This is a genomic window from Paenibacillus woosongensis (assembly GCF_009725165.1).
GTDB lineage: Bacteria > Bacillota > Bacilli > Paenibacillales > Paenibacillaceae > Fontibacillus > Fontibacillus woosongensis.
Window position 1 is genome coordinate 1 of sequence record NZ_WNZW01000019.1, and the last position, 57671, is coordinate 57671.

Below are 57671 nucleotides of genomic sequence, written 5' to 3' on the forward strand. Positions count from 1 at the left end.
TCGCCACACACTTCCATCCATTTGTCAAGTCCTTTTTTCTTTTGCATGCAAAAAAAGAGCGGGCTATCTTTTCGATAACCTGCTCTTTTCACGATATTTGGATCTGCGCCCTAACTTAATGACATTGGTCCGGAGGACTCCCTTTTTTTATAGAAAATAGATATCGACTTCCCCGTATACTCTGCCCTGGCACTATGCTTCACTCCATAGGACCCCAATATCCTAAAGCGAAGATGATTAGCCTTTAAGCGCAGCGATCCGATGAAAAGCCGGTTTTGGATCATGCTGTTCATCAAACAGGAATGGCCAATTTTTTCGCCCGCGCACTGGAAAATCGTTCAGCCAGGTATAGTCGTCCGCCGCTCCCCAAAAGGTCACGGAAGTAATCGCATCCCTGTATTCCTTCAGCAATCTGAAGATAGCTTCGTATCGCTCGGCCTGGAGCTCGAGCATTTCCGCCGTTGGCTCCGCCACATCGGTACGCTTGTCATCAAACCGGAACATCGACATATCCAGTTCAGTCAGCTGCAGCTGCAGACCGAGGCTGGCGTATTTGTCCATTGCCGCGCGAATGTCATCCAATGAAGGACTGTATAGATTCCAGTGGGCCTGCAGGCCGATGCCGTGAATAGGCACACCTTGATCCAGTAGCGACTTCACTAAAGTATAGATCTTATCGCGCTTCCCTGGATGAGATTCATTGTAATCGTTATAGAAGAGGGCTGCGCCTGGGTCGGCTTCATGCGCATATTCAAATGCCCGTGCAATGAATTCCGGTCCGGCAATATCCAGCCATTTCGAACGGCGCAGCAGGTCATCCCCTTCGTCCGCGATAACCTCGTTCACCACATCCCAAGCGTAAATCTCGCCTTTATAACGGCCTGCCACCGTGTGGATATGAGATTTCATCCTCTCGAGCAAGGTTGCCCGATCTACCGGGTTCCCCTGCTTATCTTCAAACAGCCAGCCAGTGGACTGGTTATGCCACACCAGGGTGTGTCCCCGCATAGCCATGCCGTGCTTCCGGGCAAACGCCGCTATTCGATCCGCCTCGTCGAATGTATAGGCCCCCTCTTCCGGCTGTACGCTGGCGAATTTCATTTCATTCTCCGCCGTAATGCTATTGAAATGATAAGCCAGCAATTCCTCCTGCGTCCGTATGGTCAGCGGGTTGACGGCAGCACCGATCCGAAAATCATCTGCAAAAATATCCTTCAATGCCGCTTCCGTACGTGTTCTATTCGTCAAAATAGCTTCCTCCTGACTGATGATTAGTCCAGGCATTGCATGCCCCAGTTCCGTTACTCTTTAACACTCCCTACGTTCAAACCGACGACGAAGTATTTCTGCATGAATGGATACACCAGCAGAATAGGCACGGAAGCCACAACCGTCACCGCAGCCCGAATCGATAAAGGCGTCACCATTTGCGTGGCTGCCCCCTGAGTCATGCCTGCCCCTGCAGCTACTGAAGGATTGTTATTAGCATTCATACTCGAGGATAACAGCTTCATCAGCTCGTATTGCAAGGTGCTTAGTTCCTGCCTAGAAGAGGTGTAAATAAAGGCATCAAACCAGGAGTTCCACGCCCCGACAGCAACAAACAATGCAATAGTGGCCAACACCGGCTTGCAGAGCGGGAAGATGATCTGCCAGAAAATTTTGAAATCACCGGCTCCATCGATCCTCGCCGACTCGACTAAGCTTTCGGAAATAGATCCGATATAGGTACGGATAACAATCATGTTAAACGCGCTGATCATTGAAGGGATTACGTACACCCAGAACGTGTTGATCAAGTGCAGGTCCTTCATCAGGAAGTAGCCTGGAATCAGACCGGCGTTAAAGTACATCGTCAGGATGAAAATGAAGGTAATCGGCTTGCGGAACACATATTCCCGCCGGCTCAGCGTGTAAGCCAGCATCGTGGTCAGGAACAGATTCAGCAAGGTCGAAAGCACCGTTCTGGCTACCGAAACCACAAATGCGTTATATATCGTTCCCGAAACGAAAACCGCCTTGTAGTTCTGCAAGGTGAATGCCCTTGGCCAAAGATATAATCCGCCACGGATCGTATCGCTCCCAGCATTAAAGGATACGACGATCGTGTTCAGAAATGGATACAAGGTGACGATGACCAAGATGATCATGAATATCGTGTTGAGTGTATGAAAGATGATCGGCTCTATCCGTCCTCTTCTTATACGTTTATTGACTGCCGCAGCAGTTGCTGGTCCTGGGGTGGTTGAATAATTTGCCATACTATAACAGCCTCTCTTCCCCTAGTCGTTTAGCCATCCAGTTTGCAAAGAGCAGCATGGTCACGCTAACAACCGTTTTAAATATACCAGCAGCAGTAGCTAGTGAGTAATTGCCTTGAGCAAGCCCGTATTTCAACACGAAAATATCTATGGTCTGCGACCAGTCGAGCACAAGGCCGTTGCCTAGCAGATATTGAACTTCAAAGCCGGCTTCGAGAATATGACCGATCGACATGATCAACAGAATAATAATCGTTGGTTTTATGCCCGGCAGCGTAATATGGAGCATTTTCCTATAACGGCTTGCTCCATCAATATCTGCGGCTTCGTATAGTGCGGGATCGATCGCGGACATGGCGGCCAAATAGATGATCGTATTCCAGCCGACTTCTTTCCACACATGCGATGCACCGACAATACCCCAGAAATACTTGCCTTCGCTGAGCCATTGAATGGGCTCTTTAATCAGATTCAGCTTAAGCAGGACGTCGTTGACAATTCCGTCTGAAGCTAGCGAGGTCGCTACAATTCCAGTTACGATAATCCAAGATAAAAAGTGCGGCAGATAGGATATCGTCTGCACGGTTCTTTTCCAAAATATTTTCTTGATTTCATTCAGCAATAAAGCCAATATGATCGCGGTTGTAAAGCCAAGAATTAGATTAATAATACTCATCGCAAGCGTATTTCGTAGTACCTGCAAAAAACTGTCGTCTTTAAACAAAAATTCGAAGTGTTTAAAACCTACCCATTTCTGATCACCGAAGCTGCGCGCCGGCTTATAGTCCTGGAAGGCCATGGTCCAACCCCAAATTGGAACATAGGCGAATAAAACAATGTAAGCCAGAAGTGGCACTGACATATAGATCAGCTGACTCTGGCTTTTAATGAGGGACCAGGTCATTTTCTTTTCTTTTTTAGACTTCCGGACGGTACGGTTTTTCGTTAATGTCTCATCCATAAGCGTTTTCTCCCCAAAACCTGTAATTGCGGAAGGTGGGAGACAAAAGCAAGTCCGCCCTCCACCTTCCGATTCAACCCCAATGCCTTATTTCACTGACCAGGTATCCGTTCTCCACTGCAATACTTCATTAATACGATCTTCATACGCCTTGATGTTCAGCTTGCCGATTTCGGACACATACTCGTTCCACACTTTATCGAATTCGCTTGGTTTGGCAAGAATGGCTTTCGGCAAATACTTCGTTGACAATTCATTTTGCTTCGTATTTACAATTTTCGCTTCGGATCCATCGACCAAGTCTATGGACCAAGCCGGATAAGCAATGTCATTCTCCGGTGCCTCACTAAAGAATTGAACCGGGCTGTCGAAGCCGTAAGCTTCAAGGAACTGCCTGTCATACGGTTTCAACCCAGCCTTGAATTCCTCAGGTTGAGCGGCTGCATCCGTGGAGTTCCCATCGGAGAAAAAACCTTCCATTTTCGGTGCAAATTTAACCCAAGCATCCGCTTTATTGCCCAATTTCCAGGTGCCGTCATTAAAATTATCGCGCTGCTCTTGCGTTTTCATGAAGCGGCCTTCCTCATTGACGTAGTAGTCCTCGTCTGGAATTCCCCAAAGGAGAATTTTCTGCCAGTCCTCTTCGATCAAGCGATCCATTAACTTAATAATCTTGACAGGATCCTTCGCGTTGACACTGATACCAAAACCGTTGTTGAGGTTCAGTGCCGGACGATCCTTGTAGTGATCCCTGATGCTTGTATCGTATACGAGAGGAAGACCGATATAAGTTCTTTCGAACCTCTCCTGTGTAATCAAAGATTCCTCAGCTTGTTGGAAATTCCAATGCTGGTCAAACATGCCGAGAACGGCGCCGCTTGAAATTTTGGCCATATACTGGTCAAAGTTTTGCGTAAATGCCTCTTTATCGACCAATCCGGCTGCATTCATTTCATTCAGCTTCTGATAGTACCGCTTCGCGTAATCCTTATCGGCAAAAATCTCCGCTTTGCCGTTTTCTACAACAACGCCGCCGTTATTCGGATGACCGATCAAATGCTGCGGAGCGTTGAACAATCCCCAGTTTCTCCAGTCATAGTTCAAGATCTCGAAACCAATGGTCGGGGTTCCGTCGATCGTTGGGTATTTCTCCTTGTACTTGGCGATCAAATCAAAGTATTCATCCAGCGTTTTGACTTGAGGATAACCTGCATCCTCCAATACCGCCTTTTGGATCCAGAAGGCCGGTCCTGCATACCAGTTGCTGACAGGGTCGCCGTTCAAAACGCCATAGTTCGGAAGAATATAAATATGACCGTCATCTGGGTCCTTCATCATATTCCAGTATCTTTCATAATGCTTTTTCAAGTTTGGAGCGTGTTCCTCAATCAAATCCTCTAGAGGGATATAAGCCCCTGCTGCAGTCAGCTTTGTATTTCCCGTCATCAGATCAGGATAGTCCGAGCCTGCAATCATAACGCCCAGCTTCTGATCAATGTCACCCGCCAAAAATTCAAATTTGAAGGAAGCACCGGTCTCTTCTTTAATCATCTTGTATATCTTGTTGTCTGGTGTTGGCTGTTGACCGGCCTCTCCAATAAAGACGCTGATTTCAAATGGTTCTACCTTACCGCCATTGTTCTCGCCCGCTGATTGCTCCGGAGTATTTTTGCCTCCACCCAACTTCGCGCCGCCGCTGCATCCTGACAGAATGACGCTGAGCGATAGTAGCAGGATCGTGCCGAGCCGAAACAACGATTTAGACTTACCCCCCATGTAAAAAAGCACCTCCGCAAATTTTTTAGCTACACAAGCCACTTTTTTGTAAGCCCTTTCATGTAACCTATCTTTATTTTAGAAGCGCTGTCAGAGCCGAACTATAGCACAATTAAAGGATTAACCCTAAAAATATTAGAACCTGCTGCTTTTATATTCGCTCGGCGACATCCGCATCCGGATTTCGAATTGCTTGAAAAACTGGCCATAATGGCTGTATCCGACTTGTTCGGCAATTTCGCTGTTCTTCAGCTCGCTCTGCTCGAGCAAGCGCACCGCCTCCTCGATTCGCAGATTATGCACAAGCTCGTTAAAGCTGATTCCGTTCCTCTTCAGCAGCAGCTGACCCAGATATGCTGGATGCATGTAGAAAATTTCGCCTAATTTCTTCACCGTGAGGCGCTCGCGGTAATGCTCGCGAATGTAATCGTTGATTTCCTGCACGATACCCTGTGATTGCTTGGATTGCTCCCGTAGAAGCAGCTCGATGCTATCCATTCCGAAGGCTTGCAGCAGCTCGAGCAAATCGTCCATTATAAGCACCGAATCCGATAAACCGGGAAGCCCGTATTTCTCGAGCAGCAGCTCTGTCTCCGGATCGCTCGTCTCTTTCAAGTACTCCATAATTCTCCACATGATGTGGATCACGATCTTCCTGACAATTTCCGGAGCCACGAAAATTTCCCGGAAGGTACGGGCTGCCGACTCAACCGTTTCCCTGAAGGCATCCTGATCCAGAAGCGAAACCGCGCCAATGATCCCTTCTGCCAGCTGCAGCTGGTCATAGTGGTAATTCAAAGGACGCTTGGCAATCTGCTCATACCTCAGAACGCGGTCGTACCCTGTGTCATAAAATTTATACATCATCGCTTCCTTCGCGGTACGGTAGCTATGGCCGATCTGCAGCAAGGTATTCCCGCCCTCGCCCGCGGCCATAAAGACGCGCTGCCCGGCATAAAGCTGCACCAGCTCCTGAAACAGCCGGTCTGCAGAACGCGCCTCTGCTTGACAACGTTCGCCATATACGATGCCGAAGCGGTTCATATCCAAATTGATTAAATACATCGCTTCTTCCTGATACAGCAGGGCAGCCGCCCTGCTCCGCAGCTCAGCAAACGCGGCTCCTTCTGTCTGCACGAGGCAGAAATTCCACGTCTCCCGTGCTTGCGATACGCGGTTTAGTACCGAGCATGCCGCCTGGTCCTGCGCCTGGTTCTGCAGCACATCCCTGATGCAGGTTACGATCTCCTCGTAAGACGCGATTTGGCTTAAACTCTGCCTCTCCTTCTCCTGTGCCAGCTCCTTATGGATTTCCGCCAATTCATCCAAAGCCTCTTCAGGAATGATCGGCTTCAACAAGTAACGATTGACGCCATAACGGAGCGCCTTCTGGGCATATTCAAAATCACTGTATCCGCTGAGAATAACGAAGCGGACATTGCGCGCACCCTCCGCTTGCCAGGCCGCAATCATTTCCAGTCCGTCCATAAGAGGCATATTGACGTCCGTTACGACCAAATCCGGCTGTAGCTCCCGGATCAGCCGTAGTCCTTCAATCCCGTTGCTCCCGGTTCCACACACCTCAAACCCGATGCCTGGCCAGTCGATCCATAGCTGCATCCCTTCCAGCGCACCGGGCTCATCGTCGATCAAGAGCACCTTGAAAGTCATATCGTTCCCTTCCCCCTTGGTTATGTATGATCTAGAAGCTTGAGCGGAATTTCATAACTTACCTCAGTTCCTTCATCAGGCCGGCTGACGATGTCAAAGCGCACCTGATCGTCGTAATACAGCTCCAGCCTGCGATACACGTTGCGAATGCCAATGCTCGTTCCCGAGGAGCTCTCGTTGCGCACGGCAAGAATGACCTCCCGCAGCTTGGCGGCCTCCATTCCCTTTCCATTATCCGCGATGACAACCCGCAGGCGGGCATCCTTCACCGTGGCGCTAATTCGTACTGTGCCCAACCCATCGATTGCCTGGATACCATGCTTGCAGGCGTTTTCAACGAGCGGCTGTATGCTCATTTTCGGAATTTTATAGCCTAGCGCTTCCTCCTCAATCTCGAACTGATAATCGAACTTTTCCCTAAAACGGAACTTCTCAATTTTCAAATACATTTCAATGAACACCAGCTCTTCCTCCAGGGATACGAGATCTTCCTTCCAGCTAAGCAGGCGCCGCAGCAGCTTTGACAGACTCTTAATAATATCAGTCACATCTGAGTAGTTGTTCTTCGTACAGACGACCAAAATCGCGTTAAGCGTATTGAACAAGAAATGGGGATTCATCTGGCTCTGCATAAAATTAAGCTCAGCACGAACACGTTCCATCTCCAGGTTCTTCTTCTGAATTTCCAGCTTGTATACGTTGTTGATCAGAGCGTTGATCTTGGCGGTCATCCCGTTAAAATTGCGGATCAACCCGCCGATTTCATCGCGCCCTTCGTCGATCTGGATCAGATCGAATTTCTCATTGGACACCTTCTGCATATGCCGGGACAGCCGCTTAACCCGATAGTTGTAAGACCTCAGCATGACATAGATAAACATGGTAGCCATCAAGGTGACAGCAGCAGCTATCGCGCCGATGAATAATCGCATATCGAGCATCGCCTTCGTAATCCGCGTGCCTTCCGCCATCCCGATCAGCCGCCAGCCCTTTACATACTTGGCCGTACCGATCGAAACCATATGCACATCCTCGTTGCTGTACTGCTCTGGAAGCCTGAATACAGTGTAGGGATCGACGCTGTTTCGCTGGTAGCCGCTTTGCGCCGACATAATGATCTGATTATGCTCATTGACCAGGTAGAGGTTCAGATAGTCCCTTTCCCGCACAATCACATCGTAAATTTTGCTTAAATCGATATCGATGCGAAGCAGCTTGTCGTACGTATCGAAATGATCGATGTAATCCATTTTCTCAATGACGCTTAAGTAGGGAGCCGTTAACGCCTTATCACTGCTGTCCGTCGCCTGATACGCCGTAACCAGCACTCGCTCGTTCGACTTCTTCCACAACTTATACCAGTCGCTGTTCTTCACTTCCTCGTTGATGACCTGATAATTCCCTCCGCTTACGATGGACTCATTATCCGTAAAAATCGTAATGCGCTGAATCTGGTTATTTACCGGCATATAGCTCGTTACCCGATGTCGAAGCTGTTCGTCAAACGCCGTATAGAAATCCAGCGGATCCTCGTATGTCTGATCCAGCATCTCGTACAGCGTCTTGTCCCTGCTCAAAGCATGACTAACAGCTACACCGCCATCAAGATAATCATGAATGTCCTTTCGGGCCCGCTCCAGCGAAATCTCAAGGTTCTGCTCCTCCCTTGACTTAATCAGATGGGACATGCGGTCCATGAATAAAAGATTCAAAAGGATAATCGGCAGAAGCACGCCAACAAAAAAAATGAGCAGAAACTTAAAGTTCAACGGGATATCGTTTACGATTTTTCTAAGCTTCCACTTTCTCTCAAGCATCTGCGGATCCTCCCTGTTCCGGAGCAGCCTTTGTCCCGGCATCCTGCTTGTAGGCTGAGGGCAGCATCCCCGTACTTAGCTTGAATTTATTAATAAAATAGTCCGTATTGGGGTACCCGACCTGCAGTGCAACATCGGAAATTTTCAGCTGTGTTCGCTTCAGCAGGCGCTTGGCTTCCTCAATCCGCTTCTCGTTCAAATAGGCATTAAACGATTGCCCTGTGTTCTTCTTGAACAATTGCCCCAAATAAGTCGCATTCATATGAAACTGCCGGGCCAGCTCCTGAAGCTGCAGCTTGCTGCGGAACTCCCGGTCCACGTACTGAATGACATGGAATATCGTGTTGGATTCATTCTCCCGTTTAAGCTCGTTTAACCGGGAGGCCCCGCGGACACATAACTGCAGTACGTATCGCTCAATCATGCTATAGTCCGCCAGTTCTCCCAAGAAGCCATACCCGTTCTGAAGCTCTTCCATCAGCCTGTCCGGGTCTCCGCCCAGTTCAGCGATCCGCTCGAAAATGATCCATTCCAGATTCACGACATAGGCCTTAGTCAGCTCAATATCCGGCACACGGCAGGCAAAAGAAGCGATGAATTCCCTGGCGCAGCTGTCGATGTCCTCGACATGCCCAGCCATGACAGCATCTAACAGCTGATCGAGCTTCTCTTTATGGGCCTCAAATTTCGTTGCTCCCTGATAATCGCCGCAAAAATAAAACAGGCCGTCTCTGCCCTGGCCGCGCTTCACCTGCACCACTTGAGCCGCCTGCCTGTACAGTTCCCTGATCGATCCGATGCCGCAGCCTTTGCTGCTGATCGCCACCAGGACGGGTTCCCCGGAGCTGACGGATACGTGCTTATGCAGCTCCATAGCGGCTTCCTCCACCCGGCCTGGGAGGCATTCCGATGGAACGAGCAGACCTGTTCTGCCCGAGGAATCCTGAAAAGCATGAACCCTTTCGTCAGGAAATGACGAGGCGACCCAGGCGTTCAAATCCACAGTCATCGGGGCGGCATCAACCAGAAGACACTGCAATTCCGATTCCTCCCGAATTTTCATTGCACTGGCCGCCTGCTGCCACAGGCGTTCGCCGGACTCGCCCTGGATCAAACGGTTAATGATATTGTTTACGATGAAGGCCTGCTGCTTCCTCTGACTTTGCTCCGCGGCCCGTTCCTCCTGAAGACTGGCATTCAGCTTGACCAGCAGACTATATATATCTTCATCATCGATCGGCTTGAGCAAATATTCCGCGACCTTCTGCCGCATGGCGATGCGCGCATAGTCAAAATCATCGTAACCGCTCAGCACGACGAATTTCGGAGGCTTCGGCAGCAGCCGGTTACACTGCTCAATCAGCTCAAGGCCGCTCAGGTTCGGCATATTGATGTCCGTGATCACCAGCTCGGGGCGATGATCCTGTATCATTCGGAGCGCCTCGCTGCCGCTTAGCGCTTCTCCGCAAATGTGAAAGCCGTATCGTTCCCAGGCAATCATCGTTTTTAGCCCTTCCAAAACCAAGGGCTCATCGTCTACCAGCAATACGTTCAGCATATAAATCCGCCTCCTCAGTTAATTCCCACGCGAATTGAAAGCGCATTCATGAATAGTAATGTCTTGACTGCTTTCTAAGATACTTAAGTAAGGCTGATTCTATCAAAGGAGGAATAAAAAAGAAACATCCAGAATTGATTACCGGTATACTATTCTCATTAATCAAAGGATAGGCCAATTTAAAAGAGAGGGGCTGCTAAGATGTTCAGCACTGCATTGATTCATAAATTCGATACCGAGGAGAAGGTCGTTGCGTTTACTTTTGACGATGGTCCGAATCCTGTGTACACTCCGCAAATTCTGGATATTTTTCGGGAAGCTGGCGCCCAGGCCAAGGCGACCTTCTTCATGATCGGCCGCCAGATTGAACAGCATCCTGATCTTGCGCGCACCGTGTACAACCAAGGCCATGAGATCGGCAATCATACTTACACGCATCCTTATTTATCAAAACTGAGCGCAGAGGAATGTGCCGAAGAAATTATCCGGACAGAGCGATTAATTCAGGAGATGATCGGCGTCAAACCACTGACCTTTCGGCCTCCTTACTTTGATTACAACGAACAAGCGGCGGAATTGCTTGGCAGCCAGGGGTATATACTGGCTGGCGCGGTAAACGGCGAAGCCATGGATTGGGAGCAGCCGGGAGTAGACCATATTGTCGAGAAGACGAGGGAAAGTCTGTCTCCAGGCAGCGTGCTGCTCTTTCACGATGGCTTCGGAGACCGCTCGCAAACCGTAGATGCCGTGCGGATCCTCGTGGCAGAGCTGGTAGCGGAGGGTTACCGATTCGTCACCATCAGTGAATTAATCAAGCTATCCTCCCCGGCCAAGAAAGTGTAACCTGTACAAGGGAGCCGCATCTCTTGCAGCATGCAGCTCCCTTTCTTCTTCAACTTATTCGGCTGAATCTGGTTTGCCATTATTTTTGAACCGATAAATTAAAAATTTCTCCTTCTTATGGGCCGCACCAGGGACGTTTACTTTAGTGATCAATTGAAAAGGGGTGTGCATCTGAAGGAACTGTTTGTATTCCGCCACGGGGTAGTAAAGGATAATGTCGACCATCCGCGGCTCCTCTTGAATCGATTGTAAAATATTGTAAACCACTTGTTTGAAGATCTCAATGGAAAAAGGGTTGAAAAAGTAAAAGATATTGTCCGTCCCTTTCACTTCATATTGCTCGGCGAGCCCATATTTCAAGCGGATTGGTGCGCTGATATGCCTGGCCTGCGACCTGTAGCTCCCCTTGTTATGAAGGGCCTCCTCATACGTCTTCTCATGTACTTCGATGCCTGTGACGGGAATATGGAACTTATTGTGAATATAAAATGGCACCCGCCCGCGTCCGCAGCCGAAGTCGACAACGCGGTCCGTCTTATTCAGTTTATACACTTGAAACAACCTATCTAGCGCCTTGTAGGGTGTTGCCTCGTAACGATGATAGCAATTCGTCCCGTTCCGCCATTCCCTCATGCCGACCGTCCTGACCCGCAGAGATTGATCGTATTTTCTTTCAGCCATAGATAAATTCCTCATTTTCATGTATTGTCGTTGTCTTGTGATCCCCCATCATACTCAACCTGCAAGTCACTTGCAACGACTCCTCATTAACTTTCAAAAAGTTGTTGAATACGCAAAAAAAAGAGAGGCGAGCCCCTCCTTACTTCAGAAGAATTTGTTTATATTTCTCGTACCATGTCTTCCATTCTTCATAGCGTCCTTCTACAGCCTGTCCATCCATCAATTTCTGGATGACGTTCAGGCATACATGCCATCCGGCCAGATCCTTCGGAGTATGGTCCGTAATTTCGCTTAGCTTCTCGACAAGAACGAGGCGGCACCCGCCCGCCTCCGGATATAGCTCGAAACGCACCTGGTCCTCGCCGCCCCATGCATATTCCAGTACAGATTCTGGTTCGAACTCGGTAATCTTGAGCTCCTCGAACGTTCCGTCCTGCATATCGAACTTGACTGCTCCTCCTTCACGGAGATCGTCGATCCGCAGCTCCGGGAACCACTGGCCCAGTTTGTCGTTCTCCGTCAACCAGGACCAGACCTCCTGATCGGAATGCGCGAGCCGACGTTCGAAACACGCGGTATATCCCTGCCGGGCTTGCCGGATGTCTGCTAACAATGATATTCCTCCTCATTAAGCGGCGCTGCGTGCCGCAATGGCATATCCCATATTATACAACGCAGCGCCCCGGTTATGCCCCGATTCTATTTACGATCCAGAAGCCGCAGTATAACTGTTACCGCTTCAGCGCGGGTCGCCGTCTCCAGCGGCGCAAAGCGATTGCTGTCGCGGCCGGAGATCAGCCCCTGCTCCTGCATTGCAGCCACAGCCCCTTTCGCCCATGCTGGAATTTCCTTATCGTCAGCAAAGCCGGTTACAGCCTCCACAGCCGGCTTCAGTCCAGCCGCTCTGGCGAGCATTGACATCATTTCGGCGCGGGTGACCTCCCTGCTTGGCCGGAAGCTGCCGTCCTCGTAACCGCTGATGATGCCTGCCTGCAGGGCTTGAACGATAGCATTCTGCGCCCATGGACGGATACTGTCGCGATCGCTGAAATTAAGCCCCGAAGCCGCCGCCTCACTCCCGCTTAGCTTCAGTCCCTTGGTAAGCATAACAGCGAATTCAGCACGAGTAACCGCTCCATTCGGCTTGAACGATCCATCAGGATAGCCGTTTACAATGCCTCTAGCGACGGCTTCCCGAATGCGGTCTTCCGCCCAATGTCCCGCCGTATCAGCGAAGTTATTGGAGGCTAGCTTAGATGGATCGCTGGTTGGATCCCCATTTCCGCCATTTTGCTCTGGCGAGGAATTGCTAGAGTCTTCCTCCGGCTGCGCGCTGCCAGTAACTCCGGTGCTGCCTGTTCCTGTGTTGCTGCCCGAACTGCCGCCGGAACTGCTTCCTGGAGTGCCACCGGAATTGCCTCCACCTGGAGTACCACCACCAGAGTCTCCGCCTCCGGTGTCTCCGCCGCCAGGGCCGCCTTCTCCAGGATTGCCCTCCTGAAAGCCGATGAATTTCAAGAAATCGCCCCAGATGACATTGCCTTCTGCGTCCCGATCATAGTTAACGACCGGGTCAAGGCTGGCAAAGTTAGCATCGGTCAACTCCTGGCCCGACTTGTTCTTGGAGATCTTGCCGTCAAACATGTAGTTGTTATCCGCAGCAAGCGCTGCCGGATAGCTATCCTTTGCGATATCGACCGTCCGGTAGGACAGGAAGCCGTCGATCGTGAAGTCCGGCGTAATATGCGAATACGTCGTAAAGCTCAAGTTCCCTCCGTCATTGTTAAAGCCGATGTTGTTGATCGCAATGACGCCAGGATTGCTGTTGCTGGTGAAACCGTAGGCCCCGTTGCCGAAGGCGATGGAATTGCGGATCACATGCGGTACATGAATACCTTCACCGCCCAGCTTGAAGCCGTTCTTATCGCCCGCGCCTACGGTACCATCGGTCAAAAATCCGTTGTTAAACGCAGCGCTGTTCTCAATCACCACCGCCCCGATCGCGCCTGTTCCCGCCTTGGCATACAAATCCCAGCCATCGTCAATATTGTTATGGGACAAGCAGCCCCTGAACACGTTTCCGACACCTGATGTCAGCTTGGCTGCAAAGCCGTCGGCATTGTTGTCGGACGGATCGCGGTTATCAAACGCCGTGCTGTTGAGAATCAGGTTGTAGGACGGCCAGTCCGCCAGCTCCTGAGCGCTCATATCCGTACGGCTGATTTGCAGCCCTGTGTCTCCATTGGCGTAGAACCTGCTGTTCTCCACGATATTGTGGCTGCCCCCCACGGTAAAGCCCTTGGTGTTGCCTGCGGATCGGGTGAAGTCCAGCCCTTTGACATGCCAGTAATCCCCGCTCAGGACAACGCCCTCTGTTTTCTTATCGAAATCGATAACAGGTCTCGCCCCATCCGCTGCCACCAAATACTTCATCGCGCCGGGTTTCCCGTCGTTGTACTTCTTGATTTCGATTTTGGAGCTGCGCACATAGCGGCCATCCTGCAGTACGATGCGCTGGCCCGCCTTTACGAAATCGATCGCCGTATCGATATCCAGCGGACGCTCAGCTGTGCCGTCGCCGCTGTTCTTACCGGCCGGGGAGACGATAATGTCTTTGCCGGCCGCATACTCCCTCACCACGACCGTGAAATTCCGGATGATTTTGTCATAAGAGGTCAATTTCTGTGTATCATCCGGGACAAACATGATGCTGAAATTCGTATCGCTTTGCGCCGCCAGTGCGGCCGAAGCCGTCAAGCGCTGATGCGCGTTTACAGCAGCATCCTGCAGAATGACCGTCTGTCCTTGCTTAACCGTAACCGTCCCATCTACATTTGGCCGCAGCACCAGCTCATAATCGGTTTCCGGCGTCTTCTCGAGAGACAGCACCTCAAGCCGCGGCTCCAATGGTTCTGCTGGCGGCACCACTCTTGGCGCATCCGTATCCGCTGCGGTAACGGCCAGCTCCACATTGCTGACGACGATCGTCGCAACCCGTGCCACATAGAAGCCCACATACATTTTGGAATCCTGTACATTTAAAATATCCGGCGTGAAAATAATCTCCTCTTGCCCGTTGTTCAGCTTGCCGGTAAAACCGCTATTCGTCTTGGCCAGCGTCAGGCGGTACGGCGCTGCCGGATGGGTATTGGTCGCCGCTGGGCGCTCATTCTTCAGCATAATCTTCTGAATGCCCTGGCTGCCTGCGCCGTCAGGCGTCTCAACACCTGTGCGCACGAACAGCTGCGTGCCGTTATCATCCCGCGTACCGCCGCTATAGCCACCAATGGCTGCAATATTAGAAGCGAATACGCTGGTGTTGCCTTGCGCCCCAATAGCGTCCCTTGCCATCAGCCCAAACGACTCCTGGCCGTCGTGCGGATTTTTGGCATAGGATACGACCTGAATGTCCGCTGACAATACGAAGTTGTCCTGAGCCGCATCCAGCTCGGTGTAGTAGTACGTAATTCCATCATGGTCTCCGGTCACTTTACCTCCATCCGAAGCTACAAGTTCAATCGAACCGTCATCATGGATCGTAACATAGTTGTTCTTAGCCGAAGTGGATTGGCCAAAATGAGTGAACTTCCACTCAGGCGCCAGCTTCTCCCGCACCGTCACCTGATATGTGACCGGACTAATCGTCGTGTCAGCAGGAATCACGCCAATCTCATAGGTTCCTGCCGTCTGTCCGTCAAACCGGGAGGTATCGAGTGTAAAGTCCGCCAGCTCCTCCCTGTCGCCGTTATCAAACACCTTCGAGACCTGTAAGCCCGTATGTTCGAAAGCATCGCCACGATCAAAAGTGGTCTTCGGATAATTCGTCACTTCGATCCCGACCAGCTCTTTCACCTTCACCGTCACCGGAATAGAAGCCGTTAACCCCTTGTGGTGCAAAGTAACGCGCTTCTGACCCGGGGTAGCGGTATCCAGGGAGGATGCCGTATATTCGCCCCTCATCAGCCGTACTTCCGAACCGTCGCTATACTTGGCGTACAGCAGGAGTCCATCCAAATCCAAGACGTCGCCGATAAAATAAACCGTCTGCTCCGGCTGCTGCCTGACCTCCAGCTCCATCAGCGCCGCTGCCTTCACCGTCACATCAAAAGACGTTTTCACTCCCGGTGTCTCTTCGGACATGATCGCTACCTCCATGTTTCCTGGCTGAATGAACGTATACGGCGACTGCTCTGTAACCTTCTGTCCCCCAATGGACAACGAGTACTGGTCGTTCGTCAGCTCCGCCGTCTTGAAGCCGTTATTATATTCCGCCCGAACCACAAGGCCTTCCGGGTCAAAAACATCACCCAAGTAGTAAACCGTTTTAGCTGGATAGTATTTCACCGCCAGCGAAGTGACCGTTAGCGGGACGATTTGCAGCGGAACCGTCGTCGATGCGCCGTTATAGTGGATCGTAATCACATTTGTCCCCATCTGGCTGCTGTCAAAGCCCGTAACGATATACTCGCCTTGCGGCAATATCTCCTCGCTGCCGTCAGAATATTGCGCTGTTACCGCAAGCCCCGTCAAATCGAGGCTCTCGCCCACCAAATATGACGTTTGCATTGCCCTCGCATCGGCGAGCAATGCACTCACCGTTCTGTTCTCCACCCGAAAATGGATGTCGCTGAAGGCGACCGTCGTATCCCGGGCCGCATATACCCCCGCAAAAAGTGTATCCATGAACATGTCCGGCAGCGTCAACGTTTCGGTCTCTTGATTAACGCTTAGCAAGTAGGTCGCTCCCGATTTTTTGATGCGTAGATCATATACTTCACCCGCGGCAGGCGCAGGAACACCAGACAGCGGGGACAGCTTCGTTTGAGCCCCCTGGCTCTTGTAGAAGCCTTTCATTACCGTATCCAATGCACCGATGGCGACATAGTTGGAAGTCATCGGGCCGGTATCGCCATGGGCGCCCACGCTGTCTCGAAGCATCAGGCCAAACGACTTCTGGTTCGGCGTACTAATGCCGCTGTCGCTGTTGAACGATACTACCCTGGCCTTCGCACTAAGCTCGAAATTGGCCGCAGCCGGCAGCTCCTTAAAGTAAAAGGACATGCCCTCATCGCCGCTCGCTATTTTCCCGCCATACGTCGCTAGCGTTACCGACGTTTCGCTTTGCTCCAGGGGACGCGGATTCTTGGCATCGCTCGTATTACCGCCGAAGGCGCTGAACTGCCAATCGCCGAGCTCGACAGATCCTTCCACGCTTAGCTTGACATCCTTGAAGGTCACTGCCGCATTCCGGGCGGTATATAATCCAGCATAACGGATATCCCCGGTGAAATCCGTAATGGCTGCCGTTTCATCGCCGATTTTCACGACGTACAGGCTGCCTGATTTCTTAATGCTCAGCCGGTATTCCTCGCCAGGCGCCGGTGAAGCGGCTGAGGCAAAGGCCTCTATCTTCTGCAGACCGCCCGCCCGTGATTTGTGAAGCGCTTTCATTTTCTGGTCCAAAGCACCCGCGGCGACGTAATCCCCGGTAAAGGTTCCATCATTCTCGTTGTCCAGTACATTGCTGCGAAGCATCAAGCCAAACGACACCTGGTTATGGGCCGTCCAGGCGTCCACCTGTGCCGTAGCTGTCAGCTCAAAGTCGGCATTCGGCGCCACTTCCTTGAAGTAATAAGCAATCCCTTCCGTGCTGCTCGAAATTTTGCCTCTGTCATTCGAGCTGCGAAGCGTTACCGTGCCTGTGGCATTTTCAGCAATTTCGAAATTAGCGGGCGTAATCTTATCTGCTCCGCCTACATCCCCAAAAATGCTGCCCCGCCAATCACTCGTAATTTGAATCAAACCGGCAGACGGATCGCTGCCCTGTGCCGCACCAACCGTCAAAGGAAAAGAAGAAAAAATCAGCAAACATGATACAATTACAGCCACATACCGTTGTAGTTTTCTCAAATCGCCATACTCTCCTTTGTTCAAATTTTGGTCAAGCTGCGGTTCACCCTCCGTAGATAAACTAATTTAGTAAATTTATCTCTCCTACCTAATTTATGATTCTATACTAATTCCATCTATTTGTCGCCCTAAAATTAGCAGATTCAGACAGAAAAAACCGCAATCTTCCCGGTTGAAAGACCTTGAGGCTTGCTTCCCCAAGGTCAAAAGTTTACAGTCTCATCTTAACAATAGATACTGCTTCTTCAACGTACTCTCTTAGTTCGATAAGTGTCCTACACGTTTTTTGAAATACTGGACTTTCCCAATCAAAATCCTCGATTGCCACAACTCGGAAATGTCCATCTTTGGACAACGAAGGAAACCATCCTACGTCAACGATAAACTTGTCAGCATAATTGACTTGAAATAAATCCTCCTTCAAATTGTCGACTTGACTTTCTAAAGATTTATTAGGGTCGATTTGCATATCGTCATAGACGATTCCTCCCGGTTCAAACTGAATTTTTCCAAACATACGCATCTTCCTACTTCAATAGTTTTTTATACTCGGCTTCAGTAATAACGTGCAGCTACCTGTCCGTCTCTGTTCAAGAGTGCAAGCGGGCTGCCCAAAGCATCGTCCAGGTAGAACAACGTCTCTGGCGCCGTATTGCCTGCGGCTCCGCTGGCTCCCAGTGTTGGCTCCCAATTGTTGCTGGTGTCTGCACTTGGCAGATAGCTCATGCTGATTCGCTCTTCGCCTGCCCCGTATACGTAGGATTGTTTCCATTTTGTACCGCTAGCATCCGTTGCGAACAATGGCTGAGGCAAGGAAGTTGTAATATCATTCGTGAAATAGATTTCACTTTGCTGCTTCTTGTATTGTGGTTCCCAGCCAATACGCGATCCTGCTGGGTGCTCTAACAAGTAGCTGTCCTGGATATTACCGCTGCCTATCGTAACTCCCATATAGACCCGGTTATCATCCCCGTCATAGCGATATACCGTTTTATCCCCGGAAGGATTGATATGATTGACCAGTCGATTAGCCGCATCCCAGCCATACGTCTCTAGCACCCGTGGTCCAGCTAAGGCCGCTGCCGAAGGACTGAACAGCAAATCTGCCCCATACACTTGATCTGTAACTGCCATCTGATCAGGTGCAATATTCGCTAGAGGGTCAAAGTCAAAACTCGTGGCAGGGATAGCCCCAACTTGATTCGTCATGGCCGTCCCCTGCGCACGGGCATCCTTAGACCATGGAACGCACCCTACTGACAGCAGCACCACCAGAAACAACAGCAATATTTACTTCCCGCCTACATATCGTTGGCGATTGAATCCAACCTGCCTTTTTTTCATTAGTCCACCCTCCTCACATAGGTTTAATCCGCTTGCAAGTTCAATATAGCAATCGGAGGAATTTTCCCGAGTTAGAGGATTTGCGTGAATCAGGTTGATTTTTTATTGAAAAAATAAACACTCTCCGAAGAATATCTATCCTCTTTTCGGATGACTTTCTATCTTTTAACTATCCCATAGTCGTTTACCCCGGAAATAAATGGTACACAACTAATCCTGTTTGTCCTCGTCCAACTATATGAACATACCAAACAACAAGGTGATGGACATATGAAAAAAAATCAAAACCTGCTGCTGCTCGTGCTTGCAGCGTCGCTGCTGTATGCCGCTCCTGCGCAGGCAGAGGCGGGCGCGCCCGCTCAGGCCGCTAGCCAGACGCAGGGTCAAGTTCAATCCCAGGCTCAGACGGATTACAAGCCGATCGCCATTTATCTAGACGGCCGCAAGCTTGAGCCTGAAACGCATCCGCTGATCGTGGACGGTACGGTACTCGTCCCGATGCGCGGGCTTTTTGAGGCGCAAGGCGCCGAGCTGGTCTGGAACGGTGCCAGCAAGACCCTTAGGGCAACCAAAGACGATCTGACACTCACCTACCGGGTAGGAGAGGCCTCCGCCGACCTCAACGGCAAACCGGTGAACCTGTCTGTACCCGGACGGATTTCAGATGGTTATACTTTAGTGCCGCTGCGGTTCGTCAGCGAAACACTTGGCAGCACGGTAAAATGGACCCCGGAGACAAGAACGGTTCAAATTTCCTCCCCCGTGAATTATGAGACGACGGTTCTCTGGGGCGTGAATCTGCGCAGCCGGCCAGACACCGGAGAAGGCTCCGCTACAGGGGAACTGCTTCCTGCCGGCAAGAAAGTTCATATCATCCGCGAGGTCGATGCCCTTTGGCTGGAGGTGCGCACCGAGGATCAGAAACACGGCTACATCTCAGCTAAGCCAAAATATACCGATTATAAGAGCCCTTCACTTATAGAACGGCAAGGGGAGGCCCTGATTGCTTATGGCAAGCAATACTGGGGCACGCCGTATGAATTCGGAGCTGCGCCCGACCAGACGAATACGTTTGACTGCTCTTCGTTCGTGAAGCGCGTCTTCCAGGATACGCTGGGCATTGAGCTTCCCCGGGTATCCTATAACCAGGCGAAGGCCGGCCAGGAAGTCGGAATCGACGAACTGCGTCCCGGAGACCTGCTGTTCTTCAGCTCGCGCGGTTTAGACATTGGACATGTCGGAATTTATGCAGGAGACAACCAGATCCTGCATACATATTCGAAGAAGCTGGGCGTGCATATCGGAGAGTTCTCCGGCCAGTGGAAGGAACGATTTGTAACGGCTCGCCGGGTGTTTTAAACGAAAAGGAGCAGCTCTATATGAGCTGCTCCTTCTATTTATCCGGTCAGAATGAGATATAATCATTAGCAAGTCTTTCATTCTTAATATTGTTTAACAGGAATAATATTTTTATTGCATGTTAGATTTTGTTATATATCCCTATATAACAAAAATTATAATTAAAAAACCTGTTATTTCAAACATTAAAATTCTTAAGCTGATGTTATTTCATTGACGAACGAAACCTGTAAGGATATTATTTTTGTATTAATATAACAAACCTTATAACATATCAAAGAAAAATATAACAAAAATTCACGTTTTATCATGGTCATTTCTATTTCCGCACCCCTTTTCATCAAAGGGGTTGTTTTTATAGGGCTTTCTGAAGACCAGGGGGGCAGAACATATGAATTTTATCAGATTGCTAAATGACATCAAGCTGAGGAGAAAGCTGTCTTTGACCTTTATCACCGTTGCCGTCGTCCCGCTCCTGATCAGCGGGATATTTCTGACGGGCAAGCTGCGGGAAATTATGATAGCGGATGCTTTTGAACAGGCTACGGATAACGTAGAGCGAGTTCGGAAACGAACGGAGGAAGTCATCAAGGTACCGCTGGACATTTCCTATCAGCTCTCTAACGACAGCCGGATGAAATCCGTGGCAAGCCGCAGTTATGACAGCTATATCGAGGTCATTCAGACCTACCGCCAATATTCTGATATCCGGGATTACATTCGGTTATATAAAGAGGTTAAAGGCATCCGGCTTTATACGCCCAACCCGACCATGCTGAATAACTGGGAATTCATGCAGCCCGATGATCAGACCGAGCAGGCAGAGTGGTATAAGATGGCGCTGAGCAAAAAGGGGCTTGCCGGTTGGGGATACATCGAGGATGAACGGGACCGAGCGAAATACCTGAGTCTAGTACGAAAAATCAACTTGAACGAGCCTGGTCAGGATAGTGTACTTGTCATCAACGTCAATACGGCGCTGCTCAATTCCATTCTATCTCAAGAATCGTTCTCTACCATGATCGTAGATGATCATAACAATATCGTGGCAGCCAACCGTCCAGATTTGTATGGAAAGAACCTCGCCGAAGTACATACCGGGGATGGCATCCTGCAGCAAAGTGAAGGCAGCTTCGATGCCGATATTGATGGGAAACGTTCCAAAGTCGTTATTTCCAGTCTAGTTCCGGAGACTAGCTGGAATGGGCTGCGCGTCATTTCCGTGTTTACAGTATCGGACATCGTCCAGGACGCGAACGAGGTTATCCGGCTGGCCACGCTCGTAATTGCAGGCTCTTTGATCATTGCCGTGCTGCTTGTCTATGCCTCAGCATCCCTTATCACGAGCAGACTGCTGCGACTAAGCAAACATATGTCCAGAGTAGGTACCGGATCAGGCCACTGGGATACTTATCTTGACCTGGACGGCAAGGATGAGATCGGACAGCTCTCCAGGCAATTTAACGCTCTTGTCCAACGGATTAGTCAGCTGATGCTGGAAGTCGAAGTGAGTAATCAGCAAAAGCGGCGGCTGGAGCAAAAGCAAAGTGAGATCAAATTTAAAATGCTAGCGAGTCAGATCAACCCCCATTTCCTGTTCAATACGCTGGAATCGATTCGTATGGAGGCGCATCTCCGAGGGGAAGAGGATTTGGCGGAGGCGGTCTGGCAGCTCAGCAGTCTGATCCGCAATAGTCTTGAGGTTGGCAACGGCAAGATTCGGCTTTCCGATGAATTGAATATGGTACGCTGCTATTTGGAACTGCAAAAGTTCCGGTATGAAGACAGGCTTCTGTATAAACTGGAGATTGCGCAAGGCACTGAAGATATTGAGCTTCCGCCACTGATGATCCAGCCGCTGGTGGAGAATTCGATTATTCACGGGCTCGACCACAAGGAGGAAGGATCAACACGGATTACCATTCGGACCAAGCTTGGTGAGGATGGCGAGGTATGCGTAGAAATCCAAGACGACGGGGCAGGAATCCCGGCATGGAAGCTGGAGGAATTGCAGCAACAGTTGAAGGAACAGGAATCGGAGGAGGCCGGGGGACGGATTGGGCTCCGCAACGTGCATGATCGCCTGCAGCTTACTTACGGTCATGCTTCCGGGCTTTCGATTGATAGCGAAGAGGGTGAAGGCACTAGAATTACATTTTGCATACCGAGGGGGAACGAGATCGAATGTTTACAGTAATGATTGTTGATGATGAGCCGAAACTTCGCCTGGGGCTGCAATCCTTGATTCCGTGGCAGGAGTTAGGGTACGAGATCATGGCAACGGCAGCCAATGGAAGCGAGGCTCTTCGTGTTGGGGAAGAGCAGATTCCCGATGTGATGCTGGTCGATATCCGCATGCCTGGCATGGATGGGCTGCAGCTTCTTCAGGAAATCCGCCGTCGCGGCTGGGACACACATGCTGTCGTACTGAGCGGATACGCCGATTTCGAGTACGCCCGCGAGGCGCTCCAATATGGTGTTGAAGGTTATCTGCTTAAACCTGTCAACAAAGAAGAACTATCCACTCTGCTTCGGAAGCTTCACGGGCAGATTTCCGCCGAACGGCTGAAGAAGCGGGTGCATCAGGAAGCAAAATCACAGGAGTGGGCGGTGTATTCCCTGCTGTCCGGTTCACATGATTTGGTAAACGTTTCCATAGATGAGCTGGCTGAATCGTTAGGAATGGATTGGCCGAAATATCAGATTGTGCTGATCGCTTTTCCAGGTCTGCATCCAGAAGAGGATGAGCGCATCCGCAGTTTCCGGGAGCGTCTAGTTACAGCGTACGCAGCGGATAGCCAAGGCGTTGTTCTCTATTTTGCCCCTTATACAGTTCTGCTTCTCGCTAATACGCTGGATGGCGAATTAGGACGGGCCAATCTATACAGAGAACTACAAATGCTGTCTGGAGAGATCCGTTCCCAAATGGATGTGGCCGCAGGTGAAACGGTTCTGGCGCTGGATCAGATCCCAAATTCCTTCCGTACTGCCCGCTCCCTGCTCGAACGAAGCTTTTTCTATGACAAAGGCAGAGTGTTAACATTGGAGACTCCAGAGAGCTATCGCCAGACGGCCTCCTGTTCTAAGGACGAATCCCTGCTGGACGGAGAAGAGGTGTCCTTTCGCCTCTATTATTTGGTTGATGTCGGACATGCGGGGGCCATCCATTCCTTGCTGGACGAGGCAGCTGGGCTTATGGCGGTTAACGGGAAAGGAGAAACAGAGATTCGTGAACAATTCTTCTATCTCGCCAATGAAACGCTGCGAAAAATCTCCCCCCGCCTCTGGTCGGAGTCCATTTATCCAGGGGAACCAGCCCAATTCCTGGCGGGTATTTACAATCAGCGCTTTATCCGGGATCTTGTCAGCTATGTAACCGCTGTTATGGAAAGGCTGGCCCGCTGCGCAGATTATACCAGCCGGGACAATGAAATGAAACGCTTGCTGGATTTCATTGAGCGGCATCACTGCGAAAATTTGCGGTTGGAAACGCTGGCAGGACTGTTCAATTATAGCAGTTCCTATCTGGGTCAGCTTTTCAAAAACCACACAGGAGAATATTTCAACGCCTATCTCGACAGAGTTCGGATTGGCAAAGCGAAGGAACTGCTAACCCAAGGGTGGAAGGTATATGAGGTGGCAGAAAAGGTAGGATATTCGAACGTAAATTACTTTCACAATAAATTTAAAAAGCTAGAGGGGCAGTCGCCCTCCTCATACCAGAAAAAAAGTGTAAGAGATGAATATTTATTGTGAAAATTTATGATTGTTTCTGAAATATCTGCGGATTATCGCATGAAATGATGCGAAATTTGTGATATGTCTCTATCCCCCCGCGATGTTTTATAGTGGTAGCACGAGAGGGGGAACGCAGAAAAATGAAAGCGATGTCAAGATCTATGGTGTGTGCTGCGCAGGCGAGGAGAACATTCTCCATAGTTTTGTTATGCATGATAATTCTGATGGGGATGTCTGGTTCAGTTGCTTCAATAGCCGATGCCTCTTCAACCGGACAAGCTGCTCTCATGAATATGGAAGGCGCGCCGTCTGTCAGTCCGACTAACAGCATAACGGTTACTTTTGCTAATGCGGTGTTAGAAGGTTACGGTATCGAGAAACGCGGTTCTGTCAATGAAGACGATGATACTTTGTATGACGGTGAAGGCTATATCTCTTACTTTTTTGACGAAATTGGAGGCGCTGCAGAACCCGTCGGCAGTGCAGCTTTTACTGTGGACGCTGCGAAAGCTGGGCTGTATGAGCTGAGTTTAGGCTACTACATCCCCGAAGGCTACGGGGATAAAGTAACCCGTATACAGATTAATGGTGAAGGCACCGGAGAGCTGACATTGGATGCGCCGGCAGCAGGTACGGTTCGTGCTGAGAAAATGGTCAGTAAGGTGCTGCTGAACGCGGGAAACAATACGATCCAAATTATGCGCGGATGGGGTTACTACGGCATTGAGCATATCAAGCTTGCACCCGCGGATGAAGCACCACTCAGTAACAAGCTGGATGCAGATGACAGCGTCAAGACTGGCACATTGAACAATCCCGAAGCGACAGCTGAGGCCAGAGCGCTAATGAGCTACTTGCTCAGCCAGTATGGACAGAAAATTATCTCTGGACAGCAGACGCTTGAAGATGTGGAGTGGATCAAGCAGCAAACGGGCAAATATCCAGCGATCTTCTCTACAGACTTGATGGATTACTCCCCTTCCCGCGTCGATCATGGAGCCTCCTCCACTGAGGTCGAGAAAATGATCGAATGGTACAAACGCGGGGGTATTGTGTCTTTATGCTGGCACTGGAATGCCCCGAAGGGAATCGGCGGCAATGAGCCTGGCAACGAGTGGTGGCGAGGCTTCTACACTGAATTTACAACCTTTGATGTGGAATATGCTCTTAATCATCCGGATTCTGAGGACTACCGGCTCCTGATTCGGGACATTGACGCCATCGCAGTTCAGTTGAAGCGATTGCAGGAGGCAAACGTGCCTGTGTTATGGCGACCGCTGCATGAGGCGGAGGGCACCTGGTTTTGGTGGGGAGCAAAAGGGCCCGAGCCGGCGAAACAGCTCTATCGTTTAATGTATGATCGGTTAACCAATGATCACAAGCTGAACAATCTGATCTGGGTGTGGAACTCGGAGAAGAAGGATTGGTATCCGGGAGATGATGTCGTAGATATGGTAAGCGTCGATATTTACAACCCTGCAGGCGACTATAATCCGAGCATCGCAAAATATGAAGCGCTTGTATCTTTGGCGGACAACAAGAAGATGGCTGCACTAGCGGAGAATGGGCCTATTCCGGATCCGGATGCTCTTCAGGAGTATGGCGCCGACTGGAGCTTCTTTAGTACCTGGACCGGCGACTACATCAGGGATGGCAAGACAAATACGATAGAACATTTGAAGAAGGTATATCAACACGATTACGTCATTACTCTCGACGAACTCCCGGCAGACCTGTACTCCAATCTTGATGATAAGGCTGAGAATGGCGAATCAGCAGGGATGACCGAAGCCAATGGACAGGAAAACAATTCGGAGGACGACAATGTCATCAGCATGGAGCCAAAAAACAGCTTCACGGATCTCGAAGGCCATTGGGCGAAGAACGACATTGAGCTGATGTTAAACAAGAAGATTGTTTTCGGGATTAGCCACGGACAATTTGCGCCGGATCGTCCAATTACGCGTGCCGAAGTCGCTGTGCTTATGGCTAGGGCGATGGGTCTTGATGCACAACCAGCAGCGGGCAAGTTCTCTGATGTCGCGAAGACGAGCTGGTACGCAAGCGCTGTTGAAGCTGTAAACGAAGCGGGAATCATGGACGGCTATGCTGACGGTAATTTCCAGCCGCATGCTCAGGTTACACAGGAGCAGTTGGCGGTATTGATCGTTCGCGCTGCAGCCCTTGCAGGTCAGCCACTTACTGAGACAGAGTATTCTCTGGCAGGAGTAACTTCAGAACGGTTTGCACCGCAGGAATGGGTGAATCGCGCGCAAGCTGTCGTCGTCATCAAGCGTCTAATGATGGATTTGAATCTCATCCATGCTTGATTCAATCGCCTAATTAATAAGAAGTCCGCTAGCTGTGGGTCATGCGCCTAATTTAATAGCTAGCGATCTTCTTTGTAATGCCCAAAATATACACAAATATGGAGTGAACATATATTGGCCATTTATATCGACGAGTCAAAGAAGATCTTTCATTTGCAATCAGATCACACAAGTTATGTTATTCAAGTAATAGACGGCTATCCTGTGCATACCTATTGGGGACAACGGCTTCAAGCAGATGGCGATTTGGCGGGGCTTGTGCCGGTTACGAGCAATGCATTTCTAGATACAATGCCTCAGGAATATCCGCAATATGGATCAGGTGATTTTCGTTCGCCTGCTTATCAGGTTCAGCTTGAGGATGGCAGCCGGATCACAGAACTTCGCTATAAAGGCTACTCTGTTTCAGCTGGAAAACCGGCTCTCGAAGGTTTGCCTTATGTATATACAGAGTCAGATGACGAAGCAGATACACTAGTATTGGAGCTTGAAGATGCATACACCGGGATGGTCGTCTTGTTAAGCTACAGCATGTTTACAGGAGGGGCGATTTCACGATCGGCTCGCTTTATCAACAAGGGCAATGGGAAGCTGAGGCTGCTGCGCGCCTTAAGTGCAAATGTTGATTTATATGGCAAGGGGGATCATGAGCTGCTATATCTCTCCGGTCATTGGGCACGGGAGGCTCATATTCAGCGCCGGCCGCTCGGCCCCGGTGGAACGAATTTGGGCAGCCGGCGAGGCATGAGCAGCCACCAGCATAACCCGTTTGCAGCGGTGGTTAGCCCAGATACAGGCGAGGATCATGGCGAGGTTTATGCCATGAATCTGGTGTACAGCGGCAATTTCCATGCTGAGGCGGAGGTCGATGGCTTCGGTCTCGTACGCATGGCGATTGGGCTGAACCCATTCGACTTTGCCTGGACGCTCCAGCCAGGGGAGTCTTTTCAAACACCTGAGGCTGTATTAGTTTATTCCGCTGAAGGGCTTGGAGGCATGTCGAGAATCTATCATCGCCTGTATCGGAAACGTCTCTGCCGTGGAGTCCATCGGGATCAGGAACGTCCGATACTCGTCAATAATTGGGAAGCGACGTATTTTAATTTTAATGCGGACAAAATCGAAACGATCGCGGAGGCAGGAGCCGAGCTTGGGATCGAGCTTTTCGTGCTTGATGATGGCTGGTTCGGCAAGAGAGACAGCGACAACAGTTCCCTCGGGGACTGGGTCGAGGATCGCCGTAAACTGCCGAACGGACTTTGTGATTTAGCAGAAAGAATTAATCGGCACGGGCTGAAGTTCGGTCTATGGTTCGAGCCGGAGATGATATCGCCGGATAGCGAACTATATCGTGCTCATCCTGACTGGTGTCTGCATGTAGCCGGCCGGCGCCGCTCAGAAGCGCGCTGGCAGCTGGTGTTGGATCTGTCGCGGCCGGAGGTGCGTGACTATCTGTATGATGCGTTAGCCCGTATTTTCACAGACGTTCCAATTGCGTATGTCAAATGGGACATGAACCGCGCGCTGACAGAGATCGGTTCTGCCACAGCTTCGCCAGAGCATCAACAGGAGATTGCGCATCGTTATATGCTTGGGCTTTATGAATTGCTGGAGAGGTTAACCACGGCGTTTCCAGAAATTTTGTTTGAAGGCTGTGCCAGCGGTGGCGGACGCTTTGATCCAGGGATGCTCTACTACATGCCGCAGGTCTGGACAAGCGATAATACCGATGCCGTGGAGCGATTAAAAATTCAATATGGAACCAGTCTGATTTATCCGGTAAGCACCATCGGAGCCCACGTATCTGCGGTGCCCAATCATCAGGTCGGCCGGGAAACACCGCTCAAAATGCGCGGTGAGGTAGCTATGTCCGGAAATTTTGGCTACGAGCTAGACCTGACGAAATTCAGTGAGGCGGAGAAAGCCCAAGTTAAGGAGCATATTGCCATGTATAAGGAGATACGCGCTCTTGTGCAGCAGGGTGATCTCTATCGCCTCAAAAGTCCGTTTGACGGTGATGAGACATCCTGGATGTTTGTGTCAGAGGATAAAACCGAGGCGCTCGTGTTCTTCTTCCGGGTGCTTGCCAAGCCGAATCCTGTATCTGGCATGCTGCGGCTTAAGGGGCTTGATGGGTCTCTTGCCTACACCATAAAAGGAAACGACGGCATTGTCGGGACATACCGCGGCGATCGTTTAATGCAGGCCGGTCTGATGATTCCCCAGCTTGCAGGCGATTACGCCAGCACTTGGTTCAGGTTAATTGCGGCGCATTAAGCTCATAGTCAAGACAGAGTATATGTCGGAACTTATAACAATTAAAGTGATGAGTACGTAAAGAAAGGATGTCTCAAAGCTGCTGCTTTGCAGTCATCCTTTCTTTATATGCAGTTTCGAATCGCTGTCGCGAGGAGTTTTCACACATCCTGAAAACGAATGATTGTTTCTGAAATTATTGTAGATTATAGAATGAAATTCTACGAAATCTGCGATATGTCTCCAGCTCGTCCTATGCCTTATGCTTAAGGAAAGAGAGGGGGGAAACGGTGAGATGAAAGCGATAACATTGAAAAACCAAACCGGCAGCGGACGGAGTAATAAGCCGCAAAGGTGGAAGGTGTTTAAAAATCAGAAGTACCTTTATCTAATGTCCATTCCTTTTGTAATCTGGGTTTTTGTGTTTCAGTATTTACCGCTCTGGGGCTGGACGATGGCTTTTCAGAACTACAAGCCAGGCAAGGGCTTTTTTGAACAGAAATGGGTTGGACTAGAGCATTTCCAAATGCTGTTCCGCGATGATCACTTCTATTTGGTGCTTAGAAACACAATGGCTATGAGTATTATGGGGCTTGTAGCAGGTTTTGTATTTCCGGTACTGTTTGCACTGTTGCTAAACGAGGTGCGGGTTCAGGCCATGAAGCGGTTTGTACAGACGGTTTCATATCTGCCGCACTTTGTATCCTGGGTAGTTGCGGCGGGGATCGTCACCAAGATGCTGTCGACAGATGGCGGAGCTGTAAATGCTGTGTTAATGAGCCTGAATCTTATTGATGAACCGATTCAGTTTATGTCGAAGGGTCATCTATTTTGGGGGATTGTGACGGTAGCCGACGTCTGGAAGGAGACAGGCTGGAACGCCATTATTTATCTGGCCGCCATTTCAGGGATCGGGCCTGAGCTTTATGAGGCTGCAAGGGTTGACGGTGCCAGCCGCCTGAAGCAAATATGGCATATTACGCTGCCTGGCATTCGATCAACGATTATCGTCCTGTTGATTATTTCGATCGGCCATCTCGTAGGGATCGGATTTGAGAAGCAGTTCCTGCTCGGCAACCATATGGTCAAGGACTATTCCGAAGTGTTGGATCTGTATGCTCTGAATTACGGCTTATCTATGGGCAGATTTTCCTTTGGTACGGCAATTAACATTTTCAACTCGATGATCAGCTTGATTCTGCTATTTGTAGCGAACGGAATGTTCAAGAAATTCGCAAATGAAAGCATCATGTAAACTTACAAGCATCCTATAAAGGAGGGGCTTCAGACATGGGCGCAGCCGATTCGGCATCCACCCTTAAGATAAAGCGGCCGAGAGCGGTCTCCCGATCTCCCCAAGACTGGATTTTTAATATAGCCGTATATCTGCTCGTTGGCATCATTACTATCATTACGCTCTATCCATTCTTAAACGTACTGGCTATTTCGTTCAATGACTCTGTCGACACAGTTCGAGGGGGCGTGACGATCTATCCAAGAAAATTCACTCTGGAAAATTACAAGCAAATTTTCAGCTACAGCAGCTTGCTTACTGGCTTCAAAATTTCGGTGTACCGTACACTTGCGGGTACATTGGCAGGCCTTGTCAGCGGCTCTATGGTCGCTTATACTTTGGCGCGGACGGATTTTCAGGGAAGAAAATTCGTCTCGACATTCTTGGCTATCACCATGTATGTATCGGGCGGCCTGATTCCTGGCTTTATTCTGATCAAGAACCTGGATATGATCAATACTTTTGCGGTCTATATTTTACCAGGGCTTGTAAGCGCCTTTAATATTTTCGTCATTCGTTCTTTTATCGACGGCCTCCCTTTTGCCCTTCAAGAATCAGCCAAGATAGACGGGGCAAACGACTTTACCATTTACTGGCGCATCATCCTGCCATTATGCAAACCTGCGCTTGCTACAGTTGCGCTGTTCCTGGCCGTCGGACAATGGAACTCATGGTTTGACACCTATCTTTACAACGGTTCCAATGACGCTTTGACGACACTACAGTATGAGTTAATGAAAGTGTTGCAGAGCACAACGACCAATGCCAATAATATGCGTGGAGGCAATATGACAGAGCTGATGGCGCAAGTGTCCCCGGATTCTGTCAAAATGGCGATTACCATCGTAGCGACAGTTCCGATTCTGGTCGTCTACCCATTCCTGCAGAAATACTTTGTCAAAGGGATGACGCTTGGCGCTGTAAAAAGCTGATACGCCAGCGGCATTCTCTCATGCTTCTGATTGATATATCCGGCCTTTTCATCGAATTAATTAAAGGGGTGTTTCATATTATGAAGACTAAGTTCAAGAAAACTACGATTTCTGTCTTAGCATCCGTTCTCCTGCTAGGCCAGCTTATCGGCTGCAGCGGCAGCTCAGGCGGAAAAAATGCGTCTAATGCCACAAATTCGACGGGCAACAACGCATCTCCTATAACACTAACCTATTTCACACAAGATCCTAGCGCCAACTGGAATAATATGCAGGATCGAATAGGGAAAATCATTACTGAAAAAACAGGCGTCGTGTTGGATGCCGAATTTGCGGTAGGCGATCCTACACAGAAGGTAGCGATTATGGCGGCAACTGGCGAAGTGCCTGATCTGATCGCGGCCAAAGCGGACATCGGCAAGCTGGTTGATGTGGGTGCGATTCTCGACCTGACAGACCTGATTGAGGAGCATGCTCCGAACATTAAGAAAATGCTGGGCGACAAAATTCAACGGGCAAAATACAGCCTGGAGGATCAAGCGATCTATACGATTCCAACCTGGTCTGCCATTGACGAACGCAAGCTCAAGCCTGATTACGGCTTTCAACTGCAGCACCGTGTCGTAAAGGAGGCAGGGTATCCTGAGATCCGCACCGTTCAAGATTTTGAGAAGGTGATCAAGGAATATCTGGACAAACATCCTACGGATGAGAACGGCAATCCGAACATCGGACTGACGCTCAACGCTGATGACTGGCATATGTATCAGGTAACAAATATGGGCTTCTTTACGACAGGCGCGCCGGATGACGGCGAGTATTATGTCGATCAGGAAACATTTGATGTGACATACCATTTCCGTCGTCCTGAGGAACGCGAATATTTCCGCTGGCTGAACCATATGAACTCCATCGGGCTGCTGGACAAGGAAAGCTTCGTACAGAAAACAGATCAATTCAAAGCTAAGGTTGCATCCGGACGGGTGCTCGGCCTGATTGACCCAGCATGGGACTATGGCGAAGCGCAGAATGCTCTAAAAGCAGAAGGAAAATTCGATCAAACCTATGGTCATTACCCGGTTACAATGTCCAAAGAGTACAAGGATACCAGCTTCTGGCCGGCAGGCTTTGACGGAGGCTACGGCATAGCCATTTCGGCAGACTGCAAAGACCCGGTAGCTGCTATTAAGTTCCTCGACTATTTGGCTTCAGAAGCAGGTCAGATTTTGATTAACTGGGGCGTTGAAGGCATAGATTATATTGTTCAGGACGGCAAGAGAGTGGTGCCAAAAGAAACCCAAGACAAAATGGATAAGGAAGGCAATGCCTATCTGAAGGAATCGGGCCTGGGATTGTACTGGAATCTTACGGTTCATTACGGAGATGGCATCCAGGATTCAACGGGCAACTACTATACCAAGAATAACCGGGAAATGCTGATAGCTACTTTCAGCGAGCCTGAAAAAGAGGCATTGCAGGCTTACAACGTCGAGACCTGGAGGGATCTGTTCCCGCAGGAAGAGGAGTTCCCTGAAAGAAAAGCGGGCGCAGCTTACAATATCGTTCTGCCTAGCGACAGCAAAGCTACAATCCTAATGCAAAAAATGAAAGATATTACGTGGAAGCGTATCCCTGAGGCGATTATGGCCAACCCGAACCAATTCGATAAAATCTGGGATGATTATATGGCGGAGCTGGAGAAAGCAGGCGTAAAAGAGATGGAAGAGGCTTACGGACAATTCGTCAAGGATCGCGTTAAGCTCTGGAACGGTGAATAGATCCCGAGCAGCGATTTATGGATAATGACAGCCGCTGAGCGAAATCCGGCGGAGTAGAAAGGTAGGGATACCATGCAAACGATGAATATAACACCATGCAACCCCAAAGCTTCCGATGAAGTAAGGTCGGTTCTCAACTATCTCAGCGAAATTAGAGGAAAAGGCATTATTACAGGACAGCATACGCAGACGATCGCGCAGGATGAGCTGCATTACATTCGTGAAGTAACGGGTAAACAGCCCGCACTATGCGGTTTCGAGCTGCTAGGCTATTCCCCGAATATCAATTATAGTGACAGCGGCGAAGAATGCTTGCTGGAAGTCGAAGAAAGCAAGGGCACGCTGCAAAAAGCTTGGGAATGGGCGGAGAAAGAGAACGGCTTGATCACCTTTACCTGGCACTGGTTCTCCCCGCTTGGCGGCCGGGATAAGAGCTTTTATACAGAGCATACCGATTTTGACGCAGCGAAAGCAACTGTGGAAGGTACCGCAGAACACACGGCCTTGCTGTCCGATATGGACGATATGGCCGAAATTTTACGGGAATTCCGTGACAAACGGATTCCGATCTTGTGGCGGCCCTTTCACGAAGCGGAAGGAACCTGGTTCTGGTGGGGCAGCAAAGGCCCTGAAGTGGCCAAGCAATTATACCGAATCATGTACGAAAGATATACCAAGCACCACGATTTGACGAATTTGATCTGGGTGTGGAACTCACCAACCCCTGAAGGCTATGTCGGGGACGATGTTGTTGACATCATTTCAAGAGATTTATATCCGCCAGCCCACCAGCATACGGATTTACGGCAGGAATATGAGGAGCTGATTCGCATTACGCCTACTCCGAAGCTTGCCGCTCTCGGAGAAATTGGTCCGATTCCATGCGTCAGGAGTTTGTCCGAATCGCGAATTCCGTGGCTGTGGTTTATGACCTGGTCCAACGATTTTGGCAAAACGGATAAATTCACCGGAAAAGAGGTATTGCGCAGCGCTTATCACAGCGACTATGCTATTACCTTGGATCAGCTGCCGAAACTATACTAAGTTACCGCCTAAACCAGCCCAAACGATTCATTAGGGGCTGGTTTTGGTTTGGTTAGCACAACATCGCACACTAAGCTGGCGGACACTGAGCGGGAACACTAAGGCGGACAAGGCGGCGGACATTAAGTCACACATTAAGTCGCACACTAAGGCGGACACTAAGTCGCACACTAAATGGAATTCATGTATCTAATTTTGCTCTAAACGAAGATTATAGGGAATTAGATGGATTTTATGCACCTAAATTCAAGAATCCCGCCCATGATCGCCATCTCCCTTCTTTTAACAACATGAAATCCATCTAAATCCACGTAACCTTCTTTGCCGCATAAACTAACTACTATAAATCCATCTAGATAAGTTGAACTATTAAAATGCCGCCTTTCTTCATAAACTAATCCTGTTGGGCAGCCATTATATTTATCCGGTCAGGTCACCACATCAAATATAATCATGAACAAGCCAACCGTTGCGGTTGGATAACCACCGAACCGAGCTTAGCAACTTGTGCATTTTTAATGCCAAGCGGCTTCAGCTTAAAAATGCCCTCCGGTAGCGAAATCCGCAACGATCCATCATAGCCAGAAGTCATGCCCCCAGCGGCAGCATCCCCATGCTTTCACTCCCCTTATTTAAAAACTCAACATCTTAAATTATAGTTTGTATACTGATACATGACGGCAGCTAGCGATTTACAACCGCCGCGTTTCATGTGAAGATGAAGTGAAGAATAGGAAATATTCAGTGGTTATAGATTAACTGATGGTGGTGACGCCATGTTCAAAATTATGCTAATCGAAGACGATGCCAGCTTGTTCGGCGAAATCCGGGAACGGCTGCAGCAATGGAGTTATGATGTATATGGAATCGAGGATTTCAGCAGCGTAATGCAGGAGTTCACCGCGGTAAAACCCGATCTCGTCCTTATTGATATTCAGCTACCGAAGTTCGACGGCTTTCACTGGTGCCGGATGATTCGCGCCCATTCCCATGTGCCGATTATCTTCCTGTCTTCACGCGACCATCCTACGGATATGGTCATGTCCATGCAGCTGGGAGCGGATGATTTCATTCAGAAGCCTTTTCATTTCGAGGTGCTTGTAGCGAAGATCCAGGCCACCCTGCGCCGCGTCTACGATTACAATACCGAAGCAGTCTCGCTGCGAACCTGGTGCGGAGCGACGGTCGACTATGAGCAGAACACGGTGACGAATGCCGCAGGTACCATTGAGCTGACCAAAAATGAAATTTACATCTTAAAGCTGCTCATCGAGCAGAAGAACAAGATCGTCACCCGGGAGGAGCTGATCAAGAGCCTCTGGGACGACGAACGTTTCATCAGCGACAATACGCTGACGGTTAACGTCAACCGGCTCCGCAAGAAGCTGGACGAGCTTGATTTAGGCCGCATGATCGAAACGAAGGTCGGGCAGGGCTACATCGCGATTCAGGAAGGTGAAGGCCGTGATTAGAAAGTTCCTGATCGAACGCCGCAGCTGGATTCTGCTCGTCATCGTCCTGCAGCTGCTTACCTTATCCGTAGCCTACCTGGATGCGGATATCCCGATGGACTCGCTGCTCTACATTGTCTTTTTATCGACGATGATCTTCGTTATTTTCCTGGTCGTCCGTTATCATCAAGAGACCCGCTTCTATAAAAACCTGGAGCAATGGGAGCCGCATCTCGACGTAACGGGCTTAGCGGAAGGGCGCCGCCCTTTCGAGACGGCTACCCGCACCCTGCTCCTGCAGCAGACGGAACGGCTTAGGCAGGAGGCCGCGTATAATCGCACTGCGCTTGAGGAGGAGAAGGATTACCTCTTGTCGTGGATCCATGAGGTGAAGACACCGCTGAGCGCCATGCATCTCATGCTGGAGCGGCTGGAGGAGGAGCCCCTGAAGACGCAGCTGACCTACGAATGGCTGCGCATCCATCTTCTGCTCGATCAGCAGCTGCACCAGAAGCGAATGCCGTCCATGGAAAATGATCTGTATGTCGAGGAAATCGATTTGAAGGCTCTGCTCTTCACAGAAATTCGCACGCTGCGGTCATGGTGCATGCAGAAGGGCATCGGTTTTGACGTGGATTTAGAGATGACCTGGATCCTTAGCGATGCCAAGTGGCTCGCCTTCATTCTCCGCCAGCTGTTGACCAATGCCGTGAAGTACAGCGAAGCTGGAGACATTTCCGTGAACAGCCGCACCCGCGGCGACCTCACCGTGCTGGAAGTGCAGGATCACGGGCGCGGGATTGATCCGCGCGATCTCCCGCGCATTTTCGATAAGGGCTTCACTTCCACAACCAAGCATCATGAGGATAAAGCAACGGGGATGGGACTATACTTAGCCAATAAGGCTGCCCAAGCGCTCCATATTCGCATCGAGGCCGAGTCCAGGCCGGGAGTTGGCACGACGATGAGGCTTGTTTTTCCGCAGCGGAATGCGTTCGTGCAAATTCAGGGGGAATAGCACAGGCATGTGACAGCATTGTCACATGCCTTATTCATTTGTTCGGCGAAACGAAGGAACAAGGCTGCGATCCCTTTTATAATAGAGCTAGAGAACAAAGGAGTGTGGAGAAATGGCGATACTGGAAGCTACGAAAATCCATAAAAGCTACGGCAATAAATACAATAAACAAGAAGTCTTAAAAGGGATCGACCTGAGCATCGAGCAAGGGGAATTCGTAAGTATCATGGGGGCGTCCGGCTCCGGAAAAACAACGCTGCTGAACGTCCTCTCTTCCATCGATCAGGTGAGCGGCGGCATCGTGCTCATCGAAGGCCAGGAAATGACGGGTATGAAGGAGAAAGAGCTGGCAGAATTCCGCAAGCGGCATTTGGGGTTTATTTTTCAGGAATATAACCTGCTGGACTCGCTCACCGTGAAGGAGAACATTCTGCTTCCCTTGTCGATTTCCAAAGTATCCAAGAAAGAAGCAGACCGTAAGTTTCAGACTGTCGCAACCGAGCTGGGCATTTATGAGCTGAAGGACAAATACCCGAACGAAATTTCCGGCGGGCAGAAGCAGCGCACCTCGGCCGCCCGGGCGTTCATTCATGAGCCGAGTATTATTTTTGCGGATGAGCCAACAGGGGCGCTGGATTCCAAGTCGGCCTCCGATTTGCTGAACAAGCTGAGCGAGCTGAACGAGAAACGGCAGGCAACGATCGTCATGGTGACGCATGATCCGGTTGCCGCGAGCTACTGCGGGCGGGTGATTTTCATCAAGGATGGGCAGATTTACACGCAGTTAAATAAAGGGGAAGAGACAAGGCAGACGTTCTTCAAAGACATTATGAAGACGCAGGGGTTGCTAGGAGGGGTGCAGGTTGAGCATTAATTACATCATTCTCCGCAACCTGAAGAAGAACGCCAAGAACTATTACCTGTACGTTTTCGCCCTCATCTTCAGCGTTGCGCTTTATTTTGCCTTCGTTACGCTGCAGTACGACCCTGCCATGGATGAGATCAAAGGAAGCATCAAGGGCGGTGCAGCGATGAGGGCTGGATCCGTCCTGCTGGTGGTCATCGTGTCGGTGTTCCTGCTGTACGCCAATAATCTGTTCATCAAGCGGCGCAGTAAAGAGATCGGTCTATTTCAATTGATCGGATTGACCAAGAACCGGATCTTCCGCATCCTGACGGCGGAGAATTTCATTCTCTATTTCGGTTCGATGCTGGTTGGGATGTTCGTGGGGTTTTCTTTTTCCAAGCTGATTATTATGATTTTGTTCAAAATTACCGGTGTGGAGTCCGGGGCAGCGCTAAGGTTCTCCACTCAGGCTTTCATTCAGACACTCATCATATTCCTGGCGATTTATGCACTCATCATGCTGATGAATTATGCGTTCATGAAGCGGCAGAGCATTCTGTCCCTCTTCCGGGTGCTGTCTTCGACTGAGGAGAAGGTGAAGAAGGTGTCCATGTGGGAGATGATTCTCGGTATCATCGGCTTAGCGTTGATCGCGCTCGGTTATTACATTTCAACGAGGCTGTTCAGCGGAGACTTTGTTGAAATGATTCAACTGTTCCTAGCGATGGTTGGCATCCTTGGCTCAGTCATTTTGGGTACGTACTTGTTCTATAAGGGGTCGGTACGGTTCATCTTCTATTTGATACGCAGGAAAAAAGATGGATATCTGAACATCAACGAAGTTCTGTCACTCTCTTCCATCATGTTCCGCATGAAATCCAACGCGCTGCTGCTGACCATTATTACGACGGTATCCGCACTGGCCATCGGCCTGTTGTCGCTCAGCTACATTGCCTATTACTCGGCTGAACGGTCGGGAAAAAACGACGTGCCTAACGACTTCGCCTTTACAGTTCAGGCAGATGCGGACAAGTTCAAAGCGGCTTTAACCTCCGGCGGCATTCCGTTCCAGGAGACGTTCATTGAAGTGCTTCAGGTTAAGGGGGACTTCGGTCAGGTTATAGAGAACCGCTTCGGAAATGATGCCTCTGATACCAAAATCATATCCGTTAGCGTCATTAGCGATGCATCGGTCGATCAGCTTGATCTGTCCGAGGGGGAGACGCTTTTGAGGGGGTATAACGACGTAATGCAAAACTTCCTTGCCATTCAAGATAGCGGTGAAATCCAGCTGATGGGACGGGAGAATTCCGTTCCGCTGCAAATTCGTGCCTTTGAACGCCAATACCCTGTCTCCTGGCATTACACCGGCGGTTTTCCGATCGTGGTAGTAGATCAATCCGTATTCGAGCGCTTGAAGCAGGATGCCGACCCGAAAATTCAAAAGGATTCCCCCGCATATATCGGAATCAATATTGCTAATCCGACCAAGCTGGAGGAAGCGAACGCGGTATTTGAGGAACTGGCACTGGATCAGAACCAGGCAAATGAATCGCAGTTGGGCGTCATACGCAACCAGAAGCAAACAATGGGACTGATCATGTTCGTGGTTGGCTTCCTAGGCCTCACCTTCCTGATGACCTCTGGCTGCATTCTATACTTCAAGCAGATGGATGAAAGCGAGGAAGAGAAGCCGAATTACACGATATTAAGAAAGCTCGGCTTCACCCAAGGAGATTTGTTAAAAGGGATTCAGGCCAAACAATTGTTCAACTTCGGCATTCCGCTGCTGGTGGGACTGCTGCACAGCTACTTCGCCGTCAAATCGGGCTGGTTCCTGTTTGGCACCGAGCTGTGGACGCCGATGATTCTGGTCATGCTGCTGTATACGGCGCTCTACTCCATCTTCGCGATTCTGTCGGTGCTGTATTACAAACGGGTGATTCGGGAGTCCTTGTAAGGAACATGACTTCAAAGGCGGACCGTAAACTTTGCACCCCATGCCATGACCTAGTAGAAATTAAAAATGCAGAGCAGATGTTATATCTGCTCTGTCAGAATATTGAGACATTGTGAAGACCTTAATAAATGCTAGGCTTTAGTCTGTAGAACAGGATTAGCAATATCGGAAGTAAAGACAGTAGTCGTCTATTAGTCAGCTCATCCTAGTCGAATATTCATATATAAACTCGCTCAGGAGGAGAAAATCTGTAAATGTATATGAAAATTCATATATATTTGGTCGTTTAGCCGTAATGCCGCTTATTATATTCGAATTATCGAATACATTCTCAGGAGAGCAACGAAATAACGCTTGAATCAGAAGTATTCAATCTTTATTATAACTGGAGAAATTCGTGAATTGCAGCAAGACTTATTATATCGGGACAATATTGATTCAGCTTCAAAACAGTGAGCCATATTATAAGCGACTGCGAAATGTATAAGATATTTAACAGAAGTACACCCACTCGGTACACTCAAATTGTCGAGAAACCCACGTCATTATGACGTTGGGTTTCCTTTCTTTCATTAAGAAGGCTGTCGAGACTTTCTCGACAGCCTGGCCGAGCAGATATTACATTCTGCTCGGTTCTTTGTATTTAGGAGCGCCTAGAAATCGATGGTTCTTCCGCCCGTTTATAACGCACGTCATCGTCCCCTTGATCCGGGCTGCCCGGTGCCGAGTTGCCGCCGTCCAGCACAGCTTCTTCCTTCACATAGTCCTCCAAGTCTTCCTTCGGCGTTGCGGTCACTGCACGCACATTGGCCCATTCGCGGATCGCCCGGATTTGCTCGGCTTGGGTAATCGACAGCGGCACCGTGTTTACGATGGCCCGCTCGAAATCCCCCAATCGAATCGAACGATCCACCGCATAAGCTTCAAACAAAGCATCAATGACCAATTGTTCGATTTCCGCTCCGACGAAGCCCTCGCATTTTTCCGCCAAATCGTCCAGCACCTCGTCCGTTAACTGGAAATCCCCAATGACCTCCGGGTGCGTCAGGCGTCTGCCCATATGAACCTTCAGAATTTCCTTCCGCTCCCGCTTGGTCGGCAGGTCAACAAAGAAAATTTCGTCAAAGCGGCCTTTCCGCATAAGCTCCGGAGGTAATCCGGCAATGTTATTGGCCGTGGCTACCACGAACACCTGGCTTGTCTTCTCCTGCATCCAGGTCAGGAACTGGGCAAACACACGGGCGGATGTCCCGCCATCGCCGCTGCTGGATGTCGCACTGAAGCCCTTCTCGATCTCGTCGATCCACAAAATGCAAGGCGAGATCGCTTCGGCGGTCTTGATCGCTTTGCGCATATTCTCTTCGCTGCTGCCTACAAAGCCGCTAAAAATTTTTCCAACATCAAGCCGCAGCAAAGGCAGCTGCCACATAGAGCTGATGGATTTACTGATCAGGCTTTTTCCACAGCCCGGTACGCCTGTGATCAGCACCCCTTTAGGAGAAGGCAAGCCATATTTGCTGGCCGAATCCAGCCAGGATTTATTCCGTCTCGTCAGCCAGCGCTTCAGGTTTTCTAAGCCGCCGACATCCTCCATCCGCAGTTCGCTACGGATAAACTCCAAAATGCCCGTCTTCTTGATAATTTGCTCCTTCTCTTCGAGAATAACCTCAACATCCCGGATATCCAGCTGGCCGTCTTCCACCATCGCACGGGCAAATGCATTCTCAGCCTCGGATAGCGTCAAACCAAGCGCCGCTTTGGCGATGCGCTCCCGCTCCTCGGCCGTAACTTCGATTTGAATGCGCCCTCTATTCTCGTTAACGGCAATCATTTCATCCAGCACGGTTTTGATTTCGTTAAAGGACGGCAGTTCAAAATCAACGATCGTGATATCCTTCTGCAGTTCCTCCGGCAGGACTAGAAACGGCGATGTAAAAATGACATTGATCGGGTTCGGGTTCTGCTTAATGCGAATCAATATGTCACGCAGCTTCCGGATAACCTGGTAATCCGCTGCTCTCCCTTGACCTCCAAAATAAATATGAAAGTCCTGCAGCACGACAATGCAGGGACTATCGTATTTCTCAATGAACTCCAGCGCCTTCAAAGGCTGCTTGGTGTCATCGCGGGAATGGCCGCTCACATCCACGATACCCGTTGTCATGCGCCAAACCAGCACTTCCCTTGGCGTCTTGATCAGCGGAATATCCTGCGCAATGGAGCGAATGACTGACATGGCGCGGTCTTCCTCCCAGGTCTGGATATATAGGTAAGGAAACCTTGCCTTTAGCAGATTGGCTAGCAAGGTTCTGGTTTTCGATTGCGTTCCTGATGCGGGTACAGTCATTGGCGTTCCTGCCTCCAAATCAAATTAATAGTCGATGATCCTGCCTGACGCAGGTGAATTTATCGGAGCATTACTCTTGTGTGAGAAAACAACAAGGGGCGCGATCCGATCAAGGGTATACTTTTTCAGCCCCATGACATCCGAGAAATGCTCTAAGGACTTGAACCCTCCCAGCTCTTCACGCTTCATCATGACACGTTTGGCGAGAATCGTTCCGATTCCCGGAAGCGAAGCAATTTGAGCCTCAGATGCCGTATTGATATCCGTCCTGTCTCTCTCCAGCAAAGGTCTCTTCGTCAGCGGCGGCATACTGCCGGATGAAAGAGGTTCGTTATCCATTGACGAGGGCATGCCTCCAAATGGAGGCGGTACGGCGCCCTGGGGCGGAGGCATCCAGCCTGATGGAGGTGGTACATTACCTAGCGGCGGAGGCATACCTCCTAATGAAAGTGGCACTTGGCCCACCGGCGGCGGCATGCTTCCAGATGGAGGTGGCACATGGCCCACCGGCGGCGGCATGCTTCCAGATGGAGGCGGCACGGCGCCCTGTGGTGAGCCCATACCTTCGGGTGCCGGCATATTGTAAGGCGGCAGCTCTACCGTCCTTGGCACTGGCGGCATATTATGCGGCAGCGTACGGCCATCAGTCGCTGTATTGAACTGGCTCTGACTGTCCTGCCACATTTGCTGCGATCTCTGCTGCTCCATTTCCTTAATTGCAGCAAGCTGAACCAAATAATCCTGGCGAATAGTGAAGGCATGGATAATAGATACAATCCACATCGTAAATACAATGCTTGCGCCGACCCCAGAGCCGGACATCATAAACGCCCCTATAAGCAGCCCAAGATACATAAACCCGAAATTACGCCAGACATGATTCTTCACTCTGATCCCGGCGTATAAAAAGGCCACAAAGCTAGTAAGCCCGAGAGGCACAAAGGTGGCCGCAACCCACCAGCTAGCTGCGATCCCTGAAGGCTGATTTTGGTTCGTATATTTCTGACTCACACCATCCCCCCCTTACTGCAGTTCCTCGATTATGTAGTACTTTATAGCTCATCGATCACCCGGTCTAAATGCATTTTTAATAGATATATACGAATTCCACCCAAAAAGGAAGCACTTTCTATTCGGACACGAGCATAATTTACAATAAAAAAACACCCTCTAGAACTTTATCGGAAGAATCAAGGAGATTCTCCAATAAACCTTTCAAGGGTGCATGTCACGGTAATTCAATTGCCCTACAGCCTATCCTCCCAGGCCATGAATCAGCGGTTTGATTCCAGGTTCGTTATACATGACGCCAGCCAGACCTCCGACCCCTTCAGAAACAGCCAAAATTAATACAAGACTGCATACAATCAACAGTACGGATTTACCTTTTCTCATGGTTTCCTTGCACCTCGCTTATTAATTTTGCATACCTGTTCTTCATTTCCGGCGTTGCCCAAGCCCGATACTTCTCAAATAACCCCACGCACCGAATAACGACCGATTCGTTATAGTAATCAGCACAGCAGTCCAAGCAGGCCAGTATATAATTTATTCCTGTCTCAGCACGTTCTGTAGACAGATAGTAGGCAGCCAGCTCCGCCAACAATCGCGCATGCTGATCGGCTGCAATCTGCGCATGATAGCTCCCGAATGCATGCCCGCGTCCCTCGAACTTCAAATGCGGGCCGAAACGCTCCAAAATATCATCCACCTGAAAATGATGGCGGTTCGCCGCCTCCGTAATTTTCAACAGGGCTGACACCCGCTCGCTATCATGAGCAGCCGCGTACTTCACGTAATCCGGCAATACTTCCAACTGCCCGGCCATCAGTCGATATAGGCAGGCATTGGCCCGGCCCCATTCCTTAAACTGACTCATGATGATGCGCTCTGTCTCACTGCAGCTCTGCACCCAGCTTGGCTCCGTATATAACGAAACGAAGTCAAGGGCCCGCTCGTAATCTTCCCGCGCCTCACAAACGTTAGCCTGCAGCAAATAGGCATAGAGAATGTAGAAAAGCAAGGGCCTTCGCGCCTCTTGTTGAATGGACGCAGATGGAAACTCGCTTCGTGAATTCGCACTGGAACTCACTGCATACTGAACCCTCGCTTTACGCCCCAGTTCCTCCGCGAGTTCCCCAACTTTAGCCCAGCGCTGATTGGCAGCATAGATATCCGCCAGGCTTTTAAGGGCATCTAATTGATCCCGTTCTTCCAAGCGTTCTACGTAAGGCTCAAAAGAAGCTGCCAAATTCATATTGGCCTCCCGGTCATCCCCCAGATGAATCGTAAATAAACGATACTGACAGAGGGCCAATCGTTCGGAATGCTGGTATTTCTCACTCTCGGCGACACATTGGTATAACAACGATGCCGCATCCTTCCTTCCTGCCTGATACCACTGCTCCGCCAGCTCAAACAGATATGGGGCGTAGGCTAAATTGTCCATGATCGCATGAATGATTCGCTGGATGCAGCCTAGCTTGTCCAATTCAGCACAGCGCCGAAGCAGCGCTCCCAGCCTGCGCCAATTCGGCGAGGATTGTACCAGGCACTCCTCAACATACAACTCGTATAAGCTGCCCTCCGCCAACCCCATACCCGCACTAATCCGATCGACCTGAAGCATCGACATCGGCTTGCGGTGATTAATCAGGCTGCTAAGCGTCCCCGCATTCACACCTGAAAAATTCGCAAATTGATGAAGCGTCAGGCCTTTCCCTTGAATATAATTCTCCAAAAGCTGTCGGATCGTGGTGGCTGGTTGCATGGATAGAACCTCCTTTCGAGAAGATGGGAATTTTATTTCTCTTAGAGGAAATAATGCTTTTTAGTATAGAAACCTCCCTTCATTAAGTAATTTGATTAACACCTTTATATTACCATTAAAACCCTTTTTGTTGAATACTTTATCTGTAGATTCCATTATACCGGAGGGATAATTAGTATTAAAAGGAGAATATTCCAGGTTGAATAACGGGAAAATTAAGGCTTCTATAGGAAAAGTATTGAAGTCGCTACGAATAAAACAAAATCTAAGCCAAGAAGACTTGGCAGGAATTTGCCAAGTTGACCGATCCTATATTTCGATGATTGAGGTAGGCCGAAACGAGCCTTCGGTAACTAAAATATTTGAGCTCTGTACAGGGTTGAAGATCAAGCCGTCTGATTTCTTACGGCTGGTAGAAATTGAAATGGAGAAGTACACAAACATCGACCAAAAACAAAAGTAAAGAGCCTTGCAGTAATACCGCAGGGCTCTTTTTATTTCAAATTTGTCTTCCTATTTTTATTGCTCGTATTCCGGCTCGGCTTTTAATTCCCCCGACTAAGCATCATTCCATACTTCTTCATCAATATCGTTGTTCCAGAAGTCCAAACTGCTTTCAGAAGCCTGGTTTAACTCCCTTAACATTCCATTTTCCCGTTTCATTTTCAAATATCCTATAAAGTCTGCAACTTCTTCTAAGTCCTTTTCCGGAATATCGGCAATTAATTCATCCCACTAAAATACCGATACACCCTCTCCAGCTTCTCCTTATGCTTCCCCCGCGGACTTTCCATATTGCCGAACTCAAAAAATTTCACCTTCTTGATGCCAACATAATTAAACAGCGCCTTGCGCATTAATGTTTTATGGGCGTTATTGAGCCAGAACAGCGGATAATGGGTTGGTCCCTTCATCGTGGAAATGCAAACGACGGATTTCCCTTTCAGCAATCCCTCTGGAAAGATTCCACCTTTATCTCTATAGGCGAACCCCGAAGCAAACATCTGGTCGATGTAACCGAGCAGCATGGCTGGAGGCCGCCCCCACCAGATCGGATAAATAAACACGATCCTATCCGCCCAAATAATTTGATCTCTGTATGGCGCTAAATCAGGATCGGTATGCATATCCCTTCTGCGCTTATTTTCATGGAATACCAGGACCGGGTTGAAGCCTTCTTTGTATAAATCGAGCACCTTGACCTCCCCAATCGCCGCATTCTCCTCACTGCCCCGGATGACCTCCTGCAAAAACGCATAATTCAAGCTCTGATGATTCGGATGTGTATAGATAACTAATAAATTCATCGCCAACCCCCCTTTACTTATCATTTGATAAGCAAAGGGTAGCACATCCCATGTTTTATTGTCAAATGATAATTATTATATGATAATTGTTTTATGATAATCACTTTGTTATCGTTCTTGTAGAGGTGATCTTATGGACAAGAAAGCACTGTTCCAAAAATTTGTGACCTTTACAGCAGCCATGCATGATATAACGAGTAATATGACAAGAGATGCTAAATCTGAAGACATTACGCCTCTTCAATATAAAATGCTCGAATACATTACCATTAACCAGCCGGTAACGCTGAGTGAAATCAGCGAATGCATGCATATTTCCATGCCAAATACGAGCCGGGAGCTCCGAAAATTAAGTGAGAAGCAGCTGTGCGATAGGGTAACGGATAAAGATGACCGGCGCAAGCAGTATATTCGACTGTCCCCACAAGGGGAGAAGATGATGACTGAGGCCTTCCGGCATGTGGAGTCCCGTTTTGCGGAACGAATCGCTCATATTTCCGAGGAGGAATTGCAAGAGATCGAGAGAGCGCTCGATCTGCTGCATCGAAAGGTGTTTTACTGAGCATAAAACGACTGAGCCCAGCGGGGATGCCGCTAGGCTCTTCTCATTCAGGCTATATCAAAGACTTGTTACAGCGCTGTCTTTAAATTAAATGGAAGCCCCTGACCGCATACTCTTAAGCAACGGGTGTACCATTTTTAACAGGCTGATCCGGCTTTAACAGTACGACGTCGCCTTCCGCGGGAACGCCCCCGATGACCAGCACCTCCGATTCAAAACCGGCAATCCGCCTTACCGGAAAATTGACTACGGCCGCCACCTGCCGGCCTATCAGCTGTTCCGGTTCATATCTTCTCGTAATTTGAGCCGAAGAACCCTTAATGCCAAGCTCGCCGAAGTCAATCTCTAGCTTTATTGCAGGTTTCCGCGCTTCCGGGAAAGGTTCTGCTTTGACCACAGTCCCTATACGAATATCCAACTTCAAAAAATCCTCTATCGTTGCCACTTTAAGTACTCACTCCAATTTTTACAGATGGGGCACATGAATGCCTTATAGTTTCTTATTTCGACACTTTGTTTCCATAATCCTTGACTGACCTTAAAGTTACTTTAATGTCAATCCATTTATTAAAAAGAGGCTGCAAAAGAGGCTGCCCCCAAGTCCTGCAACTTAGGCTCAGCCCCTTATGCATTATGACCCGGCCACGGACGGCTTCTTCTCTTTGGAGAGGAACCAGCCCGACGCACCGATGACGATAAGAACAAAATAAAAGATCAGCTTCCAAAGCGTCGAGTGCGCAAACTCGGACGAGATGATGCCTACATCCTCATGTCCCAGCGTTAAAACAGCGAGCTTGACGCCCACCCAGCCGACGATGGCGAAGGCGGCAATTTCCAAGCCTGGTCTGGAGTGCAGCAATTTCACGAACAGGTTGGCGGCAAACCGCATAATGATCAGCCCGATCAGCCCCCCTGCGAACACGACGATAAACTTCCCGCCGTCCATGCCGCCAATCGCCGGAAGCGGCGTATCCGGAAGCGTCATCGCCATCGCGACGGCTGCCAAAATTGAATCTACCGCAAAAGCAATATCCGCTAATTCAACCTTGATAACCGTGGTCCAGAAGCCGGATTGCTTCTTCTCTTTTTCCACCTTGGGCCCTTGCTTCTTAATGAATACCTTTCTGACAATGTGATTAATTGCAATAAATAACAGATACAACGCGCCGATGGCTTGAATCTGCCATACATCAACCAGGTAAGAGATGATAAACAACGAAGCAAGACGGAAAACAAAAGCGCCCGCGAGCCCGTAGAACAAAGCTCTTTTTCTATCCGATTCAGGCAGATGCTTCACCATAATCGCCAGCACCAGCGCATTATCCGCGGCCAGAAGACCCTCCAGAGCGACCAATAATACTAAAACCCAACCATATTCCAACAACATTGAGAAATCCATTTTCTATCCCCTCTCCTGACTCGTTTTACTGTTACTATTGTTGGCTTTTTACCTTGTAAATCATCCATCCGGATGAATTCGGACGCCTGATCCCCCCTTAAGAGCCCATAAAACAACTAAAACCTTTGCCTGGCCGGCAAAGGTTTCCATCAAAAAAGACCCTTGCCGAAATAAAACATTGGCAAAGGTCTTGCTAACAACGAATTCGTTGCCAACAAAGCCGGAAGACGGAGTCTTCGAAATGACGACTTTGCTGTATTAGCTACTCCCCTTTTGGAAGAATATCAATTTGTTTAAATATAACGGCTTCACTAGGGTTTTGTCAATGGACATGTTCGTGCCCAGGCTTATTTAAATGTTCCCCTCGTTCTCCGCTTCCCAGCGGGCAACTTCCTCACGCACCCGCGGGGCAACCTCGGTACCCAGCAGCTCGATGGCGCGCATAACATCCTCATGCGGCATCGTACCTAGCGGGACGTGCAGGAAGAAGCGGGTAATCCCGACATGCTTGCGCAGGTTGATAATCTTCTGGGCCACCGTCTCCGGGTCGCCAACGTACAGCGCCCCATCCGGGCTCCTCGCGGCGTCGAAGCTTGAACGATCATAATGGCCCCAGCCCCGTTCGCGGCCGATCACGTTCATGACCGCCTGCGTGGAAGGGAAGAATTTGTCCGCGGCAGCCTCCGTATCCTCCCCGACGAAGCCATGCGAGTGCGACGCAATTGGCAGCTTGGATACATCATGCCCGGCCTTAGCTGCTGCCCGCTTATACAGCTGCACGAGCGGAGCGAATTGGATCGGCCGCCCGCCGATAATCGCGAGTACAAGCGGCAGCCCAAGCAGCCCCGCACGAATGACCGATTCCTGGTTCCCCCCGCTGCCAATCCAAACCGGCAGCGGACTCTGAACCGGACGCGGATAGACGCCCAGGTTATGAATCGCCGGCCGATGCTTACCGCTCCACGTCACCTTCTCGGATTCACATAATTTGAGCAGCAGCTCCAGCTTCTCGTCGAATAATTCATCATAGTCCTGCAGATCATAACCGAACAGCGGGAAGGACTCGATGAAAGACCCCCGGCCCGCCATGATCTCCGCGCGCCCGTTCGAAATTCCGTCAAGTGTGGCGAAGTCCTGGAACACCCGCACCGGATCGTCGGAGGACAGCACCGTAACCGCGCTCGTCAGCCGAATCCGCTTCGTCTGAGCTGCCGCCGCAGCCAGCACGACGGCCGGGGAAGATGCAGCATAATCCTTGCGGTGATGCTCGCCAACCCCATATACGTCGAGGCCTACCTTGTCGGCCAGTACAATCTCCTCCACGACCTCGCGCAGCCGCTGGGCATGGCTCATGACCTCACCGGTATGCACATCCGGCGACGTCTCTACAAAAGTGCTTATGCCTATTTCCATTGTCAAACCCCTCCTGTATCCATCCATTTCACTTCATTTTCAGCTTCCTAATTAACTTTCTAAATGTAAGAACCATTCAAACGGTAAGTTGTTGTTTCTCTCATTGTATCCCATTTCTAGCGGAATGGCTATCCTGAACAAAAGCAGGCTATAGCTGGATCTCAAGCAGGGTTATCCATTACTAGGCAGGCGACAGCCAGTGAGCAGGGTGTTCCAGGGCTGGCGGCAGCTTGGTGTGGGCATCTCCCTTGGCAGAGTTGATTTGGGCCTGAGTGAGAAAAATACTGTCCGTAAGATCAGCCCCCCGAAGATCTGCATCCCGCAAATCCGCGCCGATGAGATCTGCCCCTCTTAAATCTGCGCCCCGAACGTCGGAGGCAATCAGGTATGCCCCTCTTAAATTGGCTGCTCGAAGGTCAGCGCCTTTAAGCTTAGCCCCGATCAAATCCGCGCCCCGGTTAAAGGATTTTGGACGAGCAGCCGAGCCCTTCAGTGATTGCAATACTGCCGATCTTACAAGCTCGCTGGCTCGAAGGAGCAGCTTATTCATTTCAGCCCGGTGTGCAGCTACATCCAGTTTCAAGAGAATGTCAGCGTCAAGATATGTCAATTGTTCCGTCTCTTCCAAAGCTATCCGAACGTCCTCATGAATGGAGCGTGCAGATGGAATGGTCAGCACTTCGGCCAAATACCATAAAAGCTCATGAAGCTGCCACATTACCGGAAATACCTCGAACATCATCTGAGCCGTATCCGGATACTGCCGCCAGTCGCGCCCCCCGAAGGTTCCTTGCGAGACCTGTTGGCCCGCACCGAAGCAGTCAAATACTGTACAGCCCCGAAAACCGTACTGTCTGAGATTCTGGTGAATGCCGCAGCGAAAATCCGTCTGTAGATTCGGGCAAGGCTGTCCGGCATTTTTATCGATCGCAAAATCAACCGAAGCCGCATACGGAAGCGCAACACAGCATAACCCGAAGCAGCTCTCGCAGTCGGCCCGCAAATTCGATTCCCGTCCTAAGCCAGTGGGAGATGAAGCCGCTGTATTATTATGATGCCCATAAGTTGCAAAATTTCTTTGTCCACGATCGCTATCAGACATGCTCATTCTCCTTCCTGTAAACGTTATTATTCTATTACAACCGAGGAGTTTATGGCATCAAAAATTCCTTAAAACACAGCTTCTCAACACAAAGAAGGACAAGATCCCCTTCAGATGAAGGAGGTCTCTTGTCCTCTCTTATATTTACCGTATCAAGCTTTCATCCAAAAATTGGCAATTATATCTTCTTCACGAATTCCGATTTCAGCTTCATCGCACCAAAACCGTCGATTTTGCAATCGATATCGTGATCCCCGTCGATGAGACGGATGTTCTTCACCTTCGTCCCGATTTTGATGACCGAGGAGCTTCCCTTCACCTTCAAATCTTTGATAACGGTAATGGAATCGCCGTCGTTTAGAATATTGCCATTGGCATCCTTGACGACTCGAGCCCCTTCCCCCTCCGCGCTTTCGCCATTTGCCGACCATTCATGGCCGCACTCCGGGCATACTAGCAAGTCTCTATCTTCATATGTATATTCAGAACTACATTTTGGGCAATTCGGCAGCGGCATAACTTCCATGTCCTCCATTCATTATGTTCAGTAGTTGCGCGCCCGCATAGCAAGATAGCAAGCATACAGGAGCGCCCATATGCCTTATATAGTGTCATAATCCGCCCATATTGGCAAACATCGCTTGAATTATAAGATTTTATCCCTCTTTTATGAATATTTCCCCCTTCCCAATTTACGGGTCAGATTCCATGATTAAGGTGTTAACATTTTATGAACATCCATAAGGAAAGGACTGAGAATTTAAAAGGGATTTCGTCAAATTGGCAGCTGAAGGGAGGCTGATACGAAACACCGCAGCAATTCTAGTAAACGCTTTCAATAAAGTCGATAACCTAATAGGGGTGAAAATGGTGAACTCTATGATACCCAGGAAACGCGCAAAATGGATGGTATGGTTTCTGATCTTTGCACTAGCTTTTACACCGCTGCTTAGCTCAATGACTGCCTACGCCGCAGATGGCTCAACTCCTCAGTCTACAGCCTCCTCCGCAAATGCCCCTGCGACAGTGACCAGTTCCACTTACGCACCTCAAGACCCGCTAGCACCGCAAAATTTAAGGGTAATTCCATCTTCAATTACTTCTACAGAAGCTGCCATAGAATGGGATTATGATCCCAATGATCCGAATCACAAAGCCGATATCGATGTCTGGCACGCCGATACCGACGAGTATTTCACCTGGGGAAGCGGCGACAGCCGTACGATTGACAACTTAAAACCAAATACGACTTACAGGCTGTATGCAACCTGGTATGAAAGACCGGCCCCCGGCGCGGCACTGCGGCATAAAAGCAATGTCGTGGAATTTACGACTCTCGACGGTCCCGGAAAACCTGAGAAGACTGCCGGCCCGGCGAATCTGCGGCTGGTTGAGGTAACTCATAACCAGGCAACCTTTGAATGGGATTATCTCCCGAATGACCCAAATGATATTGATGTCTGGAATGCCGATACCGACGGGTACATCACTTGGGGAAATCTAACTACGCATGCGGTCTCAGGGCTGGAACCGGAAACGACTTATCGGATCTACATCACCTGGTATGACCACAGGCCTTCTAAAGCATTCAAGAGCAATATCCTCGAATTCACAACTACGGCCGATAACACCGTGTATGAGGAGGCACCTTTAGCGCCTCCAAGCTATCTGAAGGTGACCGATGTCTCCGCAGATACGGTAACGCTGAACTGGGGTTCGAGCCCGCGAGCGGCCGGCTACAACATCTATGTAAACGGTACTTTGGAAGACACAACCTCAGGCCGGAACAACACTACAATAACCTACGGCCCGCTTAAAACCGGTGAAACCTATACTTTCGCTGTGACAGCGATAAATGATGACGAGCCTCCTTCAGAAAATAGCAATCTGGTATCCATCAAATGGGGCGAGCTTGCGCAGCCAAAAGGCTTGCAACTCGTAACGTCAACAAGGTCTTCAGCAGCCTTAGGCTGGGCGCCTGTACCTGGAGCTACCAGCTATGACATCTATCAAAATGGAACCAAGATCGGCTCCAGCAGCGAGAACCGTTACTTAGCCGAGGGGATTAAAGAAGGCAATGCCTATCACTATACGATCGTTGCCTCCAACCGCTTATGGTCCTCTTCTAAGAGTGAGGAAATCAAAGTAGTACCGGGCAGCAACTATAATAATACTACTTATTACTCCTCCTGGTCTGCTAGTCCGACGGGGCGCAATTTCCACCCGAAGGATATTGATGTATCGCAAATCACACATATTAACTACGCCTTTGCTGATCTTTGCTGGAAGAAGTTCGGCAGCGCTGCAAGAGCCTGTGAAGACCCTACTATTCCCGCACAAAATCGCTACGTCTATAATGGCGAAATGATCATTGGAGATCCGGAATTCGATTTCGTGAATTTCAAAGCTTTGGCGGAGATCAGAGACCAGAACCCTCATTTGAAGCTGATGATTTCCGTCGGGGGCTGGTCCTGGTCCAACCATTTCTCCAATATGGCAAGTACAGAGGAAACCCGTCGCTCCTTTGCAGACTCTGTGGTTAATTTCCTCCGTGAATACAAGCTGGACGGATTAGACGTGGACTGGGAATATCCTGTCGAGGGCGGTGAAGACGACAACTCCAAAAGCCCGGAGGACCCGATAAACTTCACGCTGCTCATGAAGACCGTCCGGGAGGCGCTGGATGCAGCCGGCTCCGAGGACAACAAATACTATATACTAACGATCGCCTCCGGTCAGGGCGACAATTTCGTTAGAAATGCCGACCTCGCCAACTCAGTTAAGTATCTCGATACGATCAACATTATGAGTTACGATTACAGCGGAAGCTGGGAGACGCTTGCGCACCATAATTCGCCGCTGTTCTATGACAAGGAGCATCCGCTCGCATCGAGCACAGCCCCGAGAAACAATGTGCTTGGCGGCCTGCTCGGCCATTTGAACGGTGGGGTGCCTAAGCATAAATTAGCTGTGGGTGTGCCTTATTACGGCAAAGCATGGGCGGATTGCCCTGCTAATGGCCAATATGAGACCTGCGGAAGCATTCTGCCGGGAACATGGGAAGCAGGCATACTGGATTTTACAGACGTTGAAGAGAACTTCTTGAACAAAGACGGCTATGTCCGTTATTGGAATGAAGCTGCCAAGGTACCTTACCTTTACAGCGAGGACACCAAAGGCTTCGTAACCTATAACGACGCAGCAACCATGATGTATACGGCTTCGATCGTCAAATCTCTGGATATCGCAGGCGTGATGAGCTGGGATGTCAGCGGCGATCGCAACCGGACACTGACGACACAGTTAGTGCATGAACTGCCAATTGACGGCAGCGTAAATTCTTCCGCTCTAGCAGCTCCTGGCCAGCTTGCATTGGCTTCCAAATCGGCGAATTCGCTGCAGGTCCAATGGGGAGCGGTTACAGGAGCGACCGAGTATGAAGTCTATGTGAATAACGCGATGGTCGGAACAACAACTGCCAGCCAATACGCCATCAATTCTCTTAGTCCAAATACTACTTACCAAATCCACGTGCTGGCGATTGCAAAGTCAAGTGAACAGATTGAGAAGGTATCTGCGGCTTCTAACGTGCTGACTGCGCAAACTTCAATCGGTGCTGGATCAGGTGGATCTGGCGGTTCCGGAGGATCGGGCGGCTCTGGTTCGGGTTCGACTCCACCAGCCCCGCAGAAGCCCAAGCCGGAAGGACAGCTCGACGCCAAAGTCGTCCTTGATGGGGATAGGGCCGTGGTAACCTTGTCGGCCGACACAGCAGTTGAAGCAATTCACAACTCCAACTCCTTGAATTTCCAAGTCGCTGCTGGAGATCAAGCGAAGCAAGCGGAGCTCGACATTCCAGCAGAAGTGATTGCCGCCCTGGCCGCCAAAGGACCGCAGAGCAGCCTGTCGCTGCTTCTGGACGGAAGGGAGCATCGGATTCCTGCAGCTCTGATTGCCGGAGAAGGAAATGCGAGCATTTCCATCGCAGCTCCGGCTCCAGCTGAAACAGCCGCCCTGAAGGAGCTGCTGCAGGGCAAGAAGGTGCTGACAGAGCCGACCGTACTCCGGATCGAAAAACAGAACGCGGATAATACGACAAAAGGGCTCAAGCATTTCGGCAAGTCGATGGTAAGCGAATTTATTACAATGGATGCAGGCAGCATCGACGTCAAAAGCCTCATCGGTATCATCTATATTCCAGACAGCAATGAAATCCGTTCTGTGCCTACCGTTGTTAAAGTCAATTCCGATGGTACAATCACTGTGGAAATCAAGAAAACGGGCAACGGTATTTATGCACTGGCCCAATCCAGCCCCCCTAACCTTCTTGATGTCTCGCATTGGGCCGCAAAGGATGTGGCTGAGGCTATAGCCAAGTTGATCACAGCAAGCGAGAATGCCCAGCATTTTGGGGGCAAGCAAGAAACGACCCGCGCCGAAATCATATCGATGATTGTAAGAGGCCTGGGGATTATTCCTGAAACGAGCGAACCGGTGTTTGCCGATGTAGATCCGCAATCGAAGTATGCGAATGATATTGCCGCCGCTTATGCTGCAGGGCTGATCAAGGGCAGAACAGGCGCTGCCTTCGATCCAAATGGGCTGGTTACCCGTCAGGAGCTGGCGGTCATGCTGGCCAATGCGATGAGCTACGCAGGCAAAGAGAATGCTGCAGGAGCGGCAGCATTGAACAGATTTAAAGATCAGCAGGCCATTGCTTCCTTTGCCCGGGAGGCTATGGCTTCCATGGTAGAGCACAACATTATTTATGGAATGTCAGCTGACGAACTGGCTCCTGGGGCGTATGTGACCCGTGAGCAGAACGTAGCTACCGTCATGAGAATGCTGCGCGCACTGCAATTATCGAATTAATTGTTCTACGCCAATGATCTGCACAACCCAAAAAGCAGCAAGCCCCCTCTATTTAGGGAGGCTTGCTGCTTTACTTCTTCGCGGCACAACAGCCGACCGTTGGGCCTATAAAATTAAAATGGATTGATGACATGGAAAAAGACGTTTGGCGAGGCCATGCGGTAATAATAACTGCACCAGCCCGCTCCCTTCTGATTGAAGCGGTTGACCGAGCTGTATACCAGCCGATCCTGCTCCAGCTCTTCAATGGCCGGTATTCGGCCGTCTACGTAGTCAAGCAGCCTTACCGCAGCCGTATCCAGCCGACTCAAGACTCCGCCATAACGGATATCGATAACCTCCCAGCCGAACGGCTTGAACATCCGCAGCCATTGAGAGCGATGCGCGGCTCTCAGCTCCTTGACCGCGGCCGCAATGGACGGCAGCACCCCCTCCGCAATACGCCGCAGCTCGGCTTGATCGCCGGAGTCATAGGCCCGCTTCAGTTCAAGGCCAATTTCGCTTTTTTGCTTCAACACCGCGCACAGCTTCTCCGGCACGTCGAACAAATAATCCAGCTCGGCATCCTTTACGCGCACTCGGCGAATTTCCTGCTCAAGCTGCGCATAATGGTCCGCCATGGCCAGCCCCTCAATCTGCTTATCAAACAGCCCCAGCAGCACATCCTGATACAGCAGGAATTTGGATGGGTTGCTCTGCTTGCTGTTATTTGGCTCCGAGCCTGGCGTCTCATCTAGATCCTTGAACTTCAGGAATGCCTCAGCCTCGATGCCTGTACAGAACTTTACCCGTTCCGCCACCTGGCTCCAGGCCAGTTCTCCTTCCGTATAGGCATGCTCCGCGTAAAACTGCAACCCGAGCAGTGCCGCATACGGATTCCCCTCCATGCCGTCGTCGCCCCACATCGTGGCGTAGACTTCACGAATGCCCTCTTGCTTACATACCTGAAGCGCCGAATCCGTAGCGTTCAGGGACAGCCCATAGTTCACGCCAAAGGTGTTGAACACCCAAATCCCCCCGGCAAATGCCAGATTGCAGCCCAGCGGCCGATGCTTCGCAATCAGCTTTACATAATCCTCTTTGTCGATGTGCGCATAATCCCAGTACACCATATCCACATCCTTTGGAATTCTGCGCGCCATTTCCTCAGGGATCTGTGTCTCGGTATCATAATGCTCCGCCCCGTCCTTCGAGGCAAATTTCAAGAACATATCGCTCCACATCATCGGCTTCAGTCCCCGGCGGCGCACCATCTCGAGCACCTTCTCCAAATGGCCGGTCATGATTTCAAATCTATCTACATATCCGTTCTGATCCAGATATTTGCCCCGGCCAAGCTCCTCCGCTTCATCCATGCCAATATGGATCTTCCGGCTGCGGAACGGGGCGCTGACCGCTTCGATCATCCGGTCGACCAATTCCTCGGTTCTCTCATCTCCGACCAGGAGCGCTCCCTTCGTGTCTTTATAGAAGGACACCGGCTCCCATTTTAGAAACTCCTCCAGGTGCGCAAGGGTCTGGATGCTTGGGAATGCCTCAATTCCAAATTGATCCGCGTAATCATCGATTTCCCGGAGCTCATCCTGCGTATAACGTCCCCGCATATAACCGAAGTAAGGCTCGCCGCTAATTTCATAGGTATCCTCGAGATACAGCATCACCGTGTTTAGGCCCATCAACGCCATTTTTCGCAGCAAAAACCTGAAGCTGTCCAACGTCAGGACACCATTGCGGGACAAGTCGAACATCGGGCCGATCGTGTCAAACTGCTCCGTTTCCCGAATTGTAAAAGGCCTGCCGTTTCGGCCATACTGCACAAGCAGACCCAACCCCCGAAAGAATTGGTGTTTTCTGGCGAAGCGGATGTACGCCCCGCCTTCGTTCAATCCGATTTCAAGATCGCCGGCAGAGGATTCTACCTGAACGGGAAGACCGGCCTCATCTTCCGTAAAGGCAATTTCCTGCGACAAGGCCTGAATTCCAGGCCGCAGAGACGTCACATTTCCTTCAAAGCGCAGCTTCATTTTCCCCCTCCTAATATACAGGCTTTTTCCACGCTATCCAGAATATAAAGCGCTTTACTACCTACTATACTAGAAAAAATATAGCCTAAAGGGGGAAATTCCTCTGATCATTTTCATAGATTAACTACTAAATAAAATAAGATAAACGTAGTAGGCCATTGGCATTATATTGACATTATTCCACATAATTATACAATGTCATTAGATAGATTTATTTTTGATACGTCGTATTTCATACATAACTACTACTTTAGTAATGTTTTTCACATTTTTTAGGTCAGAACTGTCTAAACTATTTTATTTTAGGAGACGAAGCTATGGCTAGGGATACTAAAAATAAGTCAATGGGTTGGTTGAAAGGCGTTCTTTCTAATTCAAATGAACCTGTTCCAACTGCCAAAGAAGGGGTAGAAGAACCTCTAGAGCTAGTCGAAGATACGGTTAGCCACAAGGAAGTACCCAGTCCATCGGAAAGCTCTAGCAAGAAATACATGCTTTCTAAAGAGAATCTTGATAAAGTATCTCTGGATTTAGTCGTTTCTCTTGAGAACATGCTGAATGAGCGGCAGTTGATTCTGTACAAAAACGAAGATTACGAGCAGCAGCTGCAGACGGCAAATGAAGCGATCAGCCGTTTAAAGTATGATCTGGTCAAGAAGGAACAGATTATTCAAGATAAAAGCAAGGAAATCCGCACGCTGGAAACTAGCCTGACCAACAAGCAAATGGCTTATGATCAGCTTCTCGAAGACTATAAAGAGTATCAAAGTACGGCAAACCACGACTTCGAGAAGGTATCCAGCCAGCTGGAGAAAGAAATCAACAAGTATAACCTGCTCAAAGAAGAGTCGGCGAATATCCAGTATCAAAATATGCTAACGATGAGAGAACTGGAAGAGAGAATCCGAGAGTTGGAAGCTGAGAATACGAAGTTCGAGGCACAATACGCAAAAATTTTGGCGGAAAAAGCCGAGTTAATGCAGACGATCAACGATTTTACAGAGCGGATGTCGTTCTCCTTCTCATCAAAATCCACTTCAACTTCC

General features: G+C 49.7%; 41 protein-coding genes (1 of these 41 running past the window's edge). 18 read left to right on the forward strand and 23 right to left on the reverse strand.

Translation table 11 applies throughout. The features are described from left to right. Nucleotides 1-237: 237 nt before the first annotated feature. From GNP95_RS24255 to GNP95_RS24285, 7 genes are all read right to left on the reverse strand, one after another. Nucleotides 238-1248 (reverse strand): endo-1,4-beta-xylanase, encoded by a 1011-nt coding sequence (locus tag GNP95_RS24255; protein WP_155613393.1) that lies wholly within the window; start codon nucleotides 1246-1248, stop codon nucleotides 238-240. A 53-nt stretch (nucleotides 1249-1301) separates the two neighbouring features. Then, the gene (locus GNP95_RS24260; RefSeq protein ID WP_155613394.1) at nucleotides 1302-2261 is read right to left on the reverse strand and encodes a carbohydrate ABC transporter permease; all 960 of its coding nucleotides are present in this window, start codon (nucleotides 2259-2261) and stop codon (nucleotides 1302-1304) included. Between the two features lies 1 nt (nucleotide 2262). Continuing rightward, nucleotides 2263-3222: an ABC transporter permease gene (locus GNP95_RS24265; protein WP_155613395.1), complete on the reverse strand. Its 960-nt coding sequence runs from the start codon at nucleotides 3220-3222 to the stop codon at nucleotides 2263-2265. 87 nt (nucleotides 3223-3309) lie between these two features. Next, nucleotides 3310-4998, reverse strand: coding sequence for an extracellular solute-binding protein (locus GNP95_RS24270; RefSeq protein ID WP_155613396.1), 1689 nt, complete (start codon nucleotides 4996-4998; stop codon nucleotides 3310-3312). Nucleotides 4999-5133: 135 nt separating this feature from the next. Then, nucleotides 5134-6669, reverse strand: a complete 1536-nt coding sequence (locus GNP95_RS24275; RefSeq protein ID WP_155613397.1) for a response regulator transcription factor — start codon at nucleotides 6667-6669, stop codon at nucleotides 5134-5136. A gap of 20 nt (nucleotides 6670-6689) precedes the next feature. Continuing rightward, nucleotides 6690-8486, reverse strand: a complete 1797-nt coding sequence (locus GNP95_RS24280; protein WP_155613398.1) for a sensor histidine kinase — start codon at nucleotides 8484-8486, stop codon at nucleotides 6690-6692. Further along, complete coding sequence (locus tag GNP95_RS24285; protein WP_155613399.1) at nucleotides 8479-10044, reverse strand: response regulator transcription factor; 1566 nt, start codon at nucleotides 10042-10044, stop codon at nucleotides 8479-8481. The genes GNP95_RS24280 and GNP95_RS24285 overlap by 8 nt, the downstream gene beginning before the upstream one ends. A 201-nt stretch (nucleotides 10045-10245) precedes the next feature. Here GNP95_RS24285 and GNP95_RS24290 point away from each other — a divergent pair, with 201 nt between their 5' ends. Next, nucleotides 10246-10887 (forward strand): polysaccharide deacetylase family protein, encoded by a 642-nt coding sequence (locus tag GNP95_RS24290; RefSeq protein ID WP_155613400.1) that lies wholly within the window; start codon nucleotides 10246-10248, stop codon nucleotides 10885-10887. A gap of 54 nt (nucleotides 10888-10941) precedes the next feature. Here GNP95_RS24290 and GNP95_RS24295 read toward each other — a convergent pair whose 3' ends face one another. The 5 genes from GNP95_RS24295 to GNP95_RS24315 form a co-directional block, all read right to left on the reverse strand. Next, on the reverse strand, nucleotides 10942-11568 hold the full coding sequence (locus GNP95_RS24295) for an SAM-dependent methyltransferase (RefSeq protein WP_155613401.1): 627 nt from the start codon (nucleotides 11566-11568) through the stop codon (nucleotides 10942-10944). 139 nt (nucleotides 11569-11707) lie between these two features. Continuing rightward, the gene (locus GNP95_RS24300) at nucleotides 11708-12181 is read right to left on the reverse strand and encodes an SRPBCC family protein (RefSeq protein ID WP_155613402.1); all 474 of its coding nucleotides are present in this window, start codon (nucleotides 12179-12181) and stop codon (nucleotides 11708-11710) included. Nucleotides 12182-12267: 86 nt separating this feature from the next. Further along, nucleotides 12268-17478 (reverse strand): bacterial Ig-like domain-containing protein, encoded by a 5211-nt coding sequence (locus GNP95_RS24305; RefSeq protein ID WP_155613403.1) that lies wholly within the window; start codon nucleotides 17476-17478, stop codon nucleotides 12268-12270. A gap of 211 nt (nucleotides 17479-17689) precedes the next feature. Next, nucleotides 17690-17995 (reverse strand): hypothetical protein, encoded by a 306-nt coding sequence (locus GNP95_RS24310; protein WP_155613404.1) that lies wholly within the window; start codon nucleotides 17993-17995, stop codon nucleotides 17690-17692. Nucleotides 17996-18033: 38 nt separating this feature from the next. Continuing rightward, a complete protein-coding gene (locus tag GNP95_RS24315) occupies nucleotides 18034-18765 on the reverse strand; it encodes an RHS repeat domain-containing protein (RefSeq protein ID WP_230873987.1) in 732 nt (243 codons plus the stop codon). A 327-nt stretch (nucleotides 18766-19092) separates the two neighbouring features. Between GNP95_RS24315 and GNP95_RS24320 the strand changes: the two genes are divergently transcribed. The 13 genes from GNP95_RS24320 to GNP95_RS24380 all read left to right on the forward strand — a co-directional run bounded on the left by GNP95_RS24320 (nucleotide 19093) and on the right by GNP95_RS24380 (nucleotide 38829). After that, nucleotides 19093-20181 carry a stalk domain-containing protein gene (locus tag GNP95_RS24320; protein WP_155613405.1) on the forward strand — a complete coding sequence of 363 codons (1089 nt, stop codon included), beginning with the start codon at nucleotides 19093-19095 and terminating at the stop codon, nucleotides 20179-20181. A gap of 391 nt (nucleotides 20182-20572) precedes the next feature. Further along, on the forward strand, nucleotides 20573-22378 hold the full coding sequence (locus tag GNP95_RS24325) for a sensor histidine kinase (protein ID WP_155613406.1): 1806 nt from the start codon (nucleotides 20573-20575) through the stop codon (nucleotides 22376-22378). Continuing rightward, nucleotides 22366-23937 (forward strand): response regulator transcription factor, encoded by a 1572-nt coding sequence (locus tag GNP95_RS24330; protein WP_155613407.1) that lies wholly within the window; start codon nucleotides 22366-22368, stop codon nucleotides 23935-23937. Before GNP95_RS24325 ends, GNP95_RS24330 begins: the two co-directional genes overlap by 13 nt. A gap of 194 nt (nucleotides 23938-24131) precedes the next feature. After that, complete coding sequence (locus tag GNP95_RS24335) at nucleotides 24132-26249, forward strand: glycosyl hydrolase (protein ID WP_230873988.1); 2118 nt, start codon at nucleotides 24132-24134, stop codon at nucleotides 26247-26249. A gap of 114 nt (nucleotides 26250-26363) precedes the next feature. Then, a complete protein-coding gene (locus tag GNP95_RS24340; RefSeq protein WP_155613409.1) occupies nucleotides 26364-28526 on the forward strand; it encodes an alpha-galactosidase in 2163 nt (720 codons plus the stop codon). A gap of 274 nt (nucleotides 28527-28800) precedes the next feature. Further along, a complete protein-coding gene (locus tag GNP95_RS24345; protein WP_155613410.1) occupies nucleotides 28801-29760 on the forward strand; it encodes an ABC transporter permease in 960 nt (319 codons plus the stop codon). A 35-nt stretch (nucleotides 29761-29795) separates the two neighbouring features. Continuing rightward, nucleotides 29796-30731: a carbohydrate ABC transporter permease gene (locus tag GNP95_RS24350; protein ID WP_155613411.1), complete on the forward strand. Its 936-nt coding sequence runs from the start codon at nucleotides 29796-29798 to the stop codon at nucleotides 30729-30731. Nucleotides 30732-30811: 80 nt separating this feature from the next. Continuing rightward, entirely contained in the window at nucleotides 30812-32509 is a 1698-nt protein-coding gene (locus GNP95_RS24355; RefSeq protein ID WP_155613412.1) for an ABC transporter substrate-binding protein, read from the forward strand. Between the two features lie 81 nt (nucleotides 32510-32590). Then, entirely contained in the window at nucleotides 32591-33553 is a 963-nt protein-coding gene (locus GNP95_RS24360; RefSeq protein ID WP_196427307.1) for a glycosyl hydrolase, read from the forward strand. Nucleotides 33554-34329: 776 nt separating this feature from the next. Beyond that, a complete protein-coding gene (locus tag GNP95_RS24365; RefSeq protein ID WP_155613414.1) occupies nucleotides 34330-35025 on the forward strand; it encodes a response regulator transcription factor in 696 nt (231 codons plus the stop codon). Beyond that, complete coding sequence (locus GNP95_RS24370; RefSeq protein WP_330163606.1) at nucleotides 35018-36022, forward strand: sensor histidine kinase; 1005 nt, start codon at nucleotides 35018-35020, stop codon at nucleotides 36020-36022. Before GNP95_RS24365 ends, GNP95_RS24370 begins: the two co-directional genes overlap by 8 nt. Before the next feature lie 112 nt (nucleotides 36023-36134). Further along, nucleotides 36135-36896 carry an ABC transporter ATP-binding protein gene (locus GNP95_RS24375; RefSeq protein ID WP_155613415.1) on the forward strand — a complete coding sequence of 254 codons (762 nt, stop codon included), beginning with the start codon at nucleotides 36135-36137 and terminating at the stop codon, nucleotides 36894-36896. Next, nucleotides 36886-38829, forward strand: a complete 1944-nt coding sequence (locus tag GNP95_RS24380) for an FtsX-like permease family protein (protein WP_155613416.1) — start codon at nucleotides 36886-36888, stop codon at nucleotides 38827-38829. The genes GNP95_RS24375 and GNP95_RS24380 overlap by 11 nt, the downstream gene beginning before the upstream one ends. Before the next feature lie 643 nt (nucleotides 38830-39472). Here the strand turns inward: GNP95_RS24380 and GNP95_RS24385 are convergent. The 4 genes from GNP95_RS24385 to GNP95_RS24400 form a co-directional block, all read right to left on the reverse strand. Continuing rightward, nucleotides 39473-41176: an AAA family ATPase gene (locus tag GNP95_RS24385; protein ID WP_230873989.1), complete on the reverse strand. Its 1704-nt coding sequence runs from the start codon at nucleotides 41174-41176 to the stop codon at nucleotides 39473-39475. 24 nt (nucleotides 41177-41200) lie between these two features. Beyond that, nucleotides 41201-42187 carry a ComEA family DNA-binding protein gene (locus tag GNP95_RS26640; protein ID WP_155613417.1) on the reverse strand — a complete coding sequence of 329 codons (987 nt, stop codon included), beginning with the start codon at nucleotides 42185-42187 and terminating at the stop codon, nucleotides 41201-41203. A gap of 243 nt (nucleotides 42188-42430) precedes the next feature. Next, nucleotides 42431-42571, reverse strand: a complete 141-nt coding sequence (locus tag GNP95_RS24395; protein WP_155613418.1) for a hypothetical protein — start codon at nucleotides 42569-42571, stop codon at nucleotides 42431-42433. Beyond that, nucleotides 42558-43946 (reverse strand): transcriptional regulator, encoded by a 1389-nt coding sequence (locus GNP95_RS24400; protein WP_155613419.1) that lies wholly within the window; start codon nucleotides 43944-43946, stop codon nucleotides 42558-42560. Before GNP95_RS24400 ends, GNP95_RS24395 begins: the two co-directional genes overlap by 14 nt. 199 nt (nucleotides 43947-44145) lie before the next feature. Here GNP95_RS24400 and GNP95_RS24405 point away from each other — a divergent pair, with 199 nt between their 5' ends. Then, the gene (locus GNP95_RS24405; protein WP_155613420.1) at nucleotides 44146-44409 is read left to right on the forward strand and encodes a helix-turn-helix domain-containing protein; all 264 of its coding nucleotides are present in this window, start codon (nucleotides 44146-44148) and stop codon (nucleotides 44407-44409) included. A 259-nt stretch (nucleotides 44410-44668) separates the two neighbouring features. On the opposite strand, the gene GNP95_RS24410 is transcribed toward GNP95_RS24405, so the two are convergent. Then, nucleotides 44669-45253 (reverse strand): NAD(P)H-dependent oxidoreductase, encoded by a 585-nt coding sequence (locus GNP95_RS24410; protein ID WP_155613421.1) that lies wholly within the window; start codon nucleotides 45251-45253, stop codon nucleotides 44669-44671. Nucleotides 45254-45386: 133 nt separating this feature from the next. Here GNP95_RS24410 and GNP95_RS24415 point away from each other — a divergent pair, with 133 nt between their 5' ends. Then, nucleotides 45387-45815 (forward strand): MarR family winged helix-turn-helix transcriptional regulator, encoded by a 429-nt coding sequence (locus tag GNP95_RS24415; protein ID WP_155613422.1) that lies wholly within the window; start codon nucleotides 45387-45389, stop codon nucleotides 45813-45815. 115 nt (nucleotides 45816-45930) lie between these two features. Here the strand turns inward: GNP95_RS24415 and csaA are convergent, their stop codons facing one another. The 5 genes from csaA to GNP95_RS24440 form a co-directional block, all read right to left on the reverse strand. Beyond that, nucleotides 45931-46260 (reverse strand): chaperone CsaA, encoded by a 330-nt coding sequence (csaA, locus tag GNP95_RS24420; protein WP_330163607.1) that lies wholly within the window; start codon nucleotides 46258-46260, stop codon nucleotides 45931-45933. A gap of 186 nt (nucleotides 46261-46446) precedes the next feature. Beyond that, nucleotides 46447-47214 (reverse strand): TerC family protein, encoded by a 768-nt coding sequence (locus tag GNP95_RS24425; protein ID WP_155613423.1) that lies wholly within the window; start codon nucleotides 47212-47214, stop codon nucleotides 46447-46449. A gap of 351 nt (nucleotides 47215-47565) precedes the next feature. Continuing rightward, nucleotides 47566-48627: an LLM class flavin-dependent oxidoreductase gene (locus GNP95_RS24430; protein WP_155613424.1), complete on the reverse strand. Its 1062-nt coding sequence runs from the start codon at nucleotides 48625-48627 to the stop codon at nucleotides 47566-47568. Nucleotides 48628-48808: 181 nt separating this feature from the next. Further along, entirely contained in the window at nucleotides 48809-49729 is a 921-nt protein-coding gene (locus GNP95_RS24435) for a pentapeptide repeat-containing protein (RefSeq protein ID WP_155613425.1), read from the reverse strand. Between the two features lie 178 nt (nucleotides 49730-49907). Next, nucleotides 49908-50255 carry a zinc ribbon domain-containing protein YjdM gene (locus GNP95_RS24440; protein ID WP_155613426.1) on the reverse strand — a complete coding sequence of 116 codons (348 nt, stop codon included), beginning with the start codon at nucleotides 50253-50255 and terminating at the stop codon, nucleotides 49908-49910. 353 nt (nucleotides 50256-50608) lie between these two features. On the opposite strand from GNP95_RS24440, the gene GNP95_RS24445 reads away from it, so the two are divergent. Continuing rightward, entirely contained in the window at nucleotides 50609-54601 is a 3993-nt protein-coding gene (locus GNP95_RS24445) for a glycosyl hydrolase family 18 protein (protein WP_155613427.1), read from the forward strand. A gap of 113 nt (nucleotides 54602-54714) precedes the next feature. Here the strand turns inward: GNP95_RS24445 and GNP95_RS24450 are convergent, their stop codons facing one another. Beyond that, nucleotides 54715-56625 carry a beta-N-acetylhexosaminidase gene (locus GNP95_RS24450; RefSeq protein WP_155613428.1) on the reverse strand — a complete coding sequence of 637 codons (1911 nt, stop codon included), beginning with the start codon at nucleotides 56623-56625 and terminating at the stop codon, nucleotides 54715-54717. A gap of 344 nt (nucleotides 56626-56969) precedes the next feature. Between GNP95_RS24450 and GNP95_RS24455 the strand changes: the two genes are divergently transcribed. Next, nucleotides 56970-57671, forward strand: partial view of a hypothetical protein gene (locus GNP95_RS24455; RefSeq protein WP_230873991.1) — the 5' portion only. The gene runs 6 nt beyond the window's last position; the window shows 702 of its 708 coding nt (coding positions 1-702); the start codon lies at nucleotides 56970-56972; the stop codon falls past the right edge of the window.

What these genes read in the sequence shown, in the direction of transcription:
- GNP95_RS24265 (WP_155613395.1), bottom strand. Translation starts at nt 3,222, where the DNA reads ATGGATGAGACATTAACGAAAAACCGTACCGTCCGGAAGTCTAAAAAA.
- GNP95_RS24335 (WP_230873988.1), top strand. Translation starts at nt 24,132, where the DNA reads ATGATAATTCTGATGGGGATGTCTGGTTCAGTTGCTTCAATAGCCGAT.
- GNP95_RS24290 (WP_155613400.1), top strand. Translation starts at nt 10,246, where the DNA reads ATGTTCAGCACTGCATTGATTCATAAATTCGATACCGAGGAGAAGGTC.
- GNP95_RS24450 (WP_155613428.1), bottom strand. Translation starts at nt 56,625, where the DNA reads ATGAAGCTGCGCTTTGAAGGAAATGTGACGTCTCTGCGGCCTGGAATT.
- GNP95_RS24295 (WP_155613401.1), bottom strand. Translation starts at nt 11,568, where the DNA reads ATGGCTGAAAGAAAATACGATCAATCTCTGCGGGTCAGGACGGTCGGC.
- GNP95_RS24445 (WP_155613427.1), top strand. Translation starts at nt 50,609, where the DNA reads ATGATACCCAGGAAACGCGCAAAATGGATGGTATGGTTTCTGATCTTT.
- GNP95_RS24280 (WP_155613398.1), bottom strand. Translation starts at nt 8,486, where the DNA reads ATGCTTGAGAGAAAGTGGAAGCTTAGAAAAATCGTAAACGATATCCCG.
- GNP95_RS24260 (WP_155613394.1), bottom strand. Translation starts at nt 2,261, where the DNA reads ATGGCAAATTATTCAACCACCCCAGGACCAGCAACTGCTGCGGCAGTC.
- GNP95_RS24400 (WP_155613419.1), bottom strand. Translation starts at nt 43,946, where the DNA reads ATGCAACCAGCCACCACGATCCGACAGCTTTTGGAGAATTATATTCAA.
- GNP95_RS24345 (WP_155613410.1), top strand. Translation starts at nt 28,801, where the DNA reads ATGAAAGCGATAACATTGAAAAACCAAACCGGCAGCGGACGGAGTAAT.
- GNP95_RS24410 (WP_155613421.1), bottom strand. Translation starts at nt 45,253, where the DNA reads ATGAATTTATTAGTTATCTATACACATCCGAATCATCAGAGCTTGAAT.
- GNP95_RS24430 (WP_155613424.1), bottom strand. Translation starts at nt 48,627, where the DNA reads ATGGAAATAGGCATAAGCACTTTTGTAGAGACGTCGCCGGATGTGCAT.
- GNP95_RS24320 (WP_155613405.1), top strand. Translation starts at nt 19,093, where the DNA reads ATGAAAAAAAATCAAAACCTGCTGCTGCTCGTGCTTGCAGCGTCGCTG.
- GNP95_RS24365 (WP_155613414.1), top strand. Translation starts at nt 34,330, where the DNA reads ATGTTCAAAATTATGCTAATCGAAGACGATGCCAGCTTGTTCGGCGAA.
- GNP95_RS24355 (WP_155613412.1), top strand. Translation starts at nt 30,812, where the DNA reads ATGAAGACTAAGTTCAAGAAAACTACGATTTCTGTCTTAGCATCCGTT.
- GNP95_RS24415 (WP_155613422.1), top strand. Translation starts at nt 45,387, where the DNA reads ATGGACAAGAAAGCACTGTTCCAAAAATTTGTGACCTTTACAGCAGCC.
- GNP95_RS24385 (WP_230873989.1), bottom strand. Translation starts at nt 41,176, where the DNA reads ATGACTGTACCCGCATCAGGAACGCAATCGAAAACCAGAACCTTGCTA.
- GNP95_RS24435 (WP_155613425.1), bottom strand. Translation starts at nt 49,729, where the DNA reads ATGTCTGATAGCGATCGTGGACAAAGAAATTTTGCAACTTATGGGCAT.
- GNP95_RS24425 (WP_155613423.1), bottom strand. Translation starts at nt 47,214, where the DNA reads ATGGATTTCTCAATGTTGTTGGAATATGGTTGGGTTTTAGTATTATTG.
- GNP95_RS24350 (WP_155613411.1), top strand. Translation starts at nt 29,796, where the DNA reads ATGGGCGCAGCCGATTCGGCATCCACCCTTAAGATAAAGCGGCCGAGA.
- GNP95_RS24285 (WP_155613399.1), bottom strand. Translation starts at nt 10,044, where the DNA reads ATGCTGAACGTATTGCTGGTAGACGATGAGCCCTTGGTTTTGGAAGGG.
- GNP95_RS24325 (WP_155613406.1), top strand. Translation starts at nt 20,573, where the DNA reads ATGAATTTTATCAGATTGCTAAATGACATCAAGCTGAGGAGAAAGCTG.
- GNP95_RS24330 (WP_155613407.1), top strand. Translation starts at nt 22,366, where the DNA reads ATGTTTACAGTAATGATTGTTGATGATGAGCCGAAACTTCGCCTGGGG.
- GNP95_RS24275 (WP_155613397.1), bottom strand. Translation starts at nt 6,669, where the DNA reads ATGACTTTCAAGGTGCTCTTGATCGACGATGAGCCCGGTGCGCTGGAA.
- GNP95_RS24270 (WP_155613396.1), bottom strand. Translation starts at nt 4,998, where the DNA reads ATGGGGGGTAAGTCTAAATCGTTGTTTCGGCTCGGCACGATCCTGCTA.
- GNP95_RS24375 (WP_155613415.1), top strand. Translation starts at nt 36,135, where the DNA reads ATGGCGATACTGGAAGCTACGAAAATCCATAAAAGCTACGGCAATAAA.
- GNP95_RS24310 (WP_155613404.1), bottom strand. Translation starts at nt 17,995, where the DNA reads ATGTTTGGAAAAATTCAGTTTGAACCGGGAGGAATCGTCTATGACGAT.
- GNP95_RS24360 (WP_196427307.1), top strand. Translation starts at nt 32,591, where the DNA reads ATGAATATAACACCATGCAACCCCAAAGCTTCCGATGAAGTAAGGTCG.
- GNP95_RS24440 (WP_155613426.1), bottom strand. Translation starts at nt 50,255, where the DNA reads ATGGAAGTTATGCCGCTGCCGAATTGCCCAAAATGTAGTTCTGAATAT.
- GNP95_RS24395 (WP_155613418.1), bottom strand. Translation starts at nt 42,571, where the DNA reads ATGAGAAAAGGTAAATCCGTACTGTTGATTGTATGCAGTCTTGTATTA.